This is a genomic window from Lysobacterales bacterium (genome assembly GCA_014946745.1).
In the GTDB taxonomy this organism is placed as follows: domain Bacteria; phylum Pseudomonadota; class Gammaproteobacteria; order Xanthomonadales; family Xanthomonadaceae; genus Aquimonas.
This window is the reverse complement of sequence record JADCRD010000002.1, coordinates 633608-691278: the sequence shown is the minus strand read 5'-3', so window position 1 is coordinate 691278 and position 57671 is coordinate 633608. Positions and strand designations below refer to the sequence as shown.

Annotated in this window: 45 protein-coding genes, 1 pseudogene and 1 riboswitch (1 of these 47 cut by a window edge); of the genes and pseudogenes, 20 read left to right on the top strand and 26 right to left on the bottom strand. The window is 69.2% G+C overall.

What is annotated here, in order from left to right; genetic code table 11:
- Positions 1–49: 49 nt before the first annotated feature.
- Together H4O13_15095 and H4O13_15090 are read right to left on the bottom strand one after the other, a co-directional pair.
- A complete protein-coding gene (locus H4O13_15095; protein ID MBE5316715.1) occupies positions 50–1186 on the bottom strand; it encodes an FAD-dependent monooxygenase in 1137 nt (378 codons plus the stop codon).
- Positions 1187–1196: 10 nt separating this feature from the next.
- Positions 1197–4100, bottom strand: a complete 2904-nt coding sequence (locus tag H4O13_15090) for a LodA/GoxA family CTQ-dependent oxidase (protein MBE5316714.1) — start codon at positions 4098–4100, stop codon at positions 1197–1199.
- 629 nt (positions 4101–4729) lie between these two features.
- Between H4O13_15090 and H4O13_15085 the strand changes: the two are divergent.
- Positions 4730–5333, top strand: a pseudogene (locus H4O13_15085) (transposase).
- Positions 5334–6185: 852 nt separating this feature from the next.
- Here the strand turns inward: H4O13_15085 and H4O13_15080 are convergent.
- The 4 genes from H4O13_15080 to rmuC all read right to left on the bottom strand — a co-directional run bounded on the left by H4O13_15080 (position 6186) and on the right by rmuC (position 9610).
- Positions 6186–6734: an MBL fold metallo-hydrolase gene (locus tag H4O13_15080; GenBank protein MBE5316713.1), complete on the bottom strand. Its 549-nt coding sequence runs from the start codon at positions 6732–6734 to the stop codon at positions 6186–6188.
- A 41-nt stretch (positions 6735–6775) separates the two neighbouring features.
- On the bottom strand, positions 6776–7321 hold the full coding sequence (locus H4O13_15075; GenBank protein ID MBE5316712.1) for a hypothetical protein: 546 nt from the start codon (positions 7319–7321) through the stop codon (positions 6776–6778).
- A 143-nt stretch (positions 7322–7464) separates the two neighbouring features.
- Complete coding sequence (locus tag H4O13_15070) at positions 7465–8157, bottom strand: MBL fold metallo-hydrolase (GenBank protein ID MBE5316711.1); 693 nt, start codon at positions 8155–8157, stop codon at positions 7465–7467.
- A 1-nt stretch (position 8158) separates the two neighbouring features.
- Positions 8159–9610, bottom strand: coding sequence for a DNA recombination protein RmuC (rmuC, locus tag H4O13_15065; GenBank protein ID MBE5316710.1), 1452 nt, complete (start codon positions 9608–9610; stop codon positions 8159–8161).
- A gap of 176 nt (positions 9611–9786) precedes the next feature.
- Between rmuC and H4O13_15060 the strand changes: the two genes are divergently transcribed.
- Entirely contained in the window at positions 9787–11601 is a 1815-nt protein-coding gene (locus H4O13_15060) for a cation:proton antiporter (protein ID MBE5316709.1), read from the top strand.
- Between the two features lie 67 nt (positions 11602–11668).
- Here H4O13_15060 and H4O13_15055 read toward each other — a convergent pair whose 3' ends face one another.
- Positions 11669–15082: an ankyrin repeat domain-containing protein gene (locus H4O13_15055; protein ID MBE5316708.1), complete on the bottom strand. Its 3414-nt coding sequence runs from the start codon at positions 15080–15082 to the stop codon at positions 11669–11671.
- The gene (locus H4O13_15050) at positions 15072–15341 is read right to left on the bottom strand and encodes a YcgL domain-containing protein (GenBank protein ID MBE5316707.1); all 270 of its coding nucleotides are present in this window, start codon (positions 15339–15341) and stop codon (positions 15072–15074) included. The genes H4O13_15055 and H4O13_15050 overlap by 11 nt, the downstream gene beginning before the upstream one ends.
- 157 nt (positions 15342–15498) lie before the next feature.
- On the opposite strand from H4O13_15050, the gene H4O13_15045 reads away from it, so the two are divergent.
- From H4O13_15045 to H4O13_15030, 4 genes are all read left to right on the top strand, one after another.
- A complete protein-coding gene (locus tag H4O13_15045) occupies positions 15499–15963 on the top strand; it encodes a tRNA (cytidine(34)-2'-O)-methyltransferase (protein MBE5316706.1) in 465 nt (154 codons plus the stop codon).
- Between the two features lie 322 nt (positions 15964–16285).
- Positions 16286–17557 (top strand): M23 family metallopeptidase, encoded by a 1272-nt coding sequence (locus H4O13_15040; GenBank protein MBE5316705.1) that lies wholly within the window; start codon positions 16286–16288, stop codon positions 17555–17557.
- A gap of 10 nt (positions 17558–17567) precedes the next feature.
- Positions 17568–18710 carry an anhydro-N-acetylmuramic acid kinase gene (locus tag H4O13_15035; GenBank protein MBE5316704.1) on the top strand — a complete coding sequence of 381 codons (1143 nt, stop codon included), beginning with the start codon at positions 17568–17570 and terminating at the stop codon, positions 18708–18710.
- A gap of 59 nt (positions 18711–18769) precedes the next feature.
- Positions 18770–19180, top strand: a complete 411-nt coding sequence (locus H4O13_15030; GenBank protein ID MBE5316703.1) for a hypothetical protein — start codon at positions 18770–18772, stop codon at positions 19178–19180.
- Positions 19181–19198: 18 nt separating this feature from the next.
- Here H4O13_15030 and H4O13_15025 read toward each other — a convergent pair whose 3' ends face one another.
- The 3 genes from H4O13_15025 to xth all read right to left on the bottom strand — a co-directional run bounded on the left by H4O13_15025 (position 19199) and on the right by xth (position 21829).
- The gene (locus tag H4O13_15025) at positions 19199–19438 is read right to left on the bottom strand and encodes a hypothetical protein (GenBank protein ID MBE5316702.1); all 240 of its coding nucleotides are present in this window, start codon (positions 19436–19438) and stop codon (positions 19199–19201) included.
- 322 nt (positions 19439–19760) lie between these two features.
- Positions 19761–21065, bottom strand: coding sequence for an MFS transporter (locus H4O13_15020; protein MBE5316701.1), 1305 nt, complete (start codon positions 21063–21065; stop codon positions 19761–19763).
- The gene (gene xth, locus H4O13_15015) at positions 21062–21829 is read right to left on the bottom strand and encodes an exodeoxyribonuclease III (GenBank protein MBE5316700.1); all 768 of its coding nucleotides are present in this window, start codon (positions 21827–21829) and stop codon (positions 21062–21064) included. Before xth ends, H4O13_15020 begins: the two co-directional genes overlap by 4 nt.
- A 202-nt stretch (positions 21830–22031) precedes the next feature.
- Between xth and pyrE the strand changes: the two genes are divergently transcribed.
- The 3 genes from pyrE to H4O13_15000 all read left to right on the top strand — a co-directional run bounded on the left by pyrE (position 22032) and on the right by H4O13_15000 (position 24975).
- Positions 22032–22676 carry an orotate phosphoribosyltransferase gene (gene pyrE, locus H4O13_15010; GenBank protein MBE5316699.1) on the top strand — a complete coding sequence of 215 codons (645 nt, stop codon included), beginning with the start codon at positions 22032–22034 and terminating at the stop codon, positions 22674–22676.
- Between the two features lie 32 nt (positions 22677–22708).
- Positions 22709–23326 carry a DUF4124 domain-containing protein gene (locus H4O13_15005; GenBank protein ID MBE5316698.1) on the top strand — a complete coding sequence of 206 codons (618 nt, stop codon included), beginning with the start codon at positions 22709–22711 and terminating at the stop codon, positions 23324–23326.
- Between the two features lie 98 nt (positions 23327–23424).
- Complete coding sequence (locus tag H4O13_15000) at positions 23425–24975, top strand: YdiU family protein (protein ID MBE5316697.1); 1551 nt, start codon at positions 23425–23427, stop codon at positions 24973–24975.
- Between the two features lie 503 nt (positions 24976–25478).
- On the opposite strand, the gene H4O13_14995 is transcribed toward H4O13_15000, so the two are convergent.
- The 3 genes from H4O13_14995 to H4O13_14985 all read right to left on the bottom strand — a co-directional run bounded on the left by H4O13_14995 (position 25479) and on the right by H4O13_14985 (position 27705).
- Entirely contained in the window at positions 25479–26321 is an 843-nt protein-coding gene (locus H4O13_14995) for a pirin family protein (protein ID MBE5316696.1), read from the bottom strand.
- Between the two features lie 338 nt (positions 26322–26659).
- Positions 26660–27061, bottom strand: coding sequence for a hotdog fold thioesterase (locus tag H4O13_14990; GenBank protein MBE5316695.1), 402 nt, complete (start codon positions 27059–27061; stop codon positions 26660–26662).
- 41 nt (positions 27062–27102) lie between these two features.
- Complete coding sequence (locus H4O13_14985; GenBank protein MBE5316694.1) at positions 27103–27705, bottom strand: DUF1232 domain-containing protein; 603 nt, start codon at positions 27703–27705, stop codon at positions 27103–27105.
- Between the two features lie 296 nt (positions 27706–28001).
- Between H4O13_14985 and H4O13_14980 the strand changes: the two genes are divergently transcribed.
- The 3 genes from H4O13_14980 (at position 28002) to H4O13_14970 (ending at position 33678) form a co-directional block, all read left to right on the top strand.
- The gene (locus H4O13_14980) at positions 28002–29942 is read left to right on the top strand and encodes a hypothetical protein (GenBank protein MBE5316693.1); all 1941 of its coding nucleotides are present in this window, start codon (positions 28002–28004) and stop codon (positions 29940–29942) included.
- A gap of 80 nt (positions 29943–30022) precedes the next feature.
- Positions 30023–30119: riboswitch (TPP riboswitch) on the top strand.
- Between the two features lie 77 nt (positions 30120–30196).
- Entirely contained in the window at positions 30197–32092 is a 1896-nt protein-coding gene (gene thiC, locus H4O13_14975; GenBank protein MBE5316692.1) for a phosphomethylpyrimidine synthase ThiC, read from the top strand.
- Positions 32093–32379: 287 nt separating this feature from the next.
- The gene (locus tag H4O13_14970; protein MBE5316691.1) at positions 32380–33678 is read left to right on the top strand and encodes a sugar MFS transporter; all 1299 of its coding nucleotides are present in this window, start codon (positions 32380–32382) and stop codon (positions 33676–33678) included.
- 254 nt (positions 33679–33932) lie between these two features.
- Here the strand turns inward: H4O13_14970 and H4O13_14965 are convergent, their stop codons facing one another.
- The gene (locus tag H4O13_14965) at positions 33933–34499 is read right to left on the bottom strand and encodes a hypothetical protein (GenBank protein ID MBE5316690.1); all 567 of its coding nucleotides are present in this window, start codon (positions 34497–34499) and stop codon (positions 33933–33935) included.
- Positions 34500–34595: 96 nt separating this feature from the next.
- Positions 34596–35231, bottom strand: coding sequence for a hypothetical protein (locus H4O13_14960; GenBank protein ID MBE5316689.1), 636 nt, complete (start codon positions 35229–35231; stop codon positions 34596–34598).
- A 260-nt stretch (positions 35232–35491) separates the two neighbouring features.
- Here H4O13_14960 and H4O13_14955 point away from each other — a divergent pair, with 260 nt between their 5' ends.
- Entirely contained in the window at positions 35492–35665 is a 174-nt protein-coding gene (locus H4O13_14955) for a hypothetical protein (protein ID MBE5316688.1), read from the top strand.
- A 102-nt stretch (positions 35666–35767) separates the two neighbouring features.
- Here H4O13_14955 and H4O13_14950 read toward each other — a convergent pair whose 3' ends face one another.
- Together H4O13_14950 and H4O13_14945 are read right to left on the bottom strand one after the other, a co-directional pair.
- Positions 35768–36100 carry a NirD/YgiW/YdeI family stress tolerance protein gene (locus tag H4O13_14950; protein ID MBE5316687.1) on the bottom strand — a complete coding sequence of 111 codons (333 nt, stop codon included), beginning with the start codon at positions 36098–36100 and terminating at the stop codon, positions 35768–35770.
- A gap of 16 nt (positions 36101–36116) precedes the next feature.
- Positions 36117–36266 carry a hypothetical protein gene (locus H4O13_14945; GenBank protein MBE5316686.1) on the bottom strand — a complete coding sequence of 50 codons (150 nt, stop codon included), beginning with the start codon at positions 36264–36266 and terminating at the stop codon, positions 36117–36119.
- Between the two features lie 388 nt (positions 36267–36654).
- On the opposite strand from H4O13_14945, the gene H4O13_14940 reads away from it, so the two are divergent.
- Positions 36655–39072, top strand: a complete 2418-nt coding sequence (locus tag H4O13_14940; protein MBE5316685.1) for an ABC transporter permease — start codon at positions 36655–36657, stop codon at positions 39070–39072.
- Positions 39073–39309: 237 nt separating this feature from the next.
- Here H4O13_14940 and H4O13_14935 read toward each other — a convergent pair whose 3' ends face one another.
- From H4O13_14935 to H4O13_14915, 5 genes are all read right to left on the bottom strand, one after another.
- Positions 39310–41799: a DNA topoisomerase I gene (locus tag H4O13_14935; GenBank protein MBE5316684.1), complete on the bottom strand. Its 2490-nt coding sequence runs from the start codon at positions 41797–41799 to the stop codon at positions 39310–39312.
- A gap of 196 nt (positions 41800–41995) precedes the next feature.
- A complete protein-coding gene (locus H4O13_14930) occupies positions 41996–43057 on the bottom strand; it encodes an RDD family protein (protein MBE5316683.1) in 1062 nt (353 codons plus the stop codon).
- A 124-nt stretch (positions 43058–43181) separates the two neighbouring features.
- The gene (locus tag H4O13_14925; GenBank protein MBE5316682.1) at positions 43182–43658 is read right to left on the bottom strand and encodes a DUF494 family protein; all 477 of its coding nucleotides are present in this window, start codon (positions 43656–43658) and stop codon (positions 43182–43184) included.
- 34 nt (positions 43659–43692) lie between these two features.
- The gene (dprA, locus tag H4O13_14920; GenBank protein MBE5316681.1) at positions 43693–44811 is read right to left on the bottom strand and encodes a DNA-protecting protein DprA; all 1119 of its coding nucleotides are present in this window, start codon (positions 44809–44811) and stop codon (positions 43693–43695) included.
- A gap of 11 nt (positions 44812–44822) precedes the next feature.
- Entirely contained in the window at positions 44823–45974 is a 1152-nt protein-coding gene (locus H4O13_14915) for a LysM peptidoglycan-binding domain-containing protein (protein MBE5316680.1), read from the bottom strand.
- A 98-nt stretch (positions 45975–46072) separates the two neighbouring features.
- On the opposite strand from H4O13_14915, the gene def reads away from it, so the two are divergent.
- The 6 genes from def to H4O13_14885 all read left to right on the top strand — a co-directional run bounded on the left by def (position 46073) and on the right by H4O13_14885 (position 52348).
- Positions 46073–46699, top strand: a complete 627-nt coding sequence (gene def / locus H4O13_14910) for a peptide deformylase (protein MBE5316679.1) — start codon at positions 46073–46075, stop codon at positions 46697–46699.
- Between the two features lie 44 nt (positions 46700–46743).
- On the top strand, positions 46744–47679 hold the full coding sequence (locus tag H4O13_14905) for a methionyl-tRNA formyltransferase (protein ID MBE5316678.1): 936 nt from the start codon (positions 46744–46746) through the stop codon (positions 47677–47679).
- A 74-nt stretch (positions 47680–47753) separates the two neighbouring features.
- Positions 47754–49028 carry a 16S rRNA (cytosine(967)-C(5))-methyltransferase RsmB gene (gene rsmB / locus H4O13_14900; GenBank protein ID MBE5316677.1) on the top strand — a complete coding sequence of 425 codons (1275 nt, stop codon included), beginning with the start codon at positions 47754–47756 and terminating at the stop codon, positions 49026–49028.
- A 1-nt stretch (position 49029) separates the two neighbouring features.
- Positions 49030–49551: a DUF4390 domain-containing protein gene (locus H4O13_14895; protein ID MBE5316676.1), complete on the top strand. Its 522-nt coding sequence runs from the start codon at positions 49030–49032 to the stop codon at positions 49549–49551.
- Complete coding sequence (locus tag H4O13_14890) at positions 49548–51695, top strand: HAMP domain-containing protein (GenBank protein ID MBE5316675.1); 2148 nt, start codon at positions 49548–49550, stop codon at positions 51693–51695. Before H4O13_14895 ends, H4O13_14890 begins: the two co-directional genes overlap by 4 nt.
- A gap of 224 nt (positions 51696–51919) precedes the next feature.
- The gene (locus H4O13_14885) at positions 51920–52348 is read left to right on the top strand and encodes a CBS domain-containing protein (protein ID MBE5316674.1); all 429 of its coding nucleotides are present in this window, start codon (positions 51920–51922) and stop codon (positions 52346–52348) included.
- 91 nt (positions 52349–52439) lie between these two features.
- On the opposite strand, the gene H4O13_14880 is transcribed toward H4O13_14885, so the two are convergent.
- The 3 genes from H4O13_14880 to H4O13_14870 form a co-directional block, all read right to left on the bottom strand.
- Positions 52440–53858, bottom strand: a complete 1419-nt coding sequence (locus H4O13_14880) for a TolC family outer membrane protein (protein MBE5316673.1) — start codon at positions 53856–53858, stop codon at positions 52440–52442.
- Positions 53859–53896: 38 nt separating this feature from the next.
- A complete protein-coding gene (locus H4O13_14875) occupies positions 53897–54550 on the bottom strand; it encodes a protein-L-isoaspartate O-methyltransferase (GenBank protein ID MBE5316672.1) in 654 nt (217 codons plus the stop codon).
- Between the two features lie 193 nt (positions 54551–54743).
- A protein-coding gene (locus tag H4O13_14870) for an efflux RND transporter permease subunit (protein MBE5316671.1) crosses the window boundary here: on the bottom strand, positions 54744–57671 show its 3' portion. Its footprint extends 138 nt past the window's final position; only the last 2928 of its 3066 coding nucleotides appear in the window; its start codon lies beyond the right edge, outside the window — the gene reads right to left on this strand; the stop codon is at positions 54744–54746.

Below are 57671 nucleotides of genomic sequence, written 5' to 3'. Positions count from 1 at the left end.
CACATCACCCCGCTCCGGAGCGAATTCACACGCTCCGCACTCGATTTGGCTATGCCCGCAACCGCAACAGCCAAATGCCCCCGCCCCCGCCAAAACCCACTCCCCAGCCACCGCCCCTCCATCCCATAGAACCCCGACACTGCCCCCGATACACCCGATGTATCTCCCGCAGATGCCGAGCATACCCACCGACCGCATCGGCATCGCCCAGCTCGCTAGCGCAGATCACCCCCGCAGCCCGCACCCCCGTATAGAGCGCATTCGCAATCCCCTTCGAAGAGAGCGGATCAAACGCCATCGCCGCATCACCCACAGCAAGCCAACGCTCCCCGCCTGCGTGGTCAAGCTCCGTACTCCCCGCATCCGCCCCCAGCACCTCCCCATGCGGGCGCCAGCCGTGTTCGCTGCACAGCGCATGCAGCTGCGGCGCTAAGCGCAGCGCATCCCACAGGCCCTCACCGGTGAGCAACCCACGGCGCTCCGAGGCACCGGCTTCTCCGCTGAAGTCGCTCAGATAAGCGATCAGGCGTTCGCCTGAGGGCAGCAGCACGCTGTACCACCAGCCGTTGGACACGGCTTCGACCCAGGTGCGGCCGTCGCGGTCGGTGGCGGTGCCGCCGATCAGTCGCTGATGGAAAGCGAGCAGGCGGTCGTGGGTGATGCGCTGCGCGCCCAGGGCACGTGCGAGCGAGGCGCTGCGTCCGCTGGCGTCGATCAGCCAGCGTGCCTCTAGCCGCTGTGGCGCGGCCTCGCCGATGCGCAGTTCGAGTACGTGCGGTGTGCGCGCATCGCCGCGCTCCAGCAGGCGCAGGCGTGCGCCATCAAACACCTGCGCACCGGCCGCGTGCGCTGCGGTGCGCAGGCCGGCATCGAAGCGCGCGCGATCCAGCTGCAGGCCGTCGCCGTGCAGGCCGAACAGGCTGTCTTCGGTGTGCGGGCTGTCCGAACCCCAGAAGGCGACGGTGCCCGGGCTGCGGCGGTGGCCATCGGCCAGCACCTGATCCAGCACGCCGAGTTCGCGCAGCAGCGCGCGCGCCGACGGCGGCAGGCCTTCGCCGATACGCGGCCAGCGGCCGGTGCCGGCGTCGGCCAGCAGTACGCGCTGGCCTTGCTTGGCCAAGGCGATGGCGGCAGCGGCCCCGCCCGGGCCGCCGCCGGCGATGGCGACATCGACCGTTGTCAGCAAGGCGCGAACCTCAGCGGCGCTTCGGGCCGTGGCGCACCGGCAGCGGTGCGGCGGCGGCCTCTTCGTGGGTGGCGAAGTTCGCGCCGCGCGGCAGGGCGCGCGTGCCCAGCTTGGGGTGCGCTTCGGCCGCGGCGGCCTTGAGCCTCGGTGCTGAGGCTTGCGCGGTCAGGCTGCCCGCATCCGCGGGCGCGACCTGCGGCCCGTAGCTGGCCACCATCATCGTGGACGGAAACGCTGGGTCGCCGTGCACGCCCTCGCGCACTTCCACCAGGCCCATCGAGCCGAAGATCCGCACCATCTGCGTCATCTGTTCGGCGGTGGTGCCGTGCAGGGGCGCGTTCCAGTCGGTGCGGCTGACGAAGGCCTCGATGCGGCGATCGCGCGGCTGCGAGGTGTCGATGACGACGTCATAGTCCGCTTCGGCAAGCACCTGGTTGGGCACGCGCGCGGGCCAGAAGGTGGGCGCGAAGGGGTCGTAGGCTTTGTCGTAGCCGGCGCGGCAGAACGCGGTATCGGCCTGCCAGGGCAGGCCCATCCAGCGGTTGATGTCGCCGGGCGACTGCGCGTGCAGCGGGCCGTTGGCCGACAGGGCGGTGGTTTGGTCCAGGGTCGGGCCATAGTTCGGCGGCTGAACACCCGGCGGCCGGCGGCGGATGCGGAAGGGCCGCTCGAACATCGTCAGATGCCGCATGGGCCAGGTCATTTCGCAGCCCGGGTGGAAGGCATCGGCCAGGCAGAACTCCAGCGCGGCGCGATCGAGCATGGCCGGCTGCTCGGCCAGCGGGACGTCATCGATGCTCGCAGGCGGCGCGGGCCGCGTGGCCCAGTCGTTGACGAAGTCGCCGGCCACCCAGCGCTGCAGCAGCTCGTACTGGGTCTGGCTGACGCTGGCGTTCTGGCGCGGGCTCTCGCCCGCCGGCACTTCCATCGCATCGCCGTACAGCCAGGGCCAGGGCATCTGGTTGCCGTCGGGCGGCGTCGGCGGGCGGAAGCTGTTGAAGATCTGGCGGCGGAACTCGGTGTTGGGGTCGAAGGCCTTCGGTGGCGGCAGAGCCGACAGCCGCTCGATCAGCGCGGGGTCTTCGAAGTCGAAGCGGCCGCCGTGGCCGAACAGGGTGGCGAAGCCCTGGTTCACCCACTGCAGGCCGCTGAGCCGCTGCAGGGTCGGGTACACGTCCTGCGTAAACGACACCGTGGCAGGCGCGGGCAGCCAGCCGGCCTGCAGGTAGAGATCGTGCAGCAGGTCGTACATCGTGCGCTCGGCCTTGACCTGCGGCGCGTAGTTCGGCGGCGCGGTGACCACCCAGGCCGATTCGACGGGAATCGCGCGGCCTTCGATGTTGACGGTGGCTTCGACCGTGCCGTCGCAGGTGTCGTCGTACCAGCCGTCGGCGTTGATGAAGGAGTTGCCGTCGCTGGGGATGAAGATCGGCGTGCCGGTGGGCGAGGCCGAGACGCCGTGGCCGCCGAGCACCAGCAGGCGGCCGGCTTCATCCGTGCGCAGCTCGCCGAGCTTGACGGCCACGCCGGTGAACGTGCCGCTGCAGTCCACCGCGGCGGCATTGCGCCCGGAAACATGCTGCGGGCCGGCATCGATCACCAGGGTGTCGCGCTCGGTCACCTTGGCGTTGCGCAGCGGCAGGGTGGTGGTCGCGGCCTCGGGGATGTCCATCGCGATCTGCCACTGGTACCAGGCGGCCTTGCTGTTGGCGAGGTGCACGGTCCAGGCGATGTCGGCCCAGTCAGCGGTGAGCTCGCGCACCACCTCACCCGCGGCGTTGTAGCCGTAGATGCGGAACTGCGCGGCTTCGCGCTTCAAGGCGCCCGTGGCGTCGCGATAGAAGCCCGGCGCCTGCGGCGGCGGCTCGGCGACCTGCGGGGCGAGGTAGAAGTCCTGTTCGCTGTTGCCGACGCGGGCGACGCCGATTGCCGGATGGATGGCCGCGCGCACGATGCGGGTGTCGACCGCGGCCGGATACGGCACGCCGGGCGCGTACTGAGCGGGCCTGGGCACGGTGGGCTCGGCCAGGGGCACGCCGTTGGTGTTGCGGCGGTTCTCGGAGGACGCGCGATAGACCACGGCGCGCGCGTCGGAAATGCTGCCGATCGGGCGATGCTCGGGCAGCGCATGCCAGGGGTTGTAGGCGAGGTTCTCGCCGTAGCTCGACTGGCCGCGGGCGCCGGCGTCCTGCTGCGGCAGCTCCAGAATGCCGACCTGCACGGGCGCGCTGAGCGCTTCGCTCCAGGCCACGGTGGCGGCATCGAGCGGCATGGCGGCGTCGTCGGTGCGCAGTTGCACCAGGAAGCGGAAGCGCGCCGGGCCGCGGCGCAGGCGCGCGTGCAGATCGGCGCGCAGGTAGAAGGGGTCGTTGAAGTCGGGCGGCGCGTCGGGGGCCGCGGCGTCCAGGGGTTCGAGCTTGTACTTCACGTAGCGGCCTTCGCCGAAGGCATAGGGCAGCACGCTCCAATAGGGCGTGGTCAGCGCTGAGTCGACCACCTTTTCCATCGCATTCAGCACCTGCTGGGTGATGGGGTGGTCCTTGAGGTACTGGTCGCCCTTTCGGTGCAGCGAGGCGCAGGTGAACTCGCACATGTCGCGCGCGGTGTCGACGAAAAAGACGTCGTGGTTCTGCAGGATGAAGTCGTGGGTCAGGGCGTCCTGATCGGGCGCCAGCAGCTTCTCGCCCTCGACCCCGAACAGCTTGATGCCGATGCCGGTGGTGCCCTTGAGATCGGGCGCGCCGGGCTGGACATCGGCCGAGAAGCGCACCCACACCGGGTACTCGCGTGCCGGCTTGAATACGCCCACCTGCAGTGACTCGGGCAGATCGGCATCGACGATGAAACGCCCCTGTGCCGCGCCGTGCAGACGCAGGAACACCGGCCGCGTGGCGGGATCGCGGCCCGCAGCCATGCCGCGGCCCTGGAAGTAGTCGACGAAGAGCTGCTTGAGGCCTTGGATGGGGTCGTCGGCGCAGCAACAGGGCTCGGGCGGCAGCACCGGCGGCAGGCGGATGGGCGTGGCGCAGCCGGAGTTTGATGAGGGTGCGGAGGAGGCAGCGGAGGCATCGGACGAGCTCGACATGGAACATCCCCAAGTGACGCGCAGGCCACGCGCTGGACAGGGCCGGGCATCGCCCCGGCGGCGGTGCGACAGCTCAAGGCCGTCGCTGCGGGCAGGAGGAGATGGGCCTGCGCTCGAACCGCGTCAGATCCGCAGCGCCGATGGCATCAGCGCAGCCGCGCTGGACGAGCCGCTTGCTGCCGCCGCCGCGCCTGAAACCGCCGTTTCCGCTGCAGAACGTAGGTGCAGCGTTGCGCCGCCGCGCCCCCTGTACGCGCTCGCAGAGTGAGAGCCGCATCACAGTCGGTCAACCTGTCAGATCCAACAGGCTGGAGGCGGATCGCCTGTCCTGATTTGCGTCGTGCGGCAGCTGTCCGCCCTCTCCCCCTGTGTGTATGGACCGGAGACATCGTGGACAGTCGTTCGGACACATGGTGAACACCGCAAGCTGCGGCGTTTGGGACGCGAGGAGCGTTCGGATGCCGTGGCAGGAGGTTTCTGCGGTGGAGTTGCGAAAGGAGTTCGTGTCACTTGCTTCGCAGGAGGGCGCCAACGTGCGTGCGCTGTGCAGGCGGTTCGGGATCAGCCCGGGTACGGGCTACAAGTGGCTTGAGCGTGCGGGTCAGCCACTCGCGTCCTTACCACCCGCAGACCCAAGGCAAGGACGAACGCTTCCATCGCACGCTGAAGGCCGAAGTGCTGCAGGGTCCGCCGTTCGCGGATCTGAATCGGGCGCAGGCGGCGTTCGACCATCGGCGCCGGATCTACAACACCGAACGCCCGCACCAAGCGCTCGGTATGGCGGTGCCTGTGAGCCGCTTTCAGCCCAGTGGTCGCGTGTATACGGACATCCCTCCGCCACCGGAGTACGGCCCCGAAGACACCGTGCGCAAGGTTCAGGACCAAGGACGGATCAGCTGGAACGGACAGACCTGGCGCGTAGGCAAGGCCTTCATCGGTGAGCGCGTCGCGCTGCGTCCGGCGGCTGAGGCGGACACGTACGATGTGTACTGGAGCCGCATTCGAATCGCCCGAATCGAGCTCCAAACCCGGACGGTGATCACGGGAAAGCGGATCACCTGAATGTGTTCACCATGTCTCCGAACGGGTGTTCACTATGTCTCCGGTCCATACATGGTGGGAGAGGGGTTGGGGGAGAGGGGGCACGCTCGCGGCGAGGTCTCCCCCTCTCCCCAACCCCTCTCCCACGAGGGGAGAGGGGCTCAAGTGCGGTGCTGTGCGGGTCTGACGGATCGCCTGTCTAGATGAGCGTCGTGCGCCCGCTGAGCGCTTTGCTCCCCTCTCCCCTTGTGAAGCGAGACGGGCCGCTTTCAAGCTCCCGGTGGGAGCTTGAGGACCGGTAAGCCCAAGCGAAGCGAAGGTCAGGGGCGTGGGAGAGGTGGCACGCTCGCGGCAAGGTCTCCCCCTCTCCCCAACCCCTCTCCCACAGGGGGAGAGGGGCTCAAGTGCGGTGCTGTGCGGGTCTGGCGGATCGCCTGTCCAGATGCGCGTCGTGCGTCCGCTGAGCGCTTTGCTCCCCTCTCCCCTTGTGGGAGAGGGGTCGGGGGAGAGGGGGCCAGCGTGCCGCGAGCGCGCCCCCTCTCCCCAACGCCCACATTTGCTTTGCTCGGGCTCACCGGCTTTCAAGCTCCCTCCGGGAGCTTGAAAGCGGCCTGCCTCGCTCGACAGGGGGAGAGGGGCTCACCCGCGGTGCCCTGCAAGTCTGGCTGACGCACGCCCCTGATCAGGTCGCCTGCGGGCCTGCCCTGTGAAATCGGAACGCCGAGCCGCGTACGCGCGATCAGCGCCAAAGGGACTGCAGCGAAACCTCGCGCGTGCTGCGTGAGCGCGTCCGGCGAGGTGGCCCGGTTGCGGGGCCGCGTGCGCGGGCCGCGATCGCCGATCAGGGCGAAGATCAACGCGATCAGATCGCCCTCAGCCCGCCCGCCCCACCGCCGCATCCGACACGTACGGATTGCTCATGCGCTCGCGGCCCAGGGTCGACGTCGGGCCATGGCCGGGCACGAACTGCACGCGGTCGCCGAGGGCAAAGAGACGTTCGCGGATCGAACGGATCAGGTCGGCGTGGTTGCCGCGCGGGAAGTCGGTGCGTCCGATGCTGCCGGCAAAGATCACGTCGCCGACGAAGGCGAGCCCGACTTCTCGCAGGAAGAACACCACGTGGCCGGGCGTGTGGCCGGGGCAGTGCAGCACTTCGAGTTCGAGCGCGCCGACGCTGACGCGTTCACCGTGCGTGAGCCAGCGATCCGGGGTGAACACCTGCGCCGGCGGGAAGCCGTATTCGGCCGCGCGGGTCGGCAGCTGCTGGATCCAGAAATCGTCATCCGGATGCGGGTCTTCGACCGGCACGCCGAGGCGCTGCTGCAGCACAGCCCGCCGTGTGGCGCGCTGTGCTGCGACTGGCTGATGGAGCGGTCTGATCGAACGGTGGCGTCGGGCCGCGGATGCTGCAACGCTGGACATGCAAACCCATAGAGCGCATCTGGCAGCCTCGCGCGCCGACCTCAGCAGACTTGAGCGGTGTCCGCGGGCCAAGCGCGCCACGTCTCGGAAGTCAGGACCCAGCCGTGCTCATCGTGCTTGTCACGTCGGCCGTCCATATTGGTGTCCGCGATCGGGCGCCACTCGTAGCGATACTCGAGCTGTACGAACTCCGAGCCGTGGCCGGTGCGGATCACGCCACAGCGATGGTTGATTTGAACAGCTCCGGGATAGCCCGGCGTGGTCGGCGAATTGCCATCGTCGGGAATCGTGGTCTTGGCGATGCCCGCACGCTCGATCTGCTCCTTGAACCCTGAAGAGAGCCCAATCGACGGGGAGCCATCAGGCACTTCGAATCTGAATCTCAGCGGATCTGCGACCAGATGCCGCGGACGTTTGCCGGCCAAAGCCTCGTAAAGCGGCTCACCCGGACGGGTAAAGCCTTGCTCCATCGACGACATTTCTTCATTCGGGGGTGCGGACAGGTCGTCGCGCGCTGCAGCTGGGCTCTGCGCAACGGCACCAAAGAAGCAAAGGGAGAAAACGATGTGGTGGAGACCGAAACGCATAGGGACCTCAAGGAACCGTGGAAAATCGAATGCTGCAAGCTAAGGCCCCACTGTTTGGATCGGCAAGCTGTCATGTCTGACAGGTTCGAGAACACGGGTCAGAGCGCACCTCCGTCGGGCCATGCGCGTTTCGCCACATGGGTTTAGCCCGCGTGCCCCCAATGGGCGCGCCCCACCGCCGCATCCGACACATGCGGATTGCTCATGCGCTCGCGGCCCAGCGTCGACACCGGGCCGTGTCCGGGCACGAACTGCACGCGGTCGCCGAGGGCGAACAGACGTTCGCGGATCGAACGGATCAGGTCGGCGTGGTTGCCGCGCGGGAAGTCGGTGCGGCCGATGCTGCCGGCGAAGATCACATCGCCAACGAAGGCGAGGCCGACTTCGCGCAGGAAGAACACCACATGGCCGGGCGTGTGGCCGGGGCAGTGCAGCACTTCGAGTTCGAGCGCGCCGACGCTGACGCGTTCACCGTGGGCGAGCCAGCGATCCGGGGTGAACACCTGCGCCGGCGGGAAGCCGTATTCAGCCGCGCGGGTCGGCAGCTGCTGGATCCAGAAATCGTCGTCCGGGTGCGGGCCTTCGACCGGTACGCCGAGGCGCTGCTGCAGTTCGGCCACGCCCGAGCAGTGGTCGAGATGACCGTGGGTCACCAGCACCTTCTCCAGCGTCGCACCGTGACGCGCAACCGCGGCGAGCAGGCGATCGACTTCGCCGCCGGGGTCGACCAGGGCGGCCTTCTTGGTGCGCTGGCAGACGATCAGCGAGCAGTTCTGCTGGAAGGGCGTGACCGGCAGCACTTCGACCGCGACCGGTGGGTTCGCTTGCGCGTTCATTTCAATCCTCCGGCGCCGAGGCGTCGTCGTCGCTGTCGGCGGGCAGCTGCAGCAGGTCGGGGGCGCCTTCCAGGGTTTCCACGCTGCGCAGCTTGCGTTCGATGGCGCGCGTGCGAACGCCGGCGGCACCGATGCTTTTGCTGACGGTGTCGATCTGCTTCTGGGTGCGGTCGAGCACTTCGCCGAACTTGCCGAACTCGTTCTTGACTGCACCAAGGATCTGCCAGACCTCGCTGCTGCGTTGTTCGATCGCCAGCGTGCGGAAGCCCATCTGCAGGCTGTTCAGCAGCGCTGCCAGCGTGGTTGGGCCGGCGAGGGTGATGCGGTAGTCGCGCTGCAGGGCTTCGAACAGGCCGGGGCGGCGGATCAGCTCGGCGTACAGGCCTTCGGTGGGCAGGAACAGCAGGGCGAAGTCGGTGGTATGCGGCGGGCCGATGTACTTCTCGCGGATGCGCTTGGCCTCGTCGCGGATGCGCCGTTCAAGCGCGAGCGCAGCGACACCGGCAGCCTCGGCGTCGGCGCGGTCCTGCGCGTCGAGCAGGCGCTCGTAGTCCTCGCGCGGGAACTTGGCGTCGATCGGCAGCCACACCGGCGCGCCCGGCGTGCTGCCCGGCAGGCGGATGGCGTACTCGACGCGCTCGCTGCTGCCCGGCAGGGTGGCGACATTGCTGGCGTACTGCTCGGCGCTGAGGATCTGCTCCAGCAGGGCGCCGAGCTGCACTTCGCCGAAGGTGCCGCGGGTTTTGACATTGCCGAGCACGCGCTTCAGATCGCCCACGCCCTGCGCCAGGGTCTGCATTTCACCCAGGCCGCGGTGCACCTGTTCGAGGCGCTCGGAGACCAGCTTGAAGCTCTCGCCCAGACGCGTTTCCAGCGTGGTTTTGAGCTTCTCGTCGACGGTCTCGCGCATGCGCTCCAGCTGGGCGGCGTTGTCGGTCTGCAATTCCTTGAGCTTGGCTTCGAGCGTGCCGCGCACTTCGTTCATGCGCTCGGCGTTGTGCTGGGTGAGGGTGAGCAGGCGCGCGTCCAGCGCTTCGCCGAAGCCCTTGAGCGCGGCCACCGATTCCTCGCGGCTCTTGCGGGCGTCGTCGGACAGCGTCTGCCGCAGGGTCTCGATGCGCTGATCCGAGCGCAGGGCGGCGGCGTCGAGGCCGCGGCCGAACGCATCCAGCCGTTCGGCCTGGGCGCGGCTGCCCTCGGCCAGCGCGGCGCGCAGCTGGGCTTCGAAGCGCGCCTGCTGCTCGGCGGACTCACTGCGCGCTTCGCGCAGCTCTTCGCGCAGGGCGCGCTCGGTGCGTTCGGCGGTGGCGGCCAGCGCGGCCAAGCGTTCGAGCAGGGCAGGGTCGGTCTGCGTGCGCCCACTGCGACGCAGCAGCGTCAGCAGAAGCACGAGCGCAGCGACCAGCAGCAGCAACGCCACCGCCAGCAGTGCGAGCAGCCACGGGGCCGGCATCGGCGCCGCCAGCGGGGCGGCGGCCGCGAGCGAAAACAAGGACACGATGAGCATGCGATGCATCCATCAGCGAAGACGGCAGTCTAGCGATGCAGCGCCGCACCGCGCAGACCCGTGGCGCGGAGGCATGCAGCCAGCCGGCATACTGACGGCCCTGCCCGCTCGAATCCTGCACCATGCACGGACACGGATTTCTCGCTGACGCCCTCGTCTTCCTGATCGCCGCGGTGATCGCGGTGCCGCTGTTCCGGCGGCTCGGCCTTGGCGCGGTGCTCGGCTATCTGGCGGCGGGTGTGGTGATCGGGCCGCACGTGCTCGGCTTCATCAGCGATCCCGAGTCGGTGCTGACGGCGTCCGAATTCGGCGTGGTGATGCTGCTCTTCATCATCGGACTCGAGCTTTCGCCGGCGCGTCTGTGGGTGATGCGACGCCAGGTGTTCGGCATCGGCAGTCTGCAGGTCGGTGTGTCGGCGGCGCTGATTGGTGGTGCGATCGCGCTGTGGGGCCTGGGCTGGAAGGCTTCGCTGGTGGTCGGCCTGGGCCTGGCCCTGTCCTCGACCGCGGTCGGCCTGCAGCTGCTGGCCGAGCGCAAGGCGCTGACCGCCGACTACGGGCGCATCGCGTTCGCGGTGCTGCTGTTCCAGGACGCGGTCGCGATTCCGCTGCTGGCGCTGATCCCCCTGTTGGGCGAGGCCAAGGCCGCCGAGCAGGCGGCACCGGGGCTCGATGCCGTGCTGAAGGCGGTCGGCGTGATCCTGGCCATCGTGATCGGCGGCCGCTATCTGCTGCGCCCGCTGTTCCGCATCGTCGCCCGCGCGCAGGCGGTCGAGGTGTTCACCGCCTCGGCGCTGATGGTGGTCGCCGGCTCGGCCTTCCTGGTCCAGCAGGCCGGGCTATCGATGGCGCTGGGCGCGTTTCTCGCGGGCGTGCTGCTCGCCGAGAGTGAATTCCGGCATGAGCTGGAATCGCACATCGAGCCCTTCAAGGGCCTGCTGCTGGGGCTGTTCTTCATGGCCGTGGGCATGAGCATCGACCTCGGCGTGATCGTCGCCGAGCCGGGCCAGGTGGTGATCGGCACGTTGGCGCTTCTGGCCATCAAGTTCGCCGTGCTGTGGGTGGTCGGGCGGCAGGCGGCGAAGCTCAAGGCCGGCGCACCGCTGCAGCTGGCGGCAGTGCTGGCGATGGGCGGCGAGTTCGCCTTCGTGGTGTTTTCCGAAGCCGGCAAGGCCGGTCTGCTGGCGCCGGCAGAATCGAGCCTGCTGGTGGTGATCGTCGGCATGTCGATGGCGGCGACGCCGCTGCTGCTGATGGCGGTCGACGCGCACTGCCGGAAGCTGGCGAAAATCCGCGAGCGCGCGCCCGCGTTTGACGCCATCGACGACCACGATCCGAAGGTGATCATCGCCGGCTTCGGGCGCATGGGGCAGATGATTGGCCGCATGCTGCGCGCCCAGCACATCCCGTTCACCGCGCTGGAGAACAGCCCGCAGCAGGTCGAGCTGTCGCGCCGCTTCGGCAGCACCCTGTACTTCGGCGACCCCAGCCGCGCCGAGCTGCTGCGCGCGGCGCGTGCGGACCGCGCCGAGATCCTGGTTCTGACCACCGATGATCCCGAGGCCAACATCCGCACCGCGCGGATGATCAAGCGCCTGTATCCGCACCTGAAGGTGTTCGCGCGGGCGCGCAACCGCCAGCACGCGTTCCGGCTGATGGACCTCAACATCGAGGGCATCACCCGCGAGACCTTTCCGGCCGCCCTGGAGATGGCCCGCAGCGTGCTGCTGGCGCTGGGCCAGGACGCGGCGGTGGTGGAATCGCGCCTGCGCACCTTCCGCGAGCACGACGAGGCCCTGCTGCGCGAACAGCACCTCGTCTACGACGACGAGACGGCGCTCGTGCAGAGCGCGCGCGAGGCCTTCACTGACCTCGAACGTCTGTTCGAGGCCGACGCGGCCTCCGAGCGCGAGCGCGAGCGCGGCGGGCAGGGCTGAGCGCGGCTGACACGTCACCTGCCGACTGCGGCTGCGGCTGGACGCCGTCGCGACGTCGCTCGCGCGCTCAGTCCGCCTGCGAGCGCAGAAAGCGCGCCATCGACGGCGGTGGTTTGGGGCCTTCGAGTTCGCGGGCGATATCGACATAGCCGCGGGTGAGCGCGACTTCGGCGGCGCTGCGCGCGAGGCCGTCGCGCAGGCTGGGGTCCGCGCCGGCGCGCAGCAGCCGCTGCACCAGCGGCAGCAGACCGTGCTGGGCGCCCCAGTGCAGAGCCGAGAAGCCGCGCTGGTCCTGGGCGTCGAGTGCGGTTCCGATCTCCAGCAGGCGCTCGAGCTGCGGCAGCAGCGCTTCGCTGCGCAGCGGTGTACCGGCGGGCTCGGCCGCGCCGAGCAGCAGAAGCAGCGGCGTCTCGCCCAAGGCATTGGCCTGGCTGAGTGCAACAGCCTGCGGCGACAGCGCGGTCCACAGCGCCAGCGCGGGCGCGGCCTCGCTGCTGCGGCAGCCGCGCCGAGCGGCGTGGTGCAGCACGGTGTTGCCGTCGGCGTCGACCGCATCGCGCGCCGCGCCATGCGCCAGCAGCAGATGCACGCAGCGCACCTGGCCCAGCGCGGCCGCCAGCATCAGCGGGCGCAGCGCGCCGGGCAGGGTCTGCTCGACGTGGGCGCGACCGGCGAGCAGGAGTTCCACCACTTCGGCGTGGCCCTGGCTGATCGCCGCGGTGAGCGCGGTCATGCCGCTGTCGGCGGCCAGCGCCGGATCGAGCCCGGCCTTGAGCAGCACTGCGACCACATCGGCGTGGCCGCTGCCGGCAGCGCGCAGCAGGGCGCTGCAGCCGCGCGCATCGCGCACCCCGGGGTCCAGCCCGAGTTCGAGCAGGCAGCCCACGGCCACTGCGTCCCCGGCGACCGCGGCATGGATCAGGTCGGCGTCGCGCAGGGGCCGGCCCGGGTGCGGCCAGCGGCTCCAATCGAGCCAGCGCAGCAGGGCCGGGTCGCCGGCGTGCATGGCCTGACCCAGCGGGCACTGGCCGTCCGGGCCGCGCCGCTGTGGACTGGCGCCGGCGCGCAGCAGGCCGCGCACGCTGGCGATGTCGCCGCGCTGGGCGGCGGCCGCAAGCGGAGTCTGCCCGCCGCGTCCCGTCTGCCCCGGGTCGGCGCCGCCTATCAGCAGCGCTTCGACCACCTCGGACCAGCCGAGCTGAATGGCCAGCAGCAGCGGCGCATCGCCCTCATGGGCGCCGAAGGCATCGGCCCCGGCCGCCAGCAGCTGCAGCGCGCGCTGTTCGTCGGCGCCGGCTGGCAGCCTCGCGTCGACGCAGGCGCGCAGGTAGCGCGCCAGCCCGCCGCGGCCGGCCGGCGAGGCGCCGAGTTCGCGCAGGGCGTCCAGCGCCTGCGGTGCTACCGCAACGCGATCGAGCGCGCGCGCCAACTGCGCTTCGCGGCTGTACTCGCCGCTCGCCGGCAGCGCTGCGGCCAGCATGGCCAGCGCGCTGCGCGGCTGGCTCGCGCCGAGGCTTTCGAAGAGTTCGCAGAGCAGATCGGCCGGCGGGTTCAGTTCGCGCAGCAGCGAAGGCAGCAGGTCCGGGCGGCCGCGACGCAGCGCGCGGGTCAGGCGCTCGGCGAGTTCGACCCGTTCGACGCTGGTCTCGGACGACCCCGTGATCGCGCCCGGCGCGTCGTCGACTGCGGCCGGCAGCGGGTGGTCGGGGTCCATGCGCCCGACCAGGTCCCAGCGCTGCGCCGCGCGCGCGAGTTCCAGCGCGGTCTGGCCGCTGGCGCAGGCCTGGTCGGGCCGCGCGCCCATCTGCAGCAAGCGGGTGATGACGTCGGCATCGGCGCGCGCCGAGCCGCAGGCGATGTGCAGGGCGCTGCGGCCGGCCGTATCCAGCGCGTCGACCGCCGGCGACTTGCGGCGCAGGGCTTCGATGCTGGCCACCGAGCCCGCGCGCGCGGCCTCCATCAGCGGCGTCGCGCCGTGGTCGTCGGCGCGACCGGCATCGGCGCCGGCTTTCAGCAGGGCGGCCACGATCGCGCCGTTGCCCGCCAGGCAGGCCTCGTGCAGGGCCGTGCGGCCCAGCCGGCCGCGGGCGTCGACCTTGGCCTTGTGGCGCAGCAGCAGCTCGACGCCGGCGGCATCGTCCTCGCCGGCGGCGGCGGCCAGCAGCGCCGGTTGGCCGCCCTCGGGCTCGCTGCGGGCATGACGCTCTAGCAGAAACCGCGCCAGTCGCCAGCTGCCGGCGGCGCAGGCTTCGAACAGCGGGCTGCGGCCGCCGCGGTCGAGCGCGTTGAGCTCGGCGCCGGCGTCCAGCAGCTGGGCTGCGACCTCGGGATCGCTGCTGCGCGCCGCGTAGTGCAGCGGCGTGCGGCCCTCGCCGTCGGCCAGCCGCGGATCGGCACCGTTGGCCAGCAGCATCGCCACCGCGTCCGGGCGCCCGTGGTAGCTGTCGCGGGTGCAGGCAAGCAGCGGCGTGAGGCCAGCGCGGGATTCGTTGAGATCGACCCCGCGCAGGATCAGCGCGCGCAGCAGGCTGAGGTCGCCCAGCAGGCTGGCCAGCACGGCCAGGCTGCGCTGGTCGCGGCCCTCGGGCGGGGCGGGCGCCGCCGGTGTGGGCGCACTCTCCGCCAGCAGGGCTACGGCGCCTTCGATGTCGCCGCGTCGCGCCGCGGCGAACAGGGCGATGACCGGGTCGTCGATCGCGGTGGGGGGCTCGCTGGACTCCGCCAACGCGGGCTGGGGCTCGCGCGCCGCGCTGGGCGCCTCCGCGGCGGGCTCCGCCGCGGGCGCGGACTCGGCGGCGGCGAGACAGGCCTGCACCCGCCGCGCCAGCGCCAGCGCGCACAGCGGCGCGATCAGCAGGGCATGCGCGCTCGCCGCCAGTGCGGGTACGCCGCCGCTGCGGCCCGCCTCGCTGGCCAGCGCCAGCAGGGCCGGCCCCAGCTGCAGCACCAGGCAGGCGGCGCCCAGGGTGATGTCGCCAAAGTCGAAGTCGCCGCGTTCCAGCAGGCGCTGGCGGGTCAGGCGCGCGCGCGCCAGATGCTGGCCGAGGCGGCGGCGGGTGATGGGCTCGGGCACCAGCAGCAGCACCGGGTCGGCGAACACCCGGCTGGCCAGCAGGCCGGCGACGGCGACGCCCGCGCAGAGCAGCAGCACCGCACCGAGCGCACCGGATTTCAGCAGCCCGGCGAAGGGCCAGACCAGCAGCGGAATGCCCACCAGCAGGGCCAGCAGCAGAAGCAGGCCGCCGCCCAGAAGGCCGCGCTGCAGCGCGGCGGCGGTGCGCGGCACTGGCAGGCGCGCGCTGGCCAGCACCGCGCCTGCGGTCTGCACACCCAGGCCCGCCGCGAGCAGCGGCAGGCCCCACAGCGCGTCGAGCGCGAACAGCGCTGGCAGGGCGTGCGCTGCGATCAGCAGCGGGGCGGACAGCGCCGTGGCCAGCGGCAGCGCCGCCGGAGCGGCCCGCACCGGGCGTTCAGCCGCCATGCGCGGGCATCATGTCCGGCAGGTACTCGGCGGGCGGCGGCAGCTGGATGTGGAAGCCGCGCTCCAGCAGGTTGGCGCGCACGACGGCGGCGTCCTCGCGGGCCAGCCGGCGGCCTTCGACCAGCTCGAAGCTGAGCGCCGCCACCAGCGGTCGCAGGCTGGCGTGCAGCGCTTCGGGCAGCACCTCGAAGGCGCCTTCCTCGCGCAGATAGACGTAGGTGTCGGCGCGCTTCTCGCTGCGGTAGACGTAGCAACGCATGGGATTGGGGTCGAAGCCTGCGGGGATGGCGCGAAGGATAGCGCTCCGCAGGCCCGATCGGGCTTTGTACGGGGCCGCTGTCGCCGCGCGCAGCGCAGGACCGACAATGCGCAGCCGCGGGCCACGCCCGCATCGCCCTGTCACCTGGAACCGCCGCATGTTCGACGTGCTGCTCTACGAGCCCGAGATCCCGCCCAACACCGGCAATGTGATCCGCCTGTGCGCCAATGCCGGCGCCCGCCTGCACCTGATCCGCCCGCTGGGCTTCGAACTCGACGACGTGCGCCTGAAGCGCGCCGGCCTCGACTACCACGAGTACGCCGATCTCAAGGTGCACGACTCGCTGCCGGCCGCGCTGGCTGCGCTGCAGCCGCCGCGTCTGTTCGCGCTGTCGACCCGCGCCCAGCGTCGCTACGACGAAGTCGCCTACAGCGCCGGTGACGCCTTTCTGTTCGGACCCGAGAGCCGCGGCCTGCCGCAGCCGGTGCTGGAGTCGATCCCGGCCGAGACCCGTTTGCGCCTGCCCATGCGCCCGGGAAACCGCAGCCTCAACCTGTCGAACGCGGTGGCGGTACTGGTGTTCGAAGCCTGGCGCCAGCACGGTTTCATCGGCGGAGCGTGATTCAGCGCACACTCCGGCCTGAACCCTGTTAACCCCGAGTTAAAAGCGCGAGCGCAGGAATTTCCTTTGGCAACAAAGGTTTGACGAAGGGATTTCAAGCTGGTTATGGTTCGATGGTCATAACGGCCGAGAGCCACCGCCAGTGCATCACGACGACTCGACGCCGCGCTCCGCGCACGCCCGCCCTGTTCAGGCCATCCGCCGCCCGCGCCCCGCCGACCTCGCCGATCTGGCCGACACCACCACCGAGACGCCCACGAGCGCGCGCCTGCCGCTGTCCGCGCTGGCGCGGTTCCGCCGCGAGCATTGGTTTCTGGCCAGCATGCTCGCCACGGTGTCCACCTTCGTGGTGCTGACCATTCCCGGCTTTGCGGGCGCCAGCCTGGAGCCGCAGAACGCCGCCCGCACCTCGCTGGAGCTGGAGCTGCCGACGCTTGCGGAGCTCGCTGATGCCGACGCCGAGCCGGGCGCGCAGGCGCCGGCCGCAGTCGCTGCCGACGCGTGGACCGCGGTCACGGTCAAGCCCGGGCAAACGCTGGGCGCGATCTTCAGCGCCCAGGGCCTGTCCGCGACCCTGATGCACCGCCTGCTGGAGCACCCTGGCGCGCGCGAGCCCTTGACCCGCTTCCGCCCCGGCACCGAGTTCGCGTTCCAGATCGAGGACGGCGAGCTGCGCGCCCTGCGCTTCGACCGCGACGAAGCCACCCGCGTCGTGCTGCATGTCGATGGCGATGACATCCGCGAGGAGAAGATCGAGCGCGAGGTGCAGCGCCGCGTGCAGATGGCCTCGGGCACCATCACCGAATCCCTTTCGGAAGCCACCGCCCGCGCCGGCATGTCCACCGCCAGCATGCTGGAGATGGCCAAGGTGTTCGGCTACGACATCGACTTCGCCCAGGACCTGCGCGAGGGCGACAGCTTCCACGTCGTCTACGAGGACATCTACCGCGACGGCGAGCGCCTGCGCGGAGGCGACATCCTGGCCGCCACCTTCGTCAACCAGGGCAAGACCTACCAGGTCTTCCGCTACACCTTCGCCGACGGCAAGACCGAGTACTACGACGCCGAAGGCCGGCCGATGAAGAAGTCCTTCCTGCGCATGCCGATCGACTTCGCGCGGCTCAGCTCGCGCTTCTCGAACGCCCGTCGTCACCCGGTGCTGGGCACGGTGCGCGCGCATCGCGGCGTCGACTATGCCGCGCCCACCGGCACCCCGATCAAGGCCGCGGGCGATGGCCGCATCACGTTTGCCGGCTGGCGCAGCGGCTACGGCCGCACCGTCATCCTCGACCACGGCAACGGCGTCACCACCCTCTACGCCCACATGTCGCGCTTCTCCAACTACAAGACCGGCGCGCGCGTGAGCCAGGGCAACACCATCGGCTACGTCGGCGCTTCGGGCCTGGCCTCCGGCCCGCACCTGCACTACGAATTCCGCGTCCACGGCGTGCATCGCGACCCGCTGACCGTGACCATGCCCAAGCCGCAGCCCCTGCCGGCCGGCGAGCTGGCCCGTTTCCGCGAGCAGTCGCAGCCGATGCTGGCGCGTCTGCAGCAGATGCAGGCCACTGCCAGCGCGCTCGCTTCGCGCTGATCTTCCGCGCATGGTCGCGGGCGAGGACGGCCTCTACCTCGGCCTGATTTCCGGCACCAGCGCCGACGGCATCGACGTCGCCGCGGTCGACCTGCGCGGCGCGCGGGTCGAACTGGTGGCAGGGCGCACCTATCCCTGGGACGCCCCCCTGCGCGCGCAGATCCTGCGCGTCTCCCAGCACGAGCCGCTGCTCTCGCTCGACGAATTCGGCGAGCTCGAGACCGCAGTCGCCGACGCTTTCGCCAGCGCCGCGCTGCAGCTGATCGAGGACTTCGCGCTCGATCGCGACGCCGTGCATGCCATCGGCTCGCACGGCCAAACCTTGCGTCACCGACCGCGTGGCCCGCGCCCCTTCAGCCTGCAGATCGGCGACCCCTCGCGGATCGCCGAGCACACGGGCTGCACCGTGGTTGCCGACTTCCGTCGCCGCGATGTCGCCGCGGGCGGCCAGGGCGCGCCGCTGGTGCCGGCCTTCCACCGCGCTGTGTTCAGCGCTGACGCCGAAGCCCGCGCCGTGCTCAACATCGGCGGCATCGCCAACCTGAGCCTGCTCGGCGGCAGCGCGCACAGTGCGCTGCAGGGCGCTGCCGCACCGGTGCTGGGCTTCGACTGCGGTCCGGGCAATGGCCTGATGGACGCCTGGTGCCTGCGCCATCGCGGCCAGGCTTTCGACGCTGGCGGCAGCTTCGCTGCTGCAGGCGAGGTCCACGCCGAACTGCTGCAGCGCCTGCTGGCGGATCCGTACCTGACCGAGCCGCCGCCGAAGAGCAGCGGCCGCGATCGCTACCACCTCGCCTGGCTCGAAGCCCGGATGACGGGCCTCTCGCTGGCACCGGAGGTGGTGCAGGCGACCCTGCTGGAATTCACCGCCGCCAGCATCGCGCAGGCGCTGGCGCGCTGGCAGCCGGAGGGCGAGCGCGTGCTGGTCTGCGGCGGCGGCGTGCACAACCCGATGCTGATGTCACGCATGGCCTCGCTGTTGCCCGGACGAACCGTCGAGTCCACCGCGGCCCACGGCGTCGACCCCGATTTCGTTGAAGCGATGACCTTCGCCTGGCTGGCCCGCGAAACCCTCGCCGGGCGGCCGGGCAATCTCTGCGAGGCCACCGGAGCGGCCGGGCCGCGCGTGCTGGGCGGGGTGTGGCAGGCTTGAGCTCCGCGTTTGGCGCTGCCTGACGCCTATCCTTTTTTCGTCTCTCGAAGTGAATGAGCTTGGACAATCCCTACGCGGCGCCTTCCACCCTCCCTGCGGCTGAAGCCTTCCGTGAGCCGGAAGAACTCGCGCGCCACGTCCGCCACGGCGTCGTCGCCGGCTGCGTTTCCGGTGGGATCACCCTTGCCATCACGCTTGCGGCCCTCTTCGGCAGTGCGATCCAGGGCGTGGACGCCTGGATGCTGGTCGATGTCGCGCTGATCTTCGGCCTCGCCTACGGCATCTGGCGACGCAGCCGCGCGGCGGCGACCGCGATGCTGATCTACTTCGTCGCCTCGAAGCTGATCCAGTTCGTCGAGAGTGGGCAGCCCAGCGGCCTGCTGATCAGCGCGCTGTTCGTCTACCTCTACACGCGCGCGATGCTCGCGACCTTCAAGCTGCACGCGTTGCGGCGCGAAGCACAGGGGTGATGCCGGGCGCCATCGCCCTCAACCGAGCTTGCGAAGCGCCTCGATCGCCTCGTGGAGCGCGCGGCTCTCTTCGTCTTCCCAGGTGCCGGTCAGCCGGGCGATATCGCCGGGCAGGGGCGGATCGGGGATCTCCATGCCCAGGGCCTGGCGCAGCAGGCTCAGCACGACGTCGTTGATCGGCCAGCCGCGGTCGCGGGCGATGCGCTTGATGCGCTCGGCGATGTCGGGGTCGATGTCTTTGACGAGGATGTCGGGCATGCAGGGGAACTTCAGCGTTGGAAGGCACCCGCGTCGCGGCCTGACCGACAGGCGGCGGATCGCAGGCTGCGCGCGCTGCACCCCTGTATGCCTCGCGCGAGCCAAGAACCCTAGCACAGGGTCGCGCTCGCAGCGACATCACTCAGAGCGTGTGAAAAAACCCAGACGCCGTAGCGAGGGCGTCTGTGGGCGTTCGTGGCAAAGCGCGCGACGTGAATTCAAGGGTGTTTGGCGAGCTAGTGACCGCGGAATTCGCGGAGCGCGCTGCCGCCACGGACGTCCAGAGGCGGCCGCAGTAGGCGGATGGTTTTTTCACATGCTCTCAGCGCGGCGCGTTGCCCTCGCCGGGCGACGCCAGCGCGGGCCGGGTCCAGAGCCAGGCCAGCAGCATCAGGGTCGGCACCACCGACAGCGTGCTGAAAATGAAGAAGCCCGAGTAGCTCCAGGCCTCCACCAGAAAGCCCGAACCGCCGCCGATCAGCTTGCCGGGCAGATTGGCCAGCGAGCTGAGCAGCGCGTACTGCGTCGCGGTGTAGCCGCGCTGTGTGAGGCCCGACATGAAGGCCACCAGCACGGTGCCGGCGAAGCCCTGGCTCAGGTTGTCGGCCGAAATGGTGGCGGTGAACGCCCACAGCGCGCCCGGGTTCTGCGCCATCAGCAGGAAGGCGAGATTCGAGACGGCCACCGCCAGCGCGCCGATCAGCAGGCAGCGACGAATGCCCAGCGCCGCCACCGCGAGGCCGCCGAGGAAGGCGCCGGCAAGCCCGATCCACACGCCATAGACCTTGGACACCGTGGCGATCTGCGCCTTGTCGTAGCCGGTGTCGATGTAGAAGGGCCCGGCAACCACGCCGAGCATCTGGTCCGGCAGCTTGAACAGGCCGACGAACACCAGCAGGGCCAGGCCCAGCCACAGACCGCTGTGGCTGAAGAAGGCGCGGAACGGCGCGATGAAGGCTTCGCTCAGGCCGGGTCGCGTGACGCTGGTCGCCGGCTGCTCGGGCTCGGCGCTGAACAGGGTGGCGGCCAGCGGCGCCAGCATCGCTGCGGCCATCGCGAGATAGGCGATACGCCAGCCGCCAAACTCGGCGAAGTAGAGCGCACCGGCACCGCCCAGGATGAGCCCCAAGCGATAGCCGAAGGAGTAGGTCGCCGCCAGCGCCGCCTGCGCTTCGATCGGCGCGATTTCGATGCGGTAGGCGTCCACCAGCGTGTCCTGGGTGGCGCCGGCGAAAGCCACCAGCGCGGCCAGCGCCACGAACAGGGTCAGCCCGCCCTCGGGGCCGGTGATCGCCATGCCGCACAGCGCTGCCCCCAGCAGCAGCTGCGCCAGCAGCAGCCAGGGTCGTCGGCGACCCCGCATCGGCAGCGGCGCGCGCCAGCGATCGAGCAGCGGCGCCCACAGGAACTTGAAGACATAGAACAGGCTGACGTAGCTCAGCAGGCCGATGCTCGACAGCTCCAGCCCCGACTCGCGCAGCCAGATCGACAGCGTGTAGCCGACCAGCAGGAAGGGCAGGCCGCAGCCAAAGCCGAGCAGGAACAGGCTGAACGCGGCCGGCTGCGAGAACGCCCGCAGGGCCGAGCGCAGGCCGGTGGCTGGCGTCGCGGTTGCCGCCGCTGTCATGCGTAGTCGACCACGTAGGGCGCGTGGTCGGAAAACTTCGGCTCGGCGTGGATCGCGCAGTTGCGCAGCGATTCACGCAGCGCCGGCGACACCACCTGGTAGTCGATCCGCCAGCCGACGTTCTTGGCGCGCGCGGCACCGCGCTGGCTCCACCAGGTGTAGTCCTCGCCTTGCGGGCGCAGGTGCCGGTAGCTGTCGACCCAGCCCTGCTCGCCGAAGAGGTGATCCAGCCAGGCGCGCTCTTCCGGCAGGCAGCCCGAGTTCTTCTGGTTCGAGGTCCAGTTCTTGATGTCGCGACGGGTGTGGACGATGTTCCAGTCGCCGCAGATCACATAGCGCCTGGATGAGCGCACCCACTCGGCGAGGATCGGTCCGAACCAGTCCATGCAGCGGAACTTGAACTGCTGGCGTTCGTCGCCCGAGGAACCGGAAGGGAAGTACAGCGAGACCACGCTCAGATCGCCGAAGCGCGCCTCGATGTAGCGGCCCTCCTCGTCGAACTCGTCCCAGCCCAGCTCGGTCAACACCGTATCCGGCGCCTGCCGGCTGTAGAGGCCGACGCCGCTGTAGCCCTTCTTCGTCGTGGCATCGCGGAAGTGTGCGTGCCAGCCCGCGGGGCGCAGCGCCGGATCCGCCAGCTGCTCGGCCTGGGCCTTGGTCTCCTGCACGCAGAGCACGTCGATGTCCTGGGCCCCGAACCAGTCGAAGAAACCCTTGCTGGCGGCGGAGCGGAGGCCGTTGGCGTTGAAGCTGCAGATGCGCATGGAGAGCCGGGATTCGGGAGTAGGGATTCGGGATTCGAAAGAGCGGACTGGGGCGGGTTTGGGGCTGCGCGCTGTGCGCGAGCGTCTCGCAAAGACAGCTGCGCCGGCGTGGAGGCTGTGCTTCGCGTGGCCCGCCCGTGGCGAAGCTGGGATGATAGCGGGCTTTGGTCGGATGCCCGGAGCGAGCCCCATGCAGCAGGCGATGCAGGACTACCAGCGGCGGTTTCTTGAACTCTCGATCGAGCGTTCGGTGCTGCGCTTCGGCGAGTTCACCCTGAAGTCGGGGCGGATCAGTCCGTACTTCTTCAACGCCGGCCTGTTCAACACCGGCGGCGCCCTGGCCCGGCTCGCCGACTGCTATGTCGAGGCCCTGCTGGCCTCGGGGCTTGAGTTCGACATGCTGTTCGGGCCGGCCTACAAGGGCATCCCGCTCGCGACCGCAGTGGCGGCCGCGCTGTATGCGCGGGGCATCGACGTGCCGCTGGCCTTCAACCGCAAGGAGGCCAAGAGCCACGGCGAGGGCGGCCGCCTGATCGGCGCGCCGCTGTCGGGCCGCGTGCTGATCGTCGACGATGTCATCACTGCGGGCACGGCCATCCGCGAGTCGCTGGGCTTCATCCGCGAAGCCGGCGCCGAGCCCTGCGGCGTGCTGATCGCGCTGGATCGCCAGGAGCGCGGTGCTGGCGCGTTGTCGGCGGTGCAGGAACTTGAACAGCAGGCGCAATTGCCCGTGATCGCCATCGCGCGGCTGGCGGAACTGCTTGCCTATACTGCCGGCCGGCCCGAGCTGGCCGAGCACCGCAGCCGCTTGCTGGCCTACCGAGACACCTACGGCAGCGTTGCCTGAGCGCCCTGCCCCGCACCACCGAGGTTCGATCCATGCGCGCCACCGTCGTCATCACTGCTGCCCTCGTCCTGTCCCTGCTGTCGGCGCCCGCGCTGGCGCAGAAGCTCTATCGCTGGGTCGACGCCGAGGGCAAGGTCCACTACACCGACACCTTGCCGCCGGAAGCGGTCGACCAGGCGCGTGAAGAAATCAGCCGCAGCGGCACCACGGTCAACCGCGTTGATCGGGCCCTGACCGCCGAGGAGCGCGCGGCCAAGGCGGCGGAAGAGGCCGAGGCCGAACGCCTTGCTGCGATCAAGGCCGAGCAGGACAAGATGGATGCGGTATTGATGGGCTCGTATGCGACCGAGGAGGACCTGGAGCGCGCCTACCGCGAGCGCTTCGACCTGCTCGACCAGTCGCTGGAGGCCGCCCGCGTGGGCATCCGCAGCCAGGAAAAGAGCCTGGAAGACCAGCTCGACCATGCGGCCTCGCTGGAGCGCGCAGGCAGGCCGGTGCCGGCCACCGTGCAGAGCACGATCGAGGCCTCGCGCAAGCAGGTCGAGGACCAGCGCGAGTACCTCAGCAAGCGCGAAACCGAACGCCAGAACCTGCAGACCGAGTACGACACCGTCCTGCAGCGCTACCGAATCCTGAAGGAAGGTGGCTGAGACGGGCCGCGGTGCGCCGGCTCGCCTGCGCGCGATGCACGATGACGTAACGACGCACGCTCGATCCTGTTGCGTCTTCCTTGCTTCGAGCCTCGCGCATGCAGCTGCACTTTGACAACGCCTTTCGCCGCGCCCTGCCCGGCGACCCTGAAACGGCCAACTACACGCGGCCGGTCAGCGCTGCGCTGTGGTCCGAGGTCCAGCCCACGCCGGTCCCTTCGCCGCGTCTACTGGCGCTGTCACCCGCGGTCGCAAGCGCGATCGGCATCACTGCCGAGGACACTGCCAGCGCGCGTTTCGCCGAGGTGTTCGCCGGCAATGCTCTGCTCGACGGCATGCAGCCGATCGCCAGCAACTACGGCGGCCATCAGTTCGGCCACTGGGCTGGACAGCTCGGCGACGGCCGCGCGATCAGTCTGGGCGAGGTGATCGGTGCCGACGGCCGCCGTCATGAGCTGCAGCTCAAGGGCGCCGGACCCACCCCGTATTCGCGCCGCGCCGACGGCCGCGCCGTGCTGCGCAGCTCGCTGCGCGAGTTCATCTGCAGCGAGGCGATGCACGCGCTGGGCGTGCCGACCACGCGCGCGCTCTCGCTCATCGCCACCGGCGACGCCGTGGTGCGCGACATCCTCTACGCCGGCGATCCGAAGCCCGAGCCTGGCGCCATCGTCTGCCGGGTCGCGCCGAGCTTCCTGCGCTTCGGCCACTTCGAGCTGCCGGCCTCGCGCGGCGAGTACGCGCTGCTGCGGCAGCTGTGGGACTTCATGTGCGTGCGCGACTTCCCCGAGTACGAAGGCGCGGCGGATCGCGATGCGCAGGTGTTCCGCGCGATCTGCGAGCGCACCGGCCTCTTGCTCGCGCACTGGATGCGGGTCGGCTTTGTGCACGGGGTGATGAACACCGACAACCTGTCCGTGCTGGGCCTGACCCTCGACTATGGGCCCTACGGCTGGCTCGAAGACTTCGATCCGGCGTGGACGCCGAACATCACTGATGCCGAAGGCCGCCGCTATGCCTTCGGCCGGCAGCCGCAGATCGCGCACTGGAACCTGTCCTGCCTGGCGGGCGCGCTGTCCTCGCTGTTCGCCGATCAGGAGCCTCTGCGCGATGGGCTGCGCGCCTACGCCGAGACCTTCAACCGCGCGCACGCCGAATTCAATGCCGGCAAGCTCGGGCTGCTGGCGCCCCGCGATGCCGATACCGCGCTGGCCCAGCGTCTGTACGCGCTCATGCACGCGGCCCAGCTCGACTTCACGCTGACTTTCCGCGCACTGATGGGATTGGATGCCGCTGCGCCGAGTGTCGATCCGCTGCGCGCTGCGAGCTACGCCGCCGCCGCGTTCGAGGCGCAGCGACCTGCGCTGGCCGCATGGTTGACCGATTACGCGCAGCGGCTGGACAGCGATGCGGCGCCCGCGGCGCGCCGCGAGCGCATGGCCGCCGTGAACCCGCTCTACGTACCGCGCAACTGGCTGGCCCAGCAGGCCATCGACGCCGCCGAACAGGGTGATCTTGCCCCGCTGCAGCGCCTGCAGACGGTGCTCGAACGTCCCTACGACGAGCAACCCGACGCCGAGGCCTATGCGCAGAAACGCCCCGACTGGGCGCGCCATCGCGCCGGCTGCTCGATGCTGTCCTGCAGCTCATGAGAAGCGAGTCGGGAGGAACGAGTGCATAGGGTGGGTCTTGACCCACCGAAGTCCGACGCTCGCCACGGCCCATCGTCTGGGCCTTGGCCCATCGGAGTTCACCTCCCGCCGATTGAACGAAGCACGAGGGATCGCGCAGGAGCGGTGCTCCCCGGCTGACGGCGCAGGTGTTGAAGCGTTGGTGGGTCAAGACCCACCCTATGCATGCTTCCTATTGCTTAACCCACCGAAGCCCGACGCTCGCCACGGCCCATCGTCTGGGCCTTGGCCCACCGCAGTTCACCTCCCGCCGATTGAACGAAGCACGAGGGATCGCGCAGGAGCAGTGCTCCCCGGCTGACGGCGCAGGTGTTGAAGCGTTGGTGGGTCAAGACCCACCCTATGCATGCTTCTGATTGGGTGGGCCTGGATCCAACCCGTGAGCATTCCGGCTGGAATAGGGTGGGTCTTGACCCACCGTCCCGCCGTCGCTCGATGACGCAGGCTCCGCGTGCCGCGCTCGCTCACACCGGCCCGAAGCGCCCGGCCTGGTAGTCGAGCATGGCCTGCTGGATCTCGTGCGGATGGTTCATCACGAAAGGCCCGTACTGCACGATCGGCTCGCGCAGCGGTCGGCCGGCGACGAGGATGAGGCGCGCGGGCGCATCGCCAGCCGCGACCAGCAGCTGTTCGCCGTCCGACAGCAGGGCCATCACATCGGTGCCGACCGTCTGCCCGGCCAGCTCGGCGCGGCCCTCGAACACGTAGGCGAAGGCGGCATGGCCGGCGGGCACCGGCACCTCAAGCGACGCGCCCGCCGGCAGAGCGATATCGAGATACAGCGGCGAGGTGGCCTCGGCATCGACCGGACCGCGCAGGCCGCCGTACTCGCCGGCCAGTACGCGCACCTTGGCGCCCGCCAGCGGTTCGATCTCGGGGATGCGCTCGGGCGCGATGTCCTGGTAGCGCGGCGCGCACATTTTCTGCGCCGCCGGCAGGTTGATCCACAGCTGGAAGCCGGACATGCGGCCCTCTTCCTGCTCGGGCATTTCCGAATGCACGAGGCCACGGCCGGCGGTCATCCACTGCACCGAGCCCGACACCAGCAGGCCCTCATTGCCCTGGTTGTCGCGATGGCGCATGCGCCCTTCGAGCATGTAGGTGACCGTCTCGAAGCCGCGGTGCGGATGGTTGGGAAAGCCAGCGATGTAGTCGGCGGCTTCCTCCGAACCGAAGTGATCCAGCATCAGAAAGGGGTCGAGATTGCGCAGCTCGGGAATGCCGATCACCCGGGTCAGGCGCACGCCGGCGCCGTCCGACGTGGGCATTCCGCGGACCAGACGGGTGACGCAACGGGGCTGGGTCATGGGGCTCTCCTGGCGGCTGTGATGGCCGCCAAGATGGTCCTGCCGGGCGCACCGCTCAAGCCTCGTCGGTGCAACGCTGCGTTGTGGTGAAGGCGCGCTGGCGAATCGAGCACGTCAGTGCTTGATCTGGGGTGACCGAGCGCAGCTAAGGCCTCGCCGCGCAGCGGCCGAACGCGTCCGGACCCGCGCCGGTCTCTCGACGTCTGAACAACTCCCGGACGGAGTTGTTCAGAACTTCCTCAGTGCGCGATCCAGCGGAAGCGGGCCCGGCGACGCCGGATGGCGCGAGCACCGAGCACGCTCAGGACGAACTTAATCCGAGTTGCCTCAGGGCGCGATCAGCGCGCGCCCATCGCGCGCGGCACCACGGCCATGGTCAGCCGCGAGATGCAGACCGGCTGGCCGGCGTCGTTCTCGATGCGGATGTCCCAGACCTGGGTGCTGCGGCCGACATGGATGGGCCGGGCGGTGCCGATGACCCAGCCTTGGGTGACCGCGCGCAGGTGGTTGGCATTGATCTCGAGACCGACCGCCATCTGCGTGGCCGGGTCGACGCAGAGGCTGGCGGCCATGCTGCCCAGGGTTTCCGCCAGCGCCACCGAGGCGCCACCGTGCAGCAGGCCAAAGGGCTGGTGGGTGCGATGGTCGACCGGCATGCGGCCGCGGATGAAGTCCTCGCCGACTTCCAGCACCTCGATGCCGAGGTGCTGGACCAGGGTGTCGGCGCTGCCGGCGTTCATCGCGGCAGCGTCGACCTGGCGCAGAAAAACCCGCGCCAAGCTCAGCGAACCTTGATCAGGCTCGGGCGCCAGCTGCGGGTGTAGCCAGAGCGGCCGTAGCCGCTGCTGCCGCCGTAGCCCACGCCGTAGTCGCGCTCGCGACGGCGGTGAATGCGGTTCAGCAATTCCTCGCGGCGCGCTTCGAGGAAGTCGGCGCGGCCCACGGTGGCCGGGTCGAGGCCGCGGCGCTCCGCCTCGTGCTGGCGGAAGTCGCAGAAGTCCTCGTAGGCCTCGATCTCGTTGTGCAGCTGGCGCAGGCACAGCTCGATCATGATGGCGTCATCGAGATAGCCCAGCACCGGCGTGTGGTCGGGAATCGCGTCCTGCGGGTTGACGAAGTAGACCAGGGCCGACACCACGTGCTTGCGGTCCTCGTCGGGCAGCGCAAAGCCCTCGTCATTCAGCATCGCGATCAGCGAGTCCAGGCCCTCCAGGCGCTGGCGGATGAAATCCGGCAGGGCGCCGGTCTCGGCCGACTTCAGCAGGTCTGCTGCGGCCTTGATGATCTCGTCCGCCGACTTGGCGCTGGCTTCGGCCGAGGCCTGGGCCGCGCGGAAGCGCTCGATGTCCTTGTCGCTGAGGTCGATGGTAATGCTGAGGGGCATGGCGGTTCCTTGGCAGGGGAGAGCGGCGGTGACGTCGGGGCCGGCGGCGCAAGCGCCCCGGAGCCTGCGCAGCCTAGCCAGCCCCCCGGGGGCGGTCAATTGACGATCGTCATTGCGGTCGCGCTCGCGTCCACGACGACCCTGCGCCCTCCCCGCCAGCGGCCGGCATCGCCTGTCCTGAGGCGCTGGGCTGGGCGCGTTCGCGCGGCCGGATGTCCTGCGTGGCCGCCCTCCTGCGTGTCCGTACTTACTGTCCCCGCGATCGCGCGCGGACGAAGGCCCAGGTGAGGTCCACCATGCACGCGCTCCCTCAGTCCCTTATTGCCTGCGTCCGCAGCGCAGCCCGCATTGGCTTCTGCCTGCTCGTGCTGACCGCAGGCATGGGCGTCGCCCCCGCTTTCGCGCTGGTGCTGCGCGTGGGCAGCGACGCCGCCTGCACCCATGCCAGCCTGCAGGCGGCGCTGTTCGCTCTGCAGGGCCAGACCGGCCTGCACACGGTGCTGATCAACAAAGGCGCCTACGCAGCCCCCAACGGCATCGTCTACGCGCCCACGGTCAACCAGACCGCGGTGTTCCTGGAGGGCGGCTACGACAGCTGCAGTTCGGGGCTGTCCGGCGACCCCACCCAGGACGCGCATCGCGCCGTGTTCGATGGCAGTGGCGGCGCCCAGCGGCCGGTGCTGGAGTTGCGTCTGAACGGCCGCGTGGGGAGCTTCCAGGTGCGCCGGCTGGCGCTCATCGGTGGCGATGCCACCGGCACGGTCGAAAACAGTACCGGCGGCGGCCTGGCGATTCGCGGTGCGGCCTCGGTGCTGCTGGGGCTGGGGGTGAGTATCCGCGGCAACAGCGCGGTCGACGGCGGCGGCGTCGCCCTCACCGGCAGCGCGGTGACCTTGGATGAACCGCTGGCGCGGGTCGACCTGTTTCTGGTGGAGGGCGCGGAAATCTCCGGCAACACCGCCAGCAACCGCGGTGGCGGTCTGTACTGCGGCGGCTTTCCGCCCGGCGGCGGCGCCAACGTCAGCCGGCACGGCAGCATCGTCGCCCGCGACACCATCATCGGCTTCAATCAGGCTGCCAGCGGCGCCGCCTTCCACTGCCTGGGCAGCCTCGAAGGCGGCGGCGGGCTGCAGCCTCGTCCCAGCGGCACGGTGTGGATCGTCGGCAACCAGAGCACCGCCGACAGCGGTGGCTGCGCCGCAGGCTTCGCCACGCTCGACGCCAGCCAGCCGGCCACCGCAGGCGTGCGCGTGCTGGGTGCCGCCGACAACGCGTCCGCTCTGCTGGCAATCAGCAGCAACGGCGGGTTCAACGCCGGCCTGTGCTTGAGCGGCAGCTATCGCATCGGCACTTCGACGCGACCGCCGGGCGAGAGCCGCTTCCGCCTGCAGAACCTGGTGATCCTGCAGCAGACCGGGCGCGGGGCCCTGGGCCTCAGCGTCACCAACGCCCTGGAGCTTGAGCTGCGGCCCTCGGGCGATCAGGTCAGCTGCAGCTTCTTCAACCCTGTGCCTTGCCTCAGCCTGCACGACAACGCGCCTGACAGCGTGGCCGGCGTGCCGCAGTCCGCGCGCCTGCTGAGCGCCAGCACGGGCGCTCGACTGCTGCTGCGGCGCGCCTCGGTGCGGGGCAACCTCGCATTCCCTAACCTCATCACGGCGACCGATACGGCGCAGCTGCGCATCGAGGCCAGCGTGCTGGACGACAACCGCGTGGTCGACCCCAGCGGCGTCAATGGACCTTCCCTGTTCGCCGCCAGCCTCGGCGGCCATGTCCGGTTGGCCAACAGCACGGTCATCATGCGCAGCGCGCTGGATCGCTTCTTCCGGCTCGACGACGCCGGCACGGCCGCGGCCTTCGCCAGCATCCTCGCCTCCACCTCGACGCCGGCGCCCGCCAACATCGGCGGCAACGACAGCGCCGGACGCTTCACCCGCGGCTGGTGCGGCTTCTTCCAGTCCACCGCTGACTTCGCTGCACACCTGGTCGAAGCCGATCCCACCCTCGGCGGCTTCACGACCCTGCCCGCGGCCGCCTTCGACCTCGATCCACAGACCTATGCGCCGCGCAGCGAGCTGTTGATCGACCGCTGCTCGCCCGCCGACACCGGCAGCGACTTCCGCGGTGCGCCCTTCAACCAGCAGACCCGCGCCGGCAGCGTGGCCTGGACCGACATCGGTGCGGTCGAGCGGCAGCCGCAGGCTGCAGTCTTCGCCGATGGCTTCGAGTCGCCGTGAAGCGCGCCCTGGCCCGCCTGCGCGCCGCGTCCGCCCTGGCCGACGCGCTCGCCGACGCCGCCGCTTCATGCTTCAATGCCGCCCGCAAGCGGGGGTGTCCGGCGGCAGCCGGGCTGAGAGAGTCCCTTTGAACCTGATCCGGCTCACACCGGCGTAGGGAGCTTCGATTCGATGCGCGGTGACGGCCCCAGGTCGGCTCATCGCGCGCCGTGCCGGCGCCGCCGCTTGGACTCCTCCAGCCCAAGGACCGCCGCATGAACGCCCTGCCAGAAGACTTCCAGCGCGCCACCGAAGCGCTCTCGGCCGATGTCACCCGCCCGATTCCCGGCTCGCGCAAGATCCACGTCAGCGGCTCGCGCCCCGACCTGCGCGTGCCGATGCGCGAGATCCGCCAGTCCGATACCCCGGCCCTGTTCGGCGCCGAGCCGAACGCGCCGCTCAGCGTCTACGACACCTCCGGGCCCTACACCGACCCGGCCGCACGCATCGAGTTGACCGCGGGCCTGCCGCGCCTGCGCGAGGCCTGGATCGCCGAGCGCGGCGACACCGAGGTGCTCGCCGGCATCAGCTCGCAGTACGGTCTGAAGCGCCTGCACGACGCCAAGCTCGACAGCGTGCGCTTCCCGAACCTGCGCGCGCCGCGCCGCGCCAAGGCCGGGGCCAACGTCAGCCAGATGCACTACGCCAAGCGCGGCATCGTCACCCCGGAGATGGAGTTCGTGGCCATCCGCGAGAACCAGCGCCGCGAGGCCCTGATCGAGCAGGTGCGCGCGCAGGGGCTGGCGCGTGGACGCATGCACGCCGGCCAGGACTTCGGCGCCTCGCTGCCGGGCCTGATCACGCCGGAGTTCGTGCGCGACGAGATCGCCCGCGGCCGCGCCATCCTGCCCAACAACATCAACCACCCCGAGAGCGAGCCGATGATCATCGGCCGCAACTTCCTGGTGAAGATCAACGCGAACATCGGCAACAGCGCCGTGACCTCGTCGATCGCCGAGGAAGTCGAGAAGATGGTGTGGGCGATCCGCTGGGGCGCCGACACCGTGATGGATCTCAGCACCGGCAAGCACATCCACGAGACCCGCGAGTGGATCCTGCGCAACTCGCCGGTGCCGATCGGCACCGTGCCGATCTACCAGGCGCTGGAGAAGGTCGGCGGCCGCGCCGAAGAGCTGAGCTGGGAACTGTTCCGCGACACCCTCATCGAGCAGGCCGAGCAGGGCGTGGACTACTTCACCATCCACGCCGGCGTGCGCCTGGCCTACATCCCGTGGACCGCCAAGCGCGTCACCGGCATCGTCAGCCGCGGCGGCTCGATCATGGCCAAGTGGTGCCTGGCGCATCACAAGGAGAACTTCCTCTACACCCACTTCGAGGAAATCTGCGAAATCATGAAGGCCTACGACGTGGCCTTCTCGCTGGGCGATGGCCTGCGCCCGGGCAGCCTCGCCGACGCCAACGACGCCGCCCAGTTCGGCGAGCTGGAGACCTTGGGCGAGCTGACCAAGATCGCCTGGAAGCAAGACGTGCAGACGATGATCGAAGGCCCCGGCCACGTGCCGATGCAGCTGATCAAGGAGAACATGGACAAGCAGCTGCGCGAATGCGGCGAGGCGCCCTTCTACACCCTGGGCCCGCTGACCACCGACATCGCGCCCGGCTACGACCACATCACCAGCGCGATCGGCGCGGCCATGATCGGCTGGTACGGCACCGCCATGCTCTGCTACGTCACGCCGAAGGAGCACCTCGGCCTGCCCAACAAGCAGGACGTGCGCGACGGCATCATCACCTACAAGATCGCCGCACACGCGGCGGATCTGGCGAAAGGCCATCCCTCGGCGCAGATGCGTGACAACGCGCTGTCCAAAGCCCGCTTCGAGTTCCGCTGGGAAGACCAGTTCAACCTTGGGCTCGATCCTGAGAAGGCGCAGGAATTCCACGACGAGACCCTGCCCAAGGACGCCCACAAGACCGCCCACTTCTGCTCGATGTGCGGCCCGAACTTCTGCTCGATGAAGATCACCCAGGACGTGCGCGACTTCGCCGCCGCCCAGGGCATCAGCGAGCAGGACGCGCTGGCGCAGGGCATGCAGCAGAAGGCCGAAGAGTTCCGCGCGCAGGGCGCGGAGGTGTATCGCAAGGCATAGCGAAGCGCTGCTTCGTCGGAGCCTCCCGCGCGCAAGCGACGACGCGCTCGCGACCACGGATCACGTCCAGGGGGGACGTGATCCGTGTCGCCCCAGCCGAACAGCGCGCGCGGCCGCGGCGCTGGGCCCGATGTGTTTGTGAGTGCATCGCGCCGCGGCTGCCGGCGCATCGCCCGATCTCAGTCGAACGGCACGCGTTCGGCTGACAGCGTTGTCATGCTGGGGCGAGGCAGGCAGAATCCGGCCGGGGCGTCCGCATCGCGCGGATCGCAGGGGAGGTGAGTGTTATGGGTTCCAGCTATTCGCCGGCCGCGGCCGCTGCGGCCGACGGCGCGGGCGCAACCAACACGCGTGCGCTTGTCATCGTCACGCTGCTGTTTTTCATGTGGGGTCTGTTGACGTCCTTGAACGACGTCCTGATCCCGCACCTCAAGTCGATCTACACCCTGAGCTACGTGCAGGCGATGCTCGTGCAGTTCTGCTTCTTCGGCGCGTACTTCGTGGTCTCGCTGCCTGCAGGCGGGCTCGTGAAGCGCATCGGCTACCAGAGTGGTGCGGTGGCGGGCCTGGTGATCGCTGCCAGCGGCTGCCTGCTGTTCTACCCGGCGGCCACCAGCGGCTACGGCCTGTTCCTGTTCGCGCTGTTCGTCCTGGCCTCGGGCATCACCATCCTGCAGGTGGCGGCGAATCCCTACGTCACCCTGCTCGGTGAGCCGCGTACCGCCTCCAGCCGTTTGACTTTGACCCAGGCCTTCAACTCGCTGGGCACCACGGTGGGCCCGATCTTCGGCGGCGCCTTGATTCTCGGCGGTGCGGTCCTGCTCAGCGACGCCGAACTCGCCGCGATGGACGAGGTGCAGCGCGCCGCCCACCGTGCCGCGGAAGCGGCCACCGTCCGCGGTCCGTACCTGCTCTTGGCCGGCACCCTGCTCGTGCTGGCGATTGCGTTCGCTTTCGCGAAGCTGCCGAAGGTCGTCCACGAGGCCGACGCCGTTGACGCAGGATCCGCCTGGGACGTGCTGCGTCACCGCAACCTGCTGCTCGGCACCATCGCGATCTTTCTCTACGTTGGCGCTGAAGTGAGCATTGGCAGCTTCCTGATCAACTTCCTCGGCGAGCCGCAGATCGCTGGCCTTGACCACGCCAGCGCGGCGCACTACGTCGCCTACTACTGGGGCGCGGCGATGATCGGTCGCTTCATCGGGTTCGCGGTGATGCGCAAAGTCAGCCCCGGCCTGACGCTCGGCTTCAACGCGGCCTGCGCCATCCTGCTCATCCTCGCAGCAGTGCTCGGCCAGGGCGCGCTGGCGATGTGGGCGATCATCGGTGTTGGCCTGTTCAACTCGATCATGTTCCCCACCATTTTCAGCATCGCCCTGCACGGGCTCGGCGCGCGTACCGGCCAGGCCTCGGGCGTGCTGTGCATGGCGATCGTCGGGGGTGCCCTGGTGCCGTTCGCACAGGGCTTCGCGGCGGACAGCGCAGGCCTGCAGGTTTCGTTCGTCGTGCCGATGCTCTGCTACGGGTTCATCCTCTACTTCGGCCTGCGCTATGCGAAGGCCTTCCAGGGCAGCGGCACGACCTGAACCGGGGCAAGGCGGATCAAGCCCACGCTGACTGGGTCAACTGTCGCGAGCCCGGCACAGGTCCGGACTCGCTTCCGCTGGATCAGGCATCGCGTGCTCGATCCGCCGGCGCGCCGTCCGTGGCGCGCGGGAAGCTTCGATAAATGACAGCTTCCTCCGGTCGCAGGCAGTCCCGGCGGACATCCAGCGGCTGCAGTCCGCCGAGGCCGCCAACGCGCGCCCGGCAGGTCGCCACCGAGAAAACCGGGTCGCGATCAGCGCGCGACCTTGAGTGATCGGGCGTCGAAGTCGTAGTAGCTGACGATGGGCGCGCCGTCGGCGCCAATGGCGATCGACAGATGCTCCGCATCGATGTTCGCTTCGAGAACCGATCGCTTGTTGCCGCTGGAGCAGGCACTGTTGCCGCACTGGGTCATCACGATCTGGCCAGCGCTGAGATCTCTGTGGACGATCACGGGACGGCCGCTCCTCGCGAGCGCGATGGCGATATCGACGCCGTTGCCGGAGTCGTCAACGGTTGTGATGGTGTTAGCGCTGGTGCACGTCGCATTGCCGCACTTCGCCACCTTCACCGAGCGCGCCGTGATATCGCGATAGGCGATGACGGGAAACCCGTCAGATCCCATCACCATGGCGTTGTAGTCACCGACGGCGTTGGCGGGATCGTCGACGGTCGAAATCACGTTGCCGCTGGTGCAGGCCTGGGTGCCGCACTTCACCGTCTTCAGGGTGAAGTTCGAGGCGGTGCTGGTGTTGTAGGAAACAATCGGCAGGCCGTCGCCCCCGATCCTGATCGACGTGTTCTGGCCCGAGGTGATCACGGTGTCCGGACCACTGAGCGTGCTGGTCTGGTTGCCAGCGCTGCACCCGGCATTGCCGCACTTCACTACTTTCAGAGTCTGGAGCGAGCTGTTGAACTAGCTGACGATCGGCAGCCCGTCGGCGCCCATCGCGATCGACGAGTAGGTCGAAACGTCATCGGGCGTCTGGTCGTCGATCGTCGTGATCACGTTTCCGCTGCTGCATGCGGCGTTGCCGCACTTGACCACCTTCATCGAGCGCGCAGTACGACTGGCGTAGCTGATGACCGGCAGTCCGTCCGCGCCCATCGCGATCGATGTGCCCGTGTTTGCGACCTCCGCCCCCGCGTTGTCGACGGTGGTGATCTGGGCGGGGCCGGCGCAGCGGGCATCGCCGCACTTGGCGACCCGGAGGAAACTGGACGTCAAGTTGCCCGCCATGTAGCTGATGACGGGAACGCCGTCCCTGCCGATCGCGATCGAGGTCCAGCGCCCCGCGAACCCCGGACTGCCGTCGCCCGGACCGTCCACCGTCGCGCTGCGCAGCTCGAATCCGTCGCTGAAGATGAGCAGTCCAGTTTTCGCCTCGCCTGCGATGGCGTCGCGACGTGGCTCAGCGGCGGCAGCCCCGCCCGCGATCATCGCCAGTGAAGCAAAGAGGGCAATGCCAGTATTCCGAAGGCAGCGCACGCTGAGAGCTGGATTGCGGCCTTGCCGAGGAACTGCGATGCGGTGTTCAAGACTCGGAGACATCTTCAAGCTTCTTCCGGCGATGGCGAAGTGTTTCGCAAAAGAGCAAAACGGACTCGATAGGTGATCCCGGTGAACGTATCACACGAGGTCGAAGTCAACGCTGCAGGATTCAGCGGTACCGCGGGCCACGGGAGGTGTGCTCGCGGATCGAGCACGCGGGTGCTTGATCCAGCGTGAGTGAGTCCGGACCCGCGCCGGAATCGCGACGCCTGATCAACTCCAGGAGGGAGTTGATCAGGCCATCCCTGCTTCTTGCCCTGATGACGGTGATCAACCTCGCGCACGTGATCCTGGCGCGCGTGGGCGCACGGCGACACGCGTTCGCGATCCAGCGGGCGCTGGGCGCCGGTTCGGGGCGACTGTTTCTGGCAACGCTGCTCGATACCGTGGCGCTCGCGCTGCCCTCGGCGGTCCTGGTGTGCCTTTTGCCTTGAACGGACTCGCTCCGCAGCGCAGGCGAAGGCGCATGCAGCCTTGCGAAGGGCCCGCGAGCACGGCGCAGCAGGCCACTCATTGTGGCCCGCCGCGCTTCGGGTTCAGTAGCGACGGTCAAGGGCGAAGCGCTCACCGTCGGCCCGCACCAGCTCGCGGGCGTAGAACTCCTTCCTGAGGTCGTCATCCACCAGGCCGCGCACAGTGACCTGTTCGCCGGTGTCGACGGGAACCCTGTGCGGTCCGATGTTGACCTTGATGCTGCCGCTGGCGTCCGCGATCCGGAATTCGTCTTCATCGAGGATGCGTTCGACCGTGCCCTGGATCGTGGCGGTGGTGCCGCGGGTCAGGTCACCGATCGGTGTGACCGTGTCTTTGGCGAAGATGCTGGCCGAGGCCAGTGCCAGCAGGGCGCCGAGCAGTGCAATGCGTTTCATGCGGTTCTCCTCGGGGTCAGTCCAGCGCAATGATCAGAAGCACGAAGAAGGCAAGGCCACCGACGGTCAGCCAGGCGCGCGGCAGTCGGAACTCCAGCTCCTGTTTCAGCCAGTCGCCCAGCGTCGCCGGGCTCTGGTTGCGGGACGCGTTCTGCTGCATGTCCATGTCGATTCTCCCTGGGTTGGGGCCCGCAGCAGCGCGGGCAGGAGAACGCTAGGGGCACTCGCTGACGACAGACTGACGGCCCCGCGCCGCGCTGTGTCAGCACAGCGGCGAGCGACATCGGGTGGTGTTGAGTCAGAACGAAGCGCGGCCTCGCGAAGCGCTGCGCACCCCGGGCTGTGGGGCATGCCGAGGTCGCAGTGGAGGCAGGTGCCCTTGTACTCTCCCGGCCTTTGGATCCCGGGCTTCTACGGGTCGCCGAGCGTCCATGCACAATCTTTGCCTTGTCGAAGCCGCGGCAAGCGTTTGGCTGTGACGTTCGAATACTGGGCGAGCCGGGGGAATTCGGCGAGCTGAGACGAGATAGCCGTCCGAAGTCGAGTGAGTACCTATGCCGGTTGATTTGCTGCGCCAAGCTCTGCTTCGACTCGCAGGCCATCGATCGGCGAACGCGCTGATCGTGCTCGTCCTTGGGCTCAGCCTGGGCGCCACGGTCTGTGCCGGCCTGTTCACCCACCTGTTGATCTCCGGTGCGTTGCCGTATCCGCAATCTGATCGTCTGGTCATCGCCGAGCTGCAAGGGCCCGGACAGGACGACCAAAGCCGACAGTTCAGCTATCCGGTGCTGGAGCTGCTGCAGCGTGAAGCGCAGGGGACGCTCGCCGCATCGGTGACGCTGGACCACGCGCGTGATCTGTTGCTCTCGCATCCGGCCCAGCCCCTGCTCAATGTCACCTACGCCTCGCCCGGCTATGCGGAGCTGTTCGCACCCGCGATGGCCCTGGGCCGATTCCCGGGGGCTGGGCAGGGCGAGGACTCGCCTGCCCAGGCGGTGATCAGCCATGCGGCCTGGGTCGCCCTGTTCGACCAGCGCGCCGATGTGATCGGCCTGAACGTTCTCACGGCTATTGGCAGCTTCGAAATCGCCGGCGTTACCGCCGCCGATTTCATCGAGCCGGAGCTGCATGCGCCCGGCCATCGCACCGCTCTGTGGTTGCCCTGGGCCGCCAACCCGTCGCCGCGGCAGTGGGGTTGGACGGCGCGCACCGACACGCTGCAGCTGGTGGGTCGGCTGGGGCCGGAGCCCGATCTCGCTTTCGCAACCAGGCAACTGTCGACACGGTTCGAGCGTGGCTGGCGTGAGGCCACCGGGCTTGGGTCGAACGCACCGGCTGAGGGCGTGCCGCGCGTACGACTGGTCGAAGCGGATCGCGCCTTGGCCGGCGGTGCTATCGCCGTGGCGCCGCTGCTGCTGGCTGCAACCCTGGGTCTGATGCTGATCACCGTGGCAAACCTTGCGCACGTCGTCGTGGCCCGGGTGGCCGAGCGCTGGCATGCGTTTTCGATCCAGCGCGCCTTGGGCGCGCGCTCCGCCCGCCTGTTCCTGAGTGTGCTGATGGACGCGCTGGCACTGCTGCTGCCCTCAGCGCTGCTGGCGTTCGCTGTTGCCTGGATCGGCACGGCCCTGATGCGCACCCAGCTTGTGCACCTGCTGCCGCGAATGGATGAGCTGACGATCGGCGCGCCGGCGCTGGCCCTCAGCCTGGGCGCGGCGGTGCTGATCGCGCTGGTCTTGGCGGGCCTCGCCTATGTCGTGTGCCTTCGCGAGGGACGCGCGGGCCCAGGCCCGGCGGCGCGGGCGATCGGTGCCAGCGGCCTGCCGCGCCCTCTGCGTACGGCGCTGTTGGGCCTCCAGCTGGGTCTTGCCGGCGTGCTGATCGCGGCCAGTCTCGGCGTATTCCGTGGGGCTGTGGGCATACTGCATGAGCCCGGCATTGATCTGGATCGCAGCGCCAGCCTGTACCTCTATCAGAGGCTGGGATCGGCCGCGAGCGACGCGCCGGCCGCGCAGCAGTTCGATGAAATGAAGCGGCGCATGGCGGAGCTGCCCAGTGTGGAGAGGGTCAGCCAATCACATTCGCCCCTGCAGGATTTCATCCGCACCGCGGTTGTCTCCGATCGCTCAGCCGCAGAGTGGCCCGTCGGCCTGAAGCGGATCGATTCCGGCTATCTGGCGCTAACCGCTCAGAGTCTGGTGATGGGTCGCGGCTTCAGCACCGAAGACATCCAGCAGGGCGCGCCGCTTGCCTTGATCAATGCGTCCTTCGCGCGCCTGCTGGCTCGCGATGGCGAGGTGCTGGGCACACGGCTCACGCGAGAGGGCGGGGCCGCGCACACCGTCATTGGCGTGGTGGAGGATCGGCGCTACCCAGGTGCGGGCGCGGACGACCCGCACCTGTATCTGCCGGCAGCCCAGGCAGGCAGCAACTTCGTGCTGCGCTTTCGGCCGGGTCAGACGATGTCGCGCGCGCAGTGGGTGGCCTTTGTCGAGGCCGTCAATCCCGGACTCGGCGTCTTCCTCTATGACGATCTGAATGCCCAGAAATCGGAGCTGTTGCTGCCGCGCCGGATCGCTGCCATCGCCACCGCACCTATCGCTTTGCTGGTGATCCTTACCGCGGCCTTGGGGCTGCATGGCATGGTGGCCCATGCAGGAATTCAGATGCGGGGGGAGATCGGTGCTCGGCTGGCCTTCGGTGCGCGTCCGCGCCACGTTCATTCGGCGCTGGCGAGCCGGCACTTGCGAGGCTTCGTTCTGGGCGCTGCCCTCAGCCTCGTGGCGGCCTCGCTGCTTACCGCAACGGCATCGGCATCAGGCGTGCTGGCACTGACCGTGAGGGCGACGGATGTCGCCATTGCCTTGGGCGTGCTGGGCCTGCTTGCCTGGCTGGTCTGCGTTCTGGTGGCCAGATCCATGCTGCGGGAATCGCCGGCAGACGTGCTGCGCCGCGCAGGCTGTCAGCTTTAGGGCACCACTGATCAAGCCCACCCTCGCCTGGATCAGTGCTCGCGAGTCCGGCTCATGGCCGAGCGCGTTCGACCGCTGTGCGACGACGCTTTGGAGCGCTCGGTGACGCAGGAGCAAGCCGGATGTGCGCCAGCCTCTTGGTGGTGCAATCAGCAAAGGGCCCGCGCGAGGCGGGCCCTTTGCTGTTGTGGCGTTCGCGTATGCCGTCGCGTTCGTCGATGCGCGCAGCGGTCGGACTCAGAACGGTGGCGCTTCGCTGGCGGCGGTCTTCTTGGCTGCAGCTTTCTTTGCAGGCGCTTTCTTCGCGGCGGCCTTCTTTGCAGGTGCTTTCTTGGCTGCGGCCTTCTTGGCAGGGGCCTTCTTGACCGCGGACGGTGCCTTGGCCGCGGCGACCTTCTCGGTGGTCTTCTTCGCAGCAAAGCGGCTGCCGCGCTTGGCGCCGCGCGCAGGCGCGGTGGCCATGATGGCCTCGCAGTCGGCTAGAGACAGCGAGGCGGGCTCGACGTCCTTGGGTATCTTGCCGTTCTTCTCGCCGTCGGTGATGTAGGGGCCGTAGCGTCCGTTGACGATCTCGATCGGGCTGCCTTCGAACTTCTTGATGAGCCGGTTGGCGGCGGCTTCGAGCTTCTCCGCCACGAGCTGCACGGCGCGCGGCAGTTCGATCGTGTACGGGTCGTCCTCGGTCTTCAGCGAGGCATAGGTGCTGCCCAACTTGACGAAGGGCCCGAAGCGGCCGACGCCGACCGTGACCTCTTCGCCCTCGTGCGCGCCCAAGGTGCGCGGCAGCTTGAACAGCTCCAGCGCATCCTCCAGGGAGATCGTGTGCATGCTCTGGCCGGCGCGCAGCGAAGCGAAGCGCGGCTTGTCCTCGTCCTCCTTGGTACCGATCTGGGCAAAGGGCCCATAGCGGCCAAGGCGCACGCTCACCGGCAGGCCGGATTTCGGATCCGTACCCAGCACGCGGGAGCCGCTGGCATCGCTGCGGTCGACCGATTCGATCTTTTCCTCGATCAGCGATTTGAACGGCTTCCAGAAGCGCTCCATCAGCGGCAGCCAGTCCTCTTCGCCGCGCGACACCGCATCGAGCTCGTCCTCGAGCTTGGCGGTGAAGTCGTAGTCGACGTACTGGGTGAAGTGTCCGGCCAGGAACTTGGCCACCGCGCGACCGACGTCGGACGGGCGGAAGCGGCGGTTGTCGAGCATCACGTACTCGCGCGACAGCAAGGTCTGGATGATGCTGGCGTAGGTCGAGGGGCGGCCGATGCCGAACTCTTCCAGCGCCTTGACCAGGCTGGCTTCAGAGAAGCGCGGCGGCGGCTCGGTGAAGTGCTGGTCGATGACGATCGCCGACAGCGGCACGATGTCGCCCGGCTTCATCGTCGGCAGTTTGCGGCCCTCGTCTTCCGCGTCCGCCGACTTCTGGTCGGTGCCTTCCTCGTACACCGCCAGAAAGCCGGGGTCGATGATGGTGGTGCCGGTCGCGCGGAAGCCATGCTCGCGGCCGGCGGCGAGTTCGACGCTGACCGTGTTCATGGTGGCCGGCACCATCTGACAGGCGACGGCGCGCTTCCAGATCAGCTCGTAGAGCTTCTGTTCGTCGGGGTTCAAGTACGCAGCGACCGATTTCGGCGTCAGCTTGGCCGAGGTCGGGCGGATGGCTTCGTGCGCTTCCTGCGCGTTCTTCGACTTGGTGCGGTACTCGTTGGCGGCCGCCGGCAGGGCATCGGGGCCGAAGTCGCGGGCGATCACTTCGCGCAGCTCGGCCACGGCCTCCTGCGACAGGTGGGTCGAGTCGGTACGCATGTAGCTGATCAGGCCGACCGTGCCCTGATCGCCCAGGCTCACGCCTTCATAGAGCTTCTGCGCGACGCGCATGGTGCGGCTGGTCGAGAAGCCGAGCTTGCGCGCGGCCTCCTGCTGCAGGGTCGAGGTAATGAAGGGCGGTGCGGGGCGGCGCTTGCGTTCGCGGCTCTGCACGTCGCTGACGTGCAGGGCATCGCCGGCGGCCTTGACCAGGCGCGCGCGCGCGGCCTCGGCATCGGCGGCGTTGGTCAGGGTGAACTGCTCGACCTTTTTGCCGTCGAGCTTGACCAGCTTGGCGTTGAAGGGCGTGACCGCATGCGCGAGCTGGGCTTCGGCGGTCCAGTATTCGCGCGGCACGAAGGCTTCGATCTCTTCTTCGCGCTCGACGATCATGCGCAGGGCCGGGCTCTGCACGCGGCCGGCCGACAGCCCGCGCTGCACTTTGCGCCACAGCACCGGCGACAGGTTGAAGCCGACGAGATAGTCGAGCGCGCGTCGCGCCTGCTGGGCGTTGACGAGGTTGTCGGACACCGCGCGCGGCTTCGACATCGCTTCCTTGATGGCGCGCGGGGTGATCTCGGTGAACACGACGCGCTGCAGGGTCTTGTCCTTCAGCAGGCCGCGCTCGCGCAGCACCTCGGCGATATGCCAGCTGATGGCCTCACCCTCGCGGTCCGGGTCGGTGGCGAGGAACAGGGCGTCCGCGGACTTCGCCGCCTTGGCGATGGCGTCGACATGGCGCTCGTTGCGGTCGATCAGCTCGTAGCGCATGGCGAAGTCGCGCTCGGGGTCGACCGCGCCTTCCTTTGGCACCAGGTCGCGCACATGGCCGTAGGAGGCGAGGACCTGGAAGTCCTTGCCCAGGTACTTGTTGATCGTCTTCGCCTTGGCGGGGGATTCGACGATGAGGAGATTCTTGGCCATTTCAGTCCATCAGGGGGCGTGAGGAGGACGCGGGCGCCGCGTCCTGTCGATGCGCCCGTCATTCGAATGTGTGCAGTTAACCCGCAGGGGTTGAAGAGGCCGTGACCGGCCGGCGCCCCTCCCGGCGCGCCGCGCGAGTATGGGCTGTGCGCCTACCCCGGCTTAATTCAGTGTCAACACAGCGTCCCTTCGCAAGTCAAGCGCTGGCGGGCAGCCAGAGCCGGCCTTCGCCTGGCAGCTGCGGGTCGGCAGCGGCCAGCGCGGGGGCTTCCAGTACGGGCGGTGCAAGCTGTGCGCCACGGCTGCGTGCGCGCTCGGTGTAGTCCTGATAGGCGGGAATCGCAACGGCTGCCAGCATGCCCAGAAGAGCGATGCCGCCGAGGCCCACGACGACGATCAGGAACACGATGACGCAGCCGCCGAGTCCACGCTGTTGGCGCTCGGGGTGCGGCGTGAAGGCCCATTTGTCGACCACCAGGGTCCCCGCAACCAAGTCATGCAGCGCCCGTTTGCGGTCGGTGAAGCCGGCCATCAGAAACCCGATCCACAGGGTCAGATGCGACAGTGCGGCCGAAAACCAGCGGCCCAGCGCGCGCGCGAAGCTCAGGCGGCGACCCTCGCGATCGGTGACCTTGATGCCCAGCGCCAGTTTGCCGACGGTGGCCTGGTTCGACGAGCTCTCCATCAGCGCGTAGTACAGACCGGCCATGCCGAAGTAGATCAGGTAGAAGACGAGGTAGAAGGCGATCAGGCCGGGGTTGGGCATGCCGCTGCTTTCCTCGATGCCGCCGAACAGGCTGAAGGCGAACACGGCACCTGCGACCGCCGCGAGGATCTGCGCCACCAAGCCGATGATGAAGGTGTCGAGGAACAATGCTGCCCAACGCCGCAGGAAACCCGCATAGACCACGTCGCCCGTATCGGCCCAGGCGGATTCGAAGTCGAGTCGGGCTGCACTTGCCGCGTACGGCGAACTGGCGGGCGCCGCCGCAGGGCTGGCAACCGGTGTCACCACGGGAGACGGTGCCGGGGTCGATTGGCGCGGCGGCGCGGCGCTGACCGGGGCATTGAGTCCAAGTTCGATGCTGGCAGCCGACAGCGGCTGCCAGTCGCTCCAGCCCTCGCGCCAGATCAGGCTGTCCATGCGCAGGCGCCCTTGGCGGACATGACCGACGAGCATTGCCGCGCTCACGGGACCCTGCTGTTGGCCCTGTGCATCAACGAAGTACCAGGTGCGCCCTGGAGCTGGGGTATTCATGCGGGCCTTCCCAAGGAGTCAAACCCCGGGATGCTTCACCGCCGTGATCCGAAGGTCAAGAACAATTCTCGCGGGCGGTGCATACCGGCGACCGGGCGCCGCCGAAGAGCCAGACTCGGCGTGCTCAGTGCAGCGCTTCGCCGTCCAGCGCGAACAGATGACTCTCCATCCACGCGAACGCCGCTTCGTGGCCGGGCTGGTTGAACAGCACCATCAGAACGACCCACTTCAGATCGTCGAGGTCCAGCTCAGGCTGGTCCAGTGCCATCGCGCGGTCGATCACCTGCTCGCGCAGGCTGCCATCGAGAATGCCGATCTGCTCAAGGAACAGCAGAAAGCCGCGGGATTCGAGGTCCAGTCGCTCCAGCTCCTGCGGAGCATACAGCCGCAGCGGGCCGGTCACGGGGGCCAGGCTGCCTGCGCCAGCGCGCAGCTGTTCAAGCCCATCGAGCCAGTCGAAGGCCTTGCTCACTTCAGCGGGGCTGAAGCCCGCCTGGATCAGGCTGGCCTGCAGGGAGTCCCGGTCGCGCACGGCGTCGGGATCATCGTAGAAGTAGTTCTCGAAGAGGTAGAGCAGTACGTCCAACAAGGTCTCTTTCATCCAGCCTCTACCTGCGCCGGCGCGCGCGATTCAATCAGGAAGGCCGCCGGGCGTAGCGGCCGTGCTGTGCGCTGACCACTCCCTCCAGTTCCAGCATCAGCAGCATGGAGGACAGCACCCCCACGGTCAACCCGGTGCGCTCGGCCAGCACATCGATGCCGACCGGGTCGTGGCCCAGGGCCGCGAGAAGCTGGGCGCGTTCGGGGTCGGCCTCGATCGAGGCGCTGGTCGCCGCAGCCGGGGCCTTGGCGGCGTGCTGCAGGCGTCCGCGCAGGCTGATTGCCAGCCGCTGGGCGGTGGGCCCCAGGGCGTCAACCACCTCGCCAGCGGTTTCGATCAGCGCTGCGCCCTCGCGGATCAGGCGGTGGCAGCCGCGCGCCAGTGGATTGTGGATCGAGCCGGGAACGGCGAAGACCTCGCGGCCGGCTTCGCTGGCGTAGCGGGCGGTGATCAGGGCGCCGCTGCGCTGTGCGGCTTCAACCACGAGGGTGCCCAGCGCCAGCCCGGCGATGATGCGATTGCGACGGGGAAAGTGGTCAGCCCGCGCGGCCGTGCCAGGGGCGAACTCGCTGACGATGCAGCCGCACTCGCGCAGGCGCCCGGCCAGCGCCCGGTTGCGCGCCGGGTAGACGATGTCTGGCCCGGTGCCGACTACCGCCACGCTGGGCTGCCCTGAGTCGAGGGCGGCGATGTGGGCTGCGGCGTCAATGCCTTCGGCCAGCCCGCTGGTGACGACGAGGCCGCTGCGCGCGAACGTGGCGGCGAAGTCGGCGGCGATATCGCGACCGCCCGGCGTCGGATTGCGACTGCCGACGATCGCGATTTGCGGATGCCACAGCAGGTCAGCATTGCCGCTGACGAACAGCACCGGCGGCGCGGCGGTCAGCTCGGCCAGCAGGGACGGATAGTCGGCCTCGCCAAGCTCGATCAGCCGATTGCCGGGCGTTGCCAGCCAGTCCGCATCGGCAGCCTCGCGCGCCGGATCGCGGCGAAGGAAGCTCTCAGCAGCGGCGTCGCCGACACCCAGAGCCCGCAGCGCGGAGGCGTGGCCCACCTGCAGTCGCTGCGCGACCTGGTCATCTTCCAGCGCCAGACGCAGAACGCGCCCCGGAAGCGGGGCGCGAACGGCAGCGAACCAGACCTCGGGACGCAGCTTCAAGGACGTCAGGGCAGGCGGTCAGGCGCCTTGGCAATGTTGTCGACCCCGGCCGGGCGGATCGCATCCATCACCAGACCGTAGCTCACTTTGTCGAAGGTGCGGAAGATCATCACGTGGCCGACAAACTCGTCGGGCAGCTTGACCTGCCGCGAAGGCAGGTTGGCGGTGAAGTCGGTGCGGTTGGCGATGCGGTCCGCCACGCTGTCGCCTTCGTCGTAGAGCGCGAACACGTGGCCGTTCTCGATGCCGTCGCGCGCGCCGGCTGAGAGTGCGACCACGTCACGCGGCCCGGCGATGCGGTAGTAGTCGGTCACCGCCAGCACACGCATGTTCTCGGGCACGCGCTCCGGCGCGCGCGGAGTGAAGTACAGATCGAACGCAGGCTCCTGCACCGGCATCAGCAAGTCGCCAGAGCGAACTTCCTTGCCTTCGGGAGCCAGCAGCAGGGTGGCGGGGTCTCCCGCGACCGTGACTTCGGCCGTGGTGATGTCGGCCACTTCCCAGCCCAGCACCTCGAAACCGTTGTCGGAGGCGGCGTAGTAGGCCCATTCGATGCCAACGGTTTGCGGCGTCAGGCCGTCGCGCGCGTTCCAGTCGTCCTTCTTCAAGCGCGGCTTGCCGGTGCCCGGGTGGGGATGCACCGCGTAGCGCACCGTGGGGCGCACGATGGCCCAGCGCTGCCCGGGCTGGAAGTCAGCACCGCGGGCGTAGATCACTTGTCCCGAGGCGGCACGCAGTCGGTTCTCTTCCATCGCGAGCACATAGGGCAGGCCCTTGGGCTCTTCGTCGAGCACCCGCATGCGCTTCAGGAAGGCCTCGACCTCGTGCAGCGGGATGGTGCGGATCGCATCCTCGGCCTCGCGGCGGACCTGCGGGTCGCGGCGATCGACGCCCAGCACCGGGCGACCGTCGAGATAGGCCAGGCTGATGACATCACCCGGGTAGATCAGATGCGGGTTCTCGATCTGCGGGTTGGCCTGCCAGATTTCCGGCCACAGCCAAGGCTGCTTCAGGAAGCGGCCGGAGATATCCCACAGGGTGTCGCCCTTCTGCACCACATAGGTGTCGGGGTGGTCCTCGCGCAGCTGCTGGGCCGCCACGCAGGTGGCAAAGGTCAGCACGGCGACGGCGAAAACTGAAAGCAGTTTTTTAAGCATGGCGGCCATCTACCTGATTTACCAAGCAGGTTTGTCGGCACTATAGCGTAAAGATTTGTGGATTAGAAACGGTTCAGGTTCACACAATGGAGTGAGCCATGTGCTCCACCGGGCCCGCAGCGACGGTCGCCGCGGCCCAGCGTTCAAAGTGTCGCTGCTATAGTCCTGCCCTTCAGTCACTTGATTCCAGGCGCGTTCGCGCCGAGGTAGCGGCCATGGCCACGCTTCCCATCCTTGAGTTTCCGGACCCGCGTCTGCGCACCCGCGCCCGCGAGGTGCTGCCGGTCGATTTCACGCCTGCGCTGCAGCAGCTGATCGACGACATGTTCGAGACCATGTACGCCGCGCCCGGCATCGGGCTCGCCGCGTCCCAGGTCGATCACCACCTGCGCTTCATGGTGATGGACATCAGCGAGGACAAATCGCAGCCGCGCGTGTTCATCAACCCGCAGATCATCGAAAGCGATGGTCACCAGGTCTACCAGGAAGGCTGCCTCTCAGTGCCGGGCATCTTCGCTGACGTGACCCGTGCAAACCAGATCACCGTTCGCGCGCTCGATCGCCACGGCCAAAGCTTCGACCTGAAGGCCGACGGCCTCTTGGCTGTTTGCATCCAGCACGAGATGGACCACCTCGACGGCAAGGTCTTCGTTGATTACCTGTCGCCGCTCAAGCGCGATCTCGTGCGCAAGAAGCTGGCCAAGCAGCGTCGCGGCGCCGCTTGATCGAACCTGCAGCGGGCGCGTCGCGCCCGCGGAGACGCTCTGCCATGACGAAGCCCCTGCGCCTGGTGTTCGCGGGAACGCCAGAGTTTTCCGTGCCGCCGCTGGAGTGCCTGCTGGCCGGCCCCGATACGCTGCTCGCGGTCTACACCCAGCCGGATCGGCCGGCCGGCCGCGGTCGTCAGCTGCAGCCGAGCCCGGTCAAGCAGCGCGCGCTGGAGGCTGGCATCGAGGTGCGGCAGCCGCTCAACTTCAAGGACCCGGAGGAGCGCGCGCGCCTCGCCGCGCTTGCGCCCGACCTGATGATCGTCGTTGCCTACGGCCTGATCCTGCCCCAGAAGGTGCTGGACATCCCGCGCTACGGCTGTTGGAACCTGCACGCGTCACTGCTGCCGCGCTGGCGCGGTGCGGCGCCGATCCAGCGCGCGATCGAGGCGGGAGATGCCGAGACCGGCGTCGATCTCATGCAGATGGAGCGCGGCCTGGATACCGGCCCGGTGCTGCTGGAGCGGCGCACGCCCATCCACACCGACGATACGGGCGGCAGCCTGCACGATCGCCTCGCCGGGATCGGCGCCGAGCTGCTGGTGGAAGGCCTCGCGCGACTGCGCGCGGGCGCGGCCCTGCCATCTCAGGTTCAGCCGGAGCAGGGCGTCACCTACGCCTACAAGCTCGACAAGTCCGAAGCGCGGCTCGACTTCAATCAGCCGGCGCTCGCGCTTGAGCGCCGAGTGCGCGCATTCAACCCCTGGCCGATCTGCGACTGCGAACTGGCCGGCGAGCGCTTGCGCGTGCACGCAGCGCAGGCCATCGACTCGCAGAGCAGCGCCGTGCCCGGCACCGTGCTGGCGGCCAGTGCGGCGGGCATCGATATCGCCTGTGGTGCCGGCGCGTTGCGCCTGATCCGCGTTCAGCGCGAGGGCGGGCGCGCCCAGCCGGTCGCCGACTATCTCAACGCGCGGCGCACGCCGCTGCTGTCGTGAGCGACGAGCGCCCCACCCGGCCGGCGCGATCCGCGGCGGCGACCGCAGCGCGCGAAAGCGCTGTGCCTGGCGCTATGGTCCGCGCCACAGCGGCGCGGGCGCTGACGGAGGTCACCGGCGGTCGTTCACTGAAGGCGGTGCTGACCCAGAGACTTCCCGGCTTGCGCGACAGTCGTGACCGTGCGCTCTGTGAAGCGCTCTGCCACGCAGTGCTGCGCCGACGGGCGCGCGACGCCGCGCTGCTCGAAGCCCTGCTCGACAAGCCGCTGGCGCCGGCCGCCCGCAACATCGGCCTGCTGCTCGCGGTCGGCTTCGCCCAGCTCGAAGCGCTGGGCTTGCCCGAGCATGCGGCGGTCGCTTCCACCGCTGAAGCCGCGCGCGTTCTCGGTTTTCCCCGGCATGTGGGCCTGGTCAATGCGGTGCTGCGGCGCTTCCTGCGCGAGCGCGCCCAGCTACCGGCTGGCAGCGCGATGCAGCAGGCGGCGCAGGCGCATCCCGCATGGCTGCTGGAAGCGCTGCAGCGCGACTGGCCTGAAGAGTTCGAGAATCTGCTGCTGGCCAATCTGCGGCAGGCGCCGCTGTGGCTGCGCGCGCGCGGCGGTGCTCAGGCCTCGGCGCAGCTGGCGGAGGATTTCGCCGCCGCGGGTCATCCGGTGGAGCGCGTGGAAGGCTCGGCCCTGTGCCTGCGCGATGCCGGCGATCCCACGCGCCTGCCGGGCTTCGCGCGCGGCCGCTTCGTGGTGCAGGACGTCGCGGCGCAGAACGCGGTCGCCGCGCTCGCCCTCAAGCCCGCCCAGCATGTGCTCGACGCCTGCGCCGCGCCCGGCGGCAAAGCCGCGCAGATCGCCGAAGCCGACGTCAAAATGGTGGCGCTGGACAGCGATCCCAAGCGTCTGCAGCGGGTGCGTCAGACCTTCGAGCGTCTCGGCCTTCACGGCGACCTGCGTGCCGCCGATGCGGCTGAGCCTGCGCGCTGGTGGGACGGTCACGCCTTCGACGCGATTCTGCTGGACGCGCCCTGCAGCGGCACCGGGGTGATCCGCCGCCAGCCCGACATCCTGCTGCACCGCCGCGCCGAAGACGTGCCCGCGCTGGTCGCCCAGCAGGCGCGCCTGCTGCGCGCGCTGTGGCCTTTGCTGGCTCGGGGCGGGCGCTTAGTCTATGCGACCTGCTCCGTGCTGAAAGACGAGAACGAGCGCCAGATCGATGCCTTCCTCGCGGCCCATGCCGATGCCGAAGCCCTGCCGCTCGACGCACGCTTCGGCCGGGCCAGCGGTGCCGGCGCGCAGCGCCTTGCGGGCGAGGGCGACGGTGACGGCTTCTTCGTCGCCGCGCTGCGCAAGCGCTGAAGTGCGGCAGCGCGGCGCCGCCGGGCTGCTGCTTCTGTTGCTGGCGGCCTGTGGCGCTGACGAAGCGCCGCAGGCACAGATCGAGGACGTCCGCCGGCTGCAGCGCGGCGACAGCCTGCAGCTCGAGGTCCAGCAGCGCCTTCAGTTCCAGCCGATCATGCTGGAGGCACTCGCCAACGGCATCGGCCTGCGCCTCGACTACGAATTGCGCTTCTGTGAATCCGGAGAGCGGGCGGTGCGCAGCCTGTGGCTGCGCTACTACCCCTTGGCCGGGGAGTACGAGATGCGCTGGGAGGGCGACACGCAGGGCCGTCGCTTCGCCCGTCGCGGCGCCCTGCTGGCCGCACTGGATCGCATCCGCATCGAACTGCCGCCGCCGGCCGCGCGCTGCGCGCTGCAGTTGAGTCTCGAGCTTGAACGCTCAGCCCTGCCGGCGCCGCTGCGCTTTCCCGCGCTCATCGGTCTGCAGGACTGGCGCCTGGCCTCGAAGCCCTACCTTCTGCCGGCGATGCCTGCGCCATGACACCGGGCCGGCCTTCGCCACGCTGGCGCCTGCCGCGTCGTACGGGGCCGCTGCTGCTCGCGCTCGGTGTGCTGGTGCTGATGTTCTCCGCGCTCTACCTAGCAGCCAGCGCGGAGGGCCTGGGTGCACGTTTCGCCGGTCTCTACCCTTGGGTGTTCCTCGGCGCCGGCGCAGCGGTGCTGCTGCTGGCCCTCGCAGTGCTCGGCCGGCTGCTGAAACTGCGCCGGCAGCTGAGAACCGGCGAGCCTGGCGCACGCCTGACGCGGCGTCTGCTGGTGCTGCTGCTGGCGCTGTCGGTGCCGCCAGTTCTGCTGGTGTTCGCGTTCTCCGCGCGATTCGTCGGCGCCAGCGTCGACAGCTGGCTGCGTGCCAACAGCGTTGAAGCGATGGACAGCGCCCTGGAGCTGGCCCGTCTGCAGCTGGAGGACCGTCGCTCGGATGCGCTGCAGCGCGCCGAGCGTGCGCTGCAGCGCATGCGCCGCGACCGTTTCGATCTCGCCGGTGCCATCGAGCAGTCGCTGGATGAAGTCGACGCCGCCCAACTGGCGCTGTTCGAGAGCGACGGACGCATCCGTCACATCGCTGCCGCGGCGCCCGGCCTGCTGCTGCCCTCACCGCCCGACGAGGATGCGCGCGCTGCGCTCGGCGCGCGCGGGCGCCTGATCGACCAGATCCGCGTTGGCGAGCTCGACTACCTGCGCGTACTGCAGGATCCCGGCTTCGAGAGCGGTCAGGTGCTGCAGGCGCTGTTCGCGCTGCCGCCGCGGCTCGTCGAGCTCAGCGGCAAGGTCGAAGCCGCCGCGTTCGGCACCCGTCAGGCGCTGTTCCTGCGCGATCAGCTCAAGCTGACCTTCGTGCTGATCCTCAGTCTCGTGGCGCTGCTGTCGGTGTTTCTCGCCGTGCTCATCGCTTTCGATCTGGCGCGGCGGCTGGTCTCACCCATCGGTCGGCTGTCGGCGGCGACGCGCGCGGTGGCCGCCGGCCATCTGGAGCCGGTGGACGTGCCGCCGCGCGGCGATGAGTTGGGCTTCCTCGTCGAAAGCTTCAACCGCATGACGGTCGAGATCGCCGCCAGCCGCGAGCGTGCGGCCGCCAGTGCCGCCGAAACCGAAGGCCAGCGCGCCTTTCTTGAGGCCGTGCTCGCGCGGCTGTCGTCGGCGGTGCTGGTGTTCGATGCCTCCGGCATCCTGCGCGGAGCGAACCCGGCCGCCGCGGAACTCGCATCAGCACCGCTCGGTGCGCTGCATGGCCTCAGCTTGGATGCACTCGAACAGCGCTGCCCCGCACTGGTCGATGTGCTGCGTCTGGCCGGGCAGCGTCTGCGCGAAGACGCGCCCGAATGGCGCGAGGAATGCGCGATGGATGACAACGGGCAGCGGCGCCTGCTGCTGGTGCGTGGCGCGCGTCTGCCCGACGCAGGCCAAGTGCTGGTGATCGACGACACCAGCCACATCGACCGCGCGCGCCGGGATGCGGCTTGGTCCGAGGTTGCGCGTCGGCTGGCGCACGAGGTGAAGAATCCGCTCACGCCCATCCAGCTCTCGGCGGAACGCCTGCGGCGCCGCGTGCTGCCGCAGCTCGCGCCGGCCGAAGCCGAGGTGCTGGACCGCGCCACGCATACCATCGTGGCCCAGGTCGATGCCTTGAAGACCCTGGTCAACGCCTTCGGCGAGTACGCGCGCCCGCCCCAGCTCAGCCTGGTCGAGACTGACATCGTCGCGGTGGTGAACGAGGTGCTGGAGCTGTATGAGCACGATCCACGCCTGCAGCTGCAGCGCGAGTTCGCGAGCCCGCTGCCGCGTCCGCGCGCTGACGCCGGGCGGCTGCGCCAGGTGTTGCACAACCTGCTGAAGAACGCCCTTGAAGCCAGCGCTGAGCGACCCGCGCTGGCGGTCTGCATTCGGCTTGCGACGCAGCGACAGGCTGACCGCGACTGGCTGGACTTGAGCGTCGAGGACGATGGCCCCGGCCTGCCGGAAGGCTTCGCCAGCGACTGGTTCGAGCCCTACCGCAGCAGCAAGCCCAAAGGCTCGGGTCTGGGGCTCGCGATCTGTCGGCGCATTGCCGAGGAGCACGGCGGTCAGCTGCTGGCCGAGAACCGCAGCGACGGCGGCGCCCGCTTTGTTCTGCGGCTGCCGTGTTGAGAGCTGGGATTGGGGATTCGGGATTCGGGATTCGCTTGGGCTGAGGGCGGTCCTGAGTGCCTGCGGTCCGTCGTATGCCTTGCTGAACGGCGAATGGCGGAGTGCCGCTGGGCGCCCAGCATCGCGCGCTGCCCGCTGGGTCAATCCCCAATCCCCAATCCCTAATCCCCGCCTTTACGGGCGTATAGTCCGGCGCACATGTCCACCACGGGGGAGGCCACGGCATGCACAGCATCCGACAGATTCTTGAAGGCAAGACCGCGCAGGTCGTCTGCGTGACCGAGCAGACGCCGGTGCTGGAGGTGATCCGGCAGATGGCCGAGCATGGCATCGGCTCGGTGCTGGTGATGCGCGGCGACCAGCTGGTCGGCATCGCCACCGAGCGTGACTACGCGCGCAAGGTGATTCTCAAGGGGCGCAGTTCGCAGGACACGCCCGTGGCCGACATCATGTCGAGCCCGGTGCTCACCGTGAGCCCTGGCGAGGACATCCGCCGCTGCATGCAGATCGTCACCGAGAAGCGCATCCGCCACCTGCCCGTGGTGGACGGCGGCAGCGTGGTGGGCCTGATCTCGATCGGCGACCTGCTGAAGTGGGTGATCCGCGAGCAGGAGCAGGAGATCGAACAGCTGCAGCAGTACATCGCCGGCTGAACTGCGCGGGTTCTTGGCCGGCTCGCGGGTGCCGCAAACAATCGGGGCGCCCTGCGGCGCCCCGAAGTGCTGTGAGCCTTTGGACCGCGACTCAGTCGTTCTGGAACTCCGCAAGCGCCGCTTCAGCGTCACGCACCAGCAGGCGGTTGACCGCCGCGATGTCCTTGACGTCGATGACGCCGGCGGCCTGCTTCAGCGCCAGCCCGTTCACCAGGAAGTTGTGGCGGGCGTTCGAATAGTCACGCTGGGCGCTGGTCAGCACCTGCTGCGAGAGCAGCACGTCGACGATGGTGCGGGTGCCGACCTCGAAGCCGGCCTCCGTCGCCTCAAGCGCGCTGCGCGCGGACACCAGCGCCTGCGCGCGCGCCTCGATCTCGGAGATGCCGGCCAGCACCGCGCGGTAGGCGTTGCGGGTCTGGCGCGTGACCGCGCGGCGCTCCTGCTCCAGGCGGTCTTCGTTGGCATCACGCGTGTACACAGCCTGGCGGACCTGCGACTGCACGCGGCCACCGGTGTACAGCGGGATGTTGAGGTTCACGCTGATCGAGCTGCCCAGGGTCTCACTGCCCGTGGGGCGGGTCAGGCCAGAGGCCAGCACCGCGTCGCCCCAGCTGGGGCCGCCGTTGCGTCCGGCGGTGAGCCCAAGTGTCGGCAAGTGGGCTGAGCGCGCAGTCGCAATGTCCTGCTGTGCCGCTTCCAGCGCCAGGGCGCGTGAGCGCAGCACCGGGTTCTCGTTGATCGCAGTCTGCACCCACTGATCGAGATTGGCCGGCTCGGGCATCGAGGGGCGGAAATCCTCGTCGAGACCCTGCAGGTTCTGCAGGTACTCGCCGGTCAGCTCGGCCAGGGCCTCGCGCGCATCGTCCAGCGCGTTGGCGGCGTTGATCGCGGCAGCGCGAGAGGCGTCGTAGCGGGCACGCGCTTCGTGCACGTCAGTGATCGCGGTCAGGCCGACCTCGAAGCGCTGCTCGGCCTGGTCCAGCTGGCGCTTGACTGCGCGCTCGTCGGCGCGGGCGAACACCAGGCTGTCGACCGCGGTCAGGGTGGTGAAGTAGGCCTGAGCCACACGCAGGGCCAGGCCATCGACCGCCGCATCGTAGTCGGCATCGGCGGCACCAGCACGCGAACGGCTTGCACGCAGGCGAGTGTAGTTGCTGTGGTCGTACAGGCTCTGCTGGAGGTTGATGCTCCAGTCCTTCGATCGTGATTCGCTGCGCGAGATCTCGCGGCCGAACAGGAATCCGCCGTCGAGGTCCTCGGTGATGGTGAAGCGTGAGCTCTTGCCCGAGCTGTCGCTGAAGCCTGCCGAGGCACCCAACTGCGGCAGCAGCGCCGACCGGCTCTGCACCACGCCCTCACCCGTGGCCATGCGCTGGGCTTCGACGGCAGCCAGCTGCGGGTCGCTCTGCCGGGCGAGCTCGTAGGCCTGCATCAGGTCGGCGGCGCCGGCGCTGCCAGCGGCAGCAAGGGCGAGGGCGAAACTCAGGGGACGCAGGCTGGGCAGTCGCATGGCAGTTCCTTTGGCGAGCGTGGGGCGTCAGGGTCGGACTACAGCGCGAAGCGCTGCACCGGCTCGGCGCCGTGGAGGTAGGGGACGTCGGTTTCGAACAGGCTTTCCACGGCCCAGCCGTGCTCGGCGCGGGTGTAGAGCACCGCTTCCTGCACCGGGCTGTGGCCGCGGATCGCGAACAGCTTGCCGCCGGGTCGCACCCAGCTCAGAAAGCGCTCGGGCACTTCAGCGACGGCGCCACCGATGGCGACCGCATCGAACTGCCGAGCGGGCTGGAAGCGCAGCGCGCAGCCGGCTTCAAGGTTGATGTTGGCGAGGCCTGCGGCCTGCAGGCGGGCGCGGGCGCGATCGACAAAATCGGCGTGCACGTCGATGCTCTGCACGGCCCGCGCCAGCCGCGCGAGGCAGGCGGTGAGGTAGCCGGAGCCGGTGCCGATCTCCAGCACCTCGTGCTCGGGGGACAGATCCAAGGCCTGCAGCAGGCGGCCTTCGATCACCGGCTTGAGCATGAATTCGCCGTGCTCCAGCGGCAGGGCCAGATCGGCGTACGCCAACTTGCGGTGGCGGGTGGGGGCGAAATCCTCACGCCTGACCGAGCCGATGACGTCAAGCACGCGGAAGTCCAGCACCTCCCAGGGGCGGACCTGCTGCTCGACCATCGCAAAACGGGCCTGCTCGAAATCAACTGCCATGTTCGTGTCCTGCCTGCGGTGCCCCGCGTGGCGCGGGCGCGTAGCCGCGAATTGTAGGCGTTGGCCTTGTGCCCCGCCAAATGAAGGCGGTGCGGGGCGGCCCGAACCCCGCTTCCATGCACAATCTACGGTGCCCGATCCGTCGCTGCGACCGCAGTGCGGAAAGTCACCCTGACCGAAGACAGGGGGCGCCTCATGCGCGGGCAGCGTCGGCTGGGCGCACGCGGTGCCAGGCGGCGTACAGGGCCGGCAGGAACAGCAGCGTGAGCGCCGTGGCCACCAGCAGTCCGCCCATGATCGCCACCGCCATCGGGCCGAAGAAGGCGCTGCGCGACAGCGGGATCATGGCCAGGATCGCGGTGAGCGCCGTGAGCACGATGGGCCGGAAGCGGCGCACAGTGGCCTCTACGATCGCCTCGACCGGCGGCGTGCCTTCGGCGAGGTCGTGTTCGATCTGATCCACCAGGATCACCGAGTTGCGCATGATCATGCCGGCCAGCGCGATGGTGCCAAGCATCGCGACGAAGCCGAAGGGCCGGTCGAAGAGGAGCAGAAAGGCGGTGACGCCGATCAGGCCCAGCGGTGCAGTCAGCAGCACGATCACCGAGTTGCCGAAGCTGCGCAGCTGCAGCATTAGCAGGGTGAACACCACGCCGAAGAACAGCGGCATGCCGGCGGCGATCGAGCGCGAGCCGCGGCCGGCGTCTTCCACCGAGCCGCCCACCTCCAGCAGATAGCCCGAGGGCAGCTCGGCGCGGAGCTCGGCCATCTGCGGCGCAAGCTCGGCTGCGGCCGTCGCCGGCTGTACGCCGTCGACGATATCGGCACGCACGGTCACCGTCGGCAGGCGGTTGCGGTGCCAGACGATGCCCTCCTCGAAGCCGTATTCCAGCCGCGCGATCTGGCTGAGCGGCACGCTGCCGCCGCGGCTGGTCGGCACCGCCAGGCTGCCCAGCATCGACAGACTGGCGCGCTCTTCGGCCGGGCCGCGCAGCAGGATCTGCACCTGTTCGTTGTCCTCACGCAGGGTGCTGACCGGCGTGCCCGACAGCGAGCCCTGTAGGAACAGCGCGAGCTGGGTCGAGCTTACGCCGAGCGCGCGCGCGCGCTCCTGCTCGATCTCCAGCCGCACGATCTTGCTCGGCTCTTCCCAGTCGAGGTGCACGTTGAACAGGCCTGGGTGAGCGCGCATCCGCTCCTCCACGGCGTGGGCGTGCTTGCGGACCACGTCGATGTGCTCGCCGGAGACGCGGAACTGCACCGGGTAGCCCACTGGCGGCCCGTTCTCCAGTCGCGAGACCCGCGTCCGCACCTGCGGGAACTGCTGCGGCAGGTTCTCCAGCAGCCAGCCGCGCAGGGCTTCGCGCTCTTCGATCGAACGGGTCAGCAGCACGAACTGGGCGAACCCGGTCTGCGGCAGCTGCTGATCCAGCGGCAGATAGAAGCGCGGCGAGCCGGTGCCCACGTAGGCCACGTAGTTCTCGATGTCCTCGCGCTCGGCCAGCAGCGCCTCGAAGCGCCGAGCCTGCGCTTCGGTCGCCGCCAGCGAGCTGCCCTCGGCCAGCTTGAAGTCGACCATCAGTTCCAGCCGAGCCGAGGCCGGAAAGAACTGCTGCGGCACCAGTCGGAACAGCGCCAGCGAGCCCGCGAACACCAGCACGGTCACCGCGATCACCGTCCAGCGCCGCTCGACACACCAGGCGACCACGCCGCGGAAGCGCTGGTAGAAGGGCTTCTCGTACGGGTCGGGCGCATGCGCATGGCCGTCTTTCTTGAAGTCCGGCAGCAGGCGGTCGCCCAGGTAGGGCACGAAGACCACGGCGGCAATCCATGACACCACCAGGGCCAGGGTCACCACCTCGAAGATGGAGCGCGTGTACTCGCCGGTGCTGGAGGCCGCGGTGGCGATCGGCAGAAAGCCTGCCGCGGTGATCAGGGTGCCGGTCAGCATCGGGAACGCGGTCGAGGTCCAGGCGAAGGCCGCAGCGCGCAGGCGATCGAAGCCCTGTTCCATCTTGATGGCCATCATTTCGACCGCGATGATCGCGTCGTCGACCAGCAGGCCGAGCGCCAGCACCAGCGCACCCAGTGAGATCTTGTGCAGGCCGATGCCGAAGTAGTACATGCCGGCGAAGGTCATCGCCAGCACCAGCGGGATCGACAGCGCCACCACCAGGCCGGTGCGGAAGCCAAGCGAGAAGAAGCTCACCAGCAGCACGATGATCACGGCCTCGGCCAGCACCTGCACGAACTCGCGGATCGAAGCGCGTACCGCAGCCGGCTGATCCGAGACTTTCTGCAGGCTCATGCCGACCGGCAGGTTCTGCTGCAGGCGCTGGAACTCGTCTTCAAGGCGTTCGCCGAGGCGGATGATGTCGCCACCCCTGCGCATCGACACGGCGATGCCGATGGCGTCCTCGCCCATGAAGCGCATGCGCGGTTCGGGCGGGTCGGAGAAGCCGCGGAACACCTCGGCGACGTCGCCGATGCGGAAGTCGCGATCGCCCACGCGAAGGGCGAAGCCGCGGATGTCCTCGACGTCATCGAAGCGGCCGGACACCCGCAGACGCACGCGCTCGCCAGGGGTCTCGAAAAAGCTCGCCTCGGTCACCGCGTTCTGCTCGTCGAGCGCGCGCTGCACCTCCGCCAGTGGCAGGCCGAGCGCGGCCAGTTTGGTATTGCTGAGCTCGATCCAGATGCGCTCCTGCTGCAGGCCGATCAGCTCGATCTTGCCGACGTCAGGCACGCGCATCAGCTCAAGCTCGAGCCGTTCGGCGTAGTCCTTGAGCGTGGCGTAGTCGAAGCCGGCGCCCGAGAGCGCGTAGATGTTGCCGAAGGTGTCGCCAAACTCGTCGTTGAAGAACGGCCCCTGGATGCCGGCCGGCAGCGTCGGCCGCAGGTCGCCCACCTTCTTGCGCACCTGGTACCAGAGCTCGGGCAGGTCCTTGGAGCGCAGCGAATCCTTGGCCACGAACTGCACCAGCGATTCGCCCGGCCGCGAGTAGGCGCGGATGTACTCGTAGTTGCCGGTTTCCATGAGCTTGCGCTCGACCCGGTCGGTGATCTGGCGCGCCACTTCTTCAGCCGAGGCACCCGGCCACAGGGTGCGAACGACCATCAC

Bases quoted from the DNA above. Each gene is read 5' to 3' on its own strand.
- H4O13_15090 (MBE5316714.1), bottom strand. From the start codon at position 4,100: ATGGCTGCGGGCCGCGATCCCGCCACGCGGCCGGTGTTCCTGCGTCTG.
- H4O13_15080 (MBE5316713.1), bottom strand. From the start codon at position 6,734: ATGTCCAGCGTTGCAGCATCCGCGGCCCGACGCCACCGTTCGATCAGA.
- H4O13_15075 (MBE5316712.1), bottom strand. From the start codon at position 7,321: ATGCGTTTCGGTCTCCACCACATCGTTTTCTCCCTTTGCTTCTTTGGT.
- H4O13_15070 (MBE5316711.1), bottom strand. From the start codon at position 8,157: ATGAACGCGCAAGCGAACCCACCGGTCGCGGTCGAAGTGCTGCCGGTC.
- rmuC (MBE5316710.1), bottom strand. From the start codon at position 9,610: ATGCCGGCCCCGTGGCTGCTCGCACTGCTGGCGGTGGCGTTGCTGCTG.
- H4O13_15060 (MBE5316709.1), top strand. From the start codon at position 9,787: ATGCACGGACACGGATTTCTCGCTGACGCCCTCGTCTTCCTGATCGCC.
- H4O13_15055 (MBE5316708.1), bottom strand. From the start codon at position 15,082: ATGGCGGCTGAACGCCCGGTGCGGGCCGCTCCGGCGGCGCTGCCGCTG.
- H4O13_15050 (MBE5316707.1), bottom strand. From the start codon at position 15,341: ATGCGTTGCTACGTCTACCGCAGCGAGAAGCGCGCCGACACCTACGTC.
- H4O13_15045 (MBE5316706.1), top strand. From the start codon at position 15,499: ATGTTCGACGTGCTGCTCTACGAGCCCGAGATCCCGCCCAACACCGGC.
- H4O13_15040 (MBE5316705.1), top strand. From the start codon at position 16,286: ATGCTCGCCACGGTGTCCACCTTCGTGGTGCTGACCATTCCCGGCTTT.
- H4O13_15035 (MBE5316704.1), top strand. From the start codon at position 17,568: ATGGTCGCGGGCGAGGACGGCCTCTACCTCGGCCTGATTTCCGGCACC.
- H4O13_15025 (MBE5316702.1), bottom strand. From the start codon at position 19,438: ATGCCCGACATCCTCGTCAAAGACATCGACCCCGACATCGCCGAGCGC.
- H4O13_15020 (MBE5316701.1), bottom strand. From the start codon at position 21,065: ATGACAGCGGCGGCAACCGCGACGCCAGCCACCGGCCTGCGCTCGGCC.
- xth (MBE5316700.1), bottom strand. From the start codon at position 21,829: ATGCGCATCTGCAGCTTCAACGCCAACGGCCTCCGCTCCGCCGCCAGC.
- pyrE (MBE5316699.1), top strand. From the start codon at position 22,032: ATGCAGGACTACCAGCGGCGGTTTCTTGAACTCTCGATCGAGCGTTCG.
- H4O13_15005 (MBE5316698.1), top strand. From the start codon at position 22,709: ATGCGCGCCACCGTCGTCATCACTGCTGCCCTCGTCCTGTCCCTGCTG.
- H4O13_15000 (MBE5316697.1), top strand. From the start codon at position 23,425: ATGCAGCTGCACTTTGACAACGCCTTTCGCCGCGCCCTGCCCGGCGAC.
- H4O13_14995 (MBE5316696.1), bottom strand. From the start codon at position 26,321: ATGACCCAGCCCCGTTGCGTCACCCGTCTGGTCCGCGGAATGCCCACG.
- H4O13_14990 (MBE5316695.1), bottom strand. From the start codon at position 27,061: ATGAACGCCGGCAGCGCCGACACCCTGGTCCAGCACCTCGGCATCGAG.
- H4O13_14985 (MBE5316694.1), bottom strand. From the start codon at position 27,705: ATGCCCCTCAGCATTACCATCGACCTCAGCGACAAGGACATCGAGCGC.
- H4O13_14980 (MBE5316693.1), top strand. From the start codon at position 28,002: ATGCACGCGCTCCCTCAGTCCCTTATTGCCTGCGTCCGCAGCGCAGCC.
- thiC (MBE5316692.1), top strand. From the start codon at position 30,197: ATGAACGCCCTGCCAGAAGACTTCCAGCGCGCCACCGAAGCGCTCTCG.
- H4O13_14970 (MBE5316691.1), top strand. From the start codon at position 32,380: ATGGGTTCCAGCTATTCGCCGGCCGCGGCCGCTGCGGCCGACGGCGCG.
- H4O13_14960 (MBE5316689.1), bottom strand. From the start codon at position 35,231: ATGTCTCCGAGTCTTGAACACCGCATCGCAGTTCCTCGGCAAGGCCGC.
- H4O13_14955 (MBE5316688.1), top strand. From the start codon at position 35,492: ATGACGGTGATCAACCTCGCGCACGTGATCCTGGCGCGCGTGGGCGCA.
- H4O13_14950 (MBE5316687.1), bottom strand. From the start codon at position 36,100: ATGAAACGCATTGCACTGCTCGGCGCCCTGCTGGCACTGGCCTCGGCC.
- H4O13_14945 (MBE5316686.1), bottom strand. From the start codon at position 36,266: ATGGACATGCAGCAGAACGCGTCCCGCAACCAGAGCCCGGCGACGCTG.
- H4O13_14940 (MBE5316685.1), top strand. From the start codon at position 36,655: ATGCCGGTTGATTTGCTGCGCCAAGCTCTGCTTCGACTCGCAGGCCAT.
- H4O13_14935 (MBE5316684.1), bottom strand. From the start codon at position 41,799: ATGGCCAAGAATCTCCTCATCGTCGAATCCCCCGCCAAGGCGAAGACG.
- H4O13_14930 (MBE5316683.1), bottom strand. From the start codon at position 43,057: ATGAATACCCCAGCTCCAGGGCGCACCTGGTACTTCGTTGATGCACAG.
- H4O13_14925 (MBE5316682.1), bottom strand. From the start codon at position 43,658: ATGAAAGAGACCTTGTTGGACGTACTGCTCTACCTCTTCGAGAACTAC.
- H4O13_14915 (MBE5316680.1), bottom strand. From the start codon at position 45,974: ATGCTTAAAAAACTGCTTTCAGTTTTCGCCGTCGCCGTGCTGACCTTT.
- def (MBE5316679.1), top strand. From the start codon at position 46,073: ATGTGCTCCACCGGGCCCGCAGCGACGGTCGCCGCGGCCCAGCGTTCA.
- H4O13_14905 (MBE5316678.1), top strand. From the start codon at position 46,744: ATGACGAAGCCCCTGCGCCTGGTGTTCGCGGGAACGCCAGAGTTTTCC.
- rsmB (MBE5316677.1), top strand. From the start codon at position 47,754: ATGGTCCGCGCCACAGCGGCGCGGGCGCTGACGGAGGTCACCGGCGGT.
- H4O13_14890 (MBE5316675.1), top strand. From the start codon at position 49,548: ATGACACCGGGCCGGCCTTCGCCACGCTGGCGCCTGCCGCGTCGTACG.
- H4O13_14885 (MBE5316674.1), top strand. From the start codon at position 51,920: ATGCACAGCATCCGACAGATTCTTGAAGGCAAGACCGCGCAGGTCGTC.
- H4O13_14880 (MBE5316673.1), bottom strand. From the start codon at position 53,858: ATGCGACTGCCCAGCCTGCGTCCCCTGAGTTTCGCCCTCGCCCTTGCT.
- H4O13_14875 (MBE5316672.1), bottom strand. From the start codon at position 54,550: ATGGCAGTTGATTTCGAGCAGGCCCGTTTTGCGATGGTCGAGCAGCAG.